The organism is Streptomyces sp. 8N114, assembly GCF_052245835.1.
In the GTDB taxonomy this organism is placed as follows: Bacteria; Actinomycetota; Actinomycetes; order Streptomycetales; family Streptomycetaceae; genus Streptomyces.
Map to the genome: position 1 here is coordinate 221119 of NZ_JBQQBT010000008.1, position 55360 is coordinate 276478.

A 55360-nucleotide genomic window follows, 5' to 3' on the forward strand; every position below is an offset into this window, starting at 1 on the left:
AGCCCGGCATCTGGAGGCCGTACCGACGCTGTCGATGCGTACGGTCGCCCTCGTCGACGAGCCCGCCCTGCACCTCAAACTGCCGCTCGCCACGGCCACCCTGGGCCTGCGCAACCGGCGCACCATCAAGCCCGGCACCCTCGCCGACGGCGCCGCAGGCCAACGCCTGCTGGAGACGGTCATCGCCCGCGAGCCCCGCTTCCGGGACACGGTGCTGCTGGCCGACGAACGGACGTACGCGCACGCGGGCCACGAACTGCTCGCCGTGCTGTGCCGCCGCTACCCGTCCGGTCTGGACGGCTCCGTCGTCGTGCCGATGGCCGCGCTGCTCGGCGAAGCGCCAGGCGGCGGGCTCGTCATCGACCGGCTCGCCGACCGCTTCCACGGCGGTGACCCGGCAGCCCTGCTCGACGCGGCGCTCCGCCTGCTCCTCGACTGGCAGACCACACTGTTCGGCTACGGCATCGCCCTGGAGTCCCACCAGCAGAACGTCTCCCTTGTCCTCGACCGGGACGAGGCCGGCGGCACCCGGCTCCGGCTGCTGCTGAAGGACAACGATGGTCCGCGCATCAACGCCGCCCGCATGCGCGCCACCCTGGGCACCGACGCGCCAGGCGCCGCCGGCTTCGCGGACCCGCGGATCTTCGCCGAGGACGACGGGCCGGTCACCGATCTGTTCACCACCATCACCCTCCATCTGTGCGCCGGCGCCTACGCCTTCGGCCTCGCCCGACACGGCCGCGCCCCGCTGGGGCGGCTGTTGGGCCCGGTACGGGACCGGCTCGCCGAGTGCGTCGAAGCGCTCGGTACACGTCCGGGAGAAGTGGGCGCGGTGCTGCGGGAGCGCGTGCTGGAGGCGCCCAGGCTCCCCGTCAAGGCGATGATCACGGCGGGTACCCTCCTCACCAAGGAGCGCTCCGGCGCCGCAGACATCAACAAGCACTACACCTCGGGCCCCAACTACCTGCGCCGCGCGGCCTCGACGGAAGGCGCGCGATGAGCGCTCCCGCAACACCCCGCATCCGCCAGGCCCGGACCGGCACGCCACCCGCGCGACCCGCCGTCGGCCGCCGCCACGCGCACGCCGTCGCCGGCTGCCACTTCGTGGCATCCTTCGCCGCCTTCGCCGCTGCACGCCTCGTCCTCGGCGCCGGCCTCACCCTCGGACTGGTCTGTCTGCCGTACTCACCGCCGCCTTCGCGGCAGTCGGCCTCATTCCCCCGTACTCGCACACTCCGCACCCGCAGGAGCCCGTTGATGCAGCCGCCGACCACGTCACTCGGCACCGACACCGACACCGAGACCGATCTCGACTCCGAGTCCGACTTCGGCCCCGAGTCCGACTTCGGCCCCGAGCCCGGCCTCGCCACCGACCCAGGCACCGCCGCCCCGTCAGCCACCCCCACCCGGCTGCCCACGCCGGACGAGGCCGTCACCCATACGCTCCTCAACTGCCTGTTGCGCGAGGTCTCAGGGCCCGAGCACCAGACCGCGGTCGACGACGGCCGGCTGCTGCTGAGACTGCCCCGCCGTGGCGTGCTGCTCCGCGTCGCGCTGCGCCGCACCTCACTGCTGGGCGCCCACCGCTTCACCGGGCCCGTCACCGAGCAGGCCGACGACGGCAGTTGGGCGGCGGTGGACTGGCGCCGCCTGGCCGAGTACGCCCACGACGAGCTGTTCCTCCGCACCGGCGTACGCAACGAGGAGTTCGCGGAGCAGATCGCCTCCAGCCACGAGGGCGTCGCGGCAGCGCTCGCCGGTCGTACCCGAGGAACCGCGGTGCAGGCCGCCCCGGACGATGCACCGGCCCGCTATATCGCCTCCGAACAGTCCCTCCTCCTCGGACACCGCTTCCACCCCACGCCCAAGGCCCGCACCGGCGCCCGCGCTTCATGGGCCTCCTACGCGCCGGAGGCGGGCGCCACCTTCCCGCTGCGCCACTTCGCCGTACGCGACCACCTGCTGGCCGAGGAGACCGCCGGCCGCGGTGCGGCGGCGCCGCTGGACCGGCCGGCCGCATCCGTACCCGACGGCTACAAGCTGCTGCCCGCACACCCCTGGCAGTACGAGCTGCTGCGCGACCACCCCGGGCTGCGCACGGCCATGGAACGTGGCGACATCCTCGACCTGGGCGAGGGCGGGCGGCCGTTCGCCGCCACCGCTTCCGTGCGCACGCTGTACGACGGCGAGACGTTCCTGAAGTTCAGCCTGAACGTCCGCATCACCAACTGCCTGCGCAAGAACAGCCGTTACGAACTGTCCGGCGCCGTCGCCCTCACCCGCCACCTGGAGCCCGTCCTGCGCGAGCTGGCAGACCGCTTCCCCGGCGCCGCCGTGCTGCGCGAGCCCGCCTACCGCAGCCTCGCTCTCCCCGGGCCCGACGGAACGCCCGACCGCGGTCTGCTCGAAGGCTTCGGCGTGATCGTCCGCGACGGACTGGCCCAGCACCTGCTTCCGGGCACCACACCCCTGCTCGCCGCCGCCGTCGCCGACGAGTACCCGACCGGCCCCGACCATGTCTCACGGCTGCTGGACGGCGCGGGCCCGCAGATCGTACGGGAGTGGTGGGCGGCCTATCTTCGGCTGCTCGTCCCGCCCGTGCTCGCCGCCTACTTCGACCACGGACTCGTCCTCGAACCCCACCTGCAGAACGTCCTGATCTGCGTCGACCCCGACGGCATGCCGGCGCAGGTGCTCTTCCGCGACCTGGAGGGCACCAAGCTCCTCCCCGAGCACCACGCGCAGACACTGGCGGCGCTGCCCGCGGAGGTGGTCCGGTCGCTGACGTACGACGCCCAGCGCGGCTGGGACCGGGTCGTCTACTGCATGTTGGTCAACCACATCGCCGAACTGCTCGCCGCACTCGCCGACCTGCACCCCGAGCAGGAGGCGGCGCTGTGGGCGCTGGTCCGCGAGACGCTGCGCCACCACGCCGAGCGGTACGGCCGCCCCCCACGGCTCAATGCGCTGCTCGCGGGAGTGCCGCTGCCCGCCAAGGCCAACCTCCTCACCCGCTGGGAGCGCAAGGCCGACCGCAAGGCCGGCTACGTCCGCCTGCCCTCACCGCTCGCCGTGGACGTACTCGCCGACGCCGCCGACCGCACCACCCCCTGGAGCCCACGATGACTCCACAAAGCCCCCAGCCCGCCCTCCCGCCCTCTGTACGCCGACACATCACCGGCTTGACCGGTGACGAACTCCCCGCCTACCTCTACGACCTGGCAGCGCTGCGCCGGCACGCCGCCGCCGTACGCGCCGCGCTGCCCGAGCGTGTCGAGCTGTACTACGCGGCCAAGGCCAACTCCGAGACCGAGATCCTCGCCGCCCTCGCCCCCTTCGTCGACGGCTTCGAGGTCTCCTCGGGCGGCGAACTCACCCACGTCCACCAGACCGTTCCCAACGCTCCGCTCGCCTTCGGCGGCCCCGGCAAGACCCCGGCCGAGCTGAAGACCGCGCTGAAGACCGCCCGGGTCGAGCGCATCCATGTGGAGAGCGAACACGAACTCCACATGCTCGGCCAACTGGCCGCCGGCGCCGGTGCGGAGCGGGAAGTACCGGTGCTGCTGCGCGCCAACCTGCCCGTACCTGGGCGGGAGCTGGAGGGCAGCGCCCTCGCCATGGGCGGGCGGCCCACGCCGTTCGGACTCGACCCCGCGCAACTGGAGCGCTGCCTTCGGCTGCTGGCCGAGTGCCACTACCCGCGGCTGCGGCTGCGCGGCATCCACGCCCATCTCGCCAGCGGACTGGACGCCGCGGCGCAGGTGGCCGTCGCCGAGCAGATCGTGGACAGTGCAGTCGAGCTGGCCCGCCGCCACCGCACCGTACTTCCCGAGGTGAACGTCGGCGGCGGCATGGCCGTCGACTACGCCGACCCTGACGCGCGCTTCGACTGGGTGGCCTACGGTGCCGGGCTGGCCCGCATTCTCGACGCCCACCCCGGTCTGACGCTGCGTGTGGAGCCGGGCCGGGCGATGACCGCGTACAGCGGCTGGTACGCCACCGAGGTGCTGGACGTGAAGCTCAGCCACGGCGAGTGGTTCGCCGTGGTGCGCGGCGGCACCCACCATCTGCGGACCCCTGCGGCCAAGCAGCACGACCAGCCCCTGTCCGTGCTGCCGGTCGAGGACTGGCCGCACCCCTGGCCACGCGCCGTGGCGGAGGGCGAGCCCGTCACCTTCGCCGGGCAGCTGTGCACGCCCAAGGACGTCCTCGCCCGGCAGGTGCCGGTGGACCGGCTGCGGCCCGGTGACCGGGTGGCGTTCGCGCTGGCTGGCGCTTACGCCTGGAACATCTCGCACCACGATTTCCTGATGCACCCCCGGCCCGCCTTCCACTTCCTCGACAGCAACGAGGCCGCTCGATCCCCGACCCGGCCCCGAAGCGCCGACCGTGATGACCTCGTCCAGCGCCGGTGACAGCATCCTCCGCGGCTGAGATGAAGCCTGTTCCCCTGGTCACGGGGCCCGGCCGGTGAGAGCCACGATCCGGTCGAGCAGCGCAGCGTCGGCAGCCATCTCGACGGGCGGGCCCCACAGTTCCTTGATGGGCGCGTTCGGAAGGAACTCCGACACATGGGCGAAACAGTCGCTCAGCGTCTCCTCCGGCACATGGAGGGTCTGACCGGTCGCATGGGCGAGGTCCCAGCCGTGGACGACCAACTCGGTGAGCGCGATCCGGCCCCACACCGCATTGGGCAGTTCCAGCCCCGCCGCGAAGGAGTTGTCCTGCCAGGCCGTCGGCTCCGTCCATGCGACGCCGAGTGCCCGCACGTGCTCGACGACCGGATCCCGCCAGGCTCCGCCGGGGCTCACGGTCACGGGTGCGTCGCCTGATGCGTCGTCGTCGGCCACCTTGCGAGCGACCGCGGTGAACCCTTGCGCCACTACGTCGATATGGGCGACGAGGTCACGGACGGTGTACTCGCTACAGGGTGTGGCAGACGCCAGTTCAGCGTCTTCGAAACCTTCCAGTAGGCCGGTCATTCCCGTACAGGCGGGTCGCAGGTCGATCATGGTTCTCCTCGGGCTTCACGTAAGGAAGGAACTTCCCGAGGTACGACCACCGCCGCGGCCCGAACTCATCGCCGCGGCTCCGAGCTTCGGCTGACCTTCGGTTGCCCTTACGGTTCGGCAGCGGACCTCGACGCCCGGCTCACGGCGTCGGGATGCCGGCCGGCCGGGAAGGGCGGCCGAAGCGCACCGGCACGCCCGGCGAGTACAGCACGCTGGCCGGCTGCCTGACCGGCGTGGGCAGCCCGGCCGCCGCGAGGAGATCCTCCTCGCAGGTGATCAACTCCGCGCGGTGCAGCCGCCAGCGAGGGTGGACGTTGGGCAGATACGCCGCCGTCCCGAAGAAGGTGTGGTGCAGCCCCCACCGAGCGGTCAGAAAATGCTCCAGCTCGGTGGGCTCCTCGATCAGGTCGCCCGGGCGTACGGTGATCCGGCTGTGCGCGCCCCGCGGTCCCGGCCAGCGCCGCGTACTGGTGTAGGTGATCGTGTCGCCCTCGGCGCGGACCGCCATACGGGACCAGACGTAGGGCAGCCCGAAACCGGCCCTTCCTATCAGCACCGGCACCAGCCGGGCGGCCTCCAGCGACCGGAAGACCACGCCGCGTCGCCCCTGCGTATCCACCGAGTACAGACGCACGTTCGTCTCGGGGAACGTGCCCAGATAGGGAACGCCCGGCAGACGGAGCCAGCCGACGCGGTGCATCCGGAAGGCGACCAGACCCACGTACGTGGTCCCGTCGAGTGTGTCGGGCACGGTCCCGGCGGGCAGCAGCTCCGCCACAGAAGCCGGGTTCACGGCCCAGTGGACGAAAGCGAGGTCGAGCCACCGCTGGGTGAGCAGTGGCCGCAGGATCGCCGCGGGAGCGTCCGGCGTGACGGGCTGCGGCGTCGACGGCATGAACGGCACGACGCCAGCATGGCAGAGGCCGCAAGTGTCCTCGGTGCCTGCCTCACCGACGGCGAAGGACCTCAGCTGCTCCGTCCACTCGTGGTCCCCCCGTGACTCTTCCCAACTGCCGCGGATCGACCGAGGGGGCGCGGGAGGAGCGAGCGGGGAGCACGCTGAACGGTTGTGATTCTCCGGGGACTTGGATGCCGCGCCGGGTTGCATGTCCGTGGGCAGTTGACTGGAAAGGGGTAAGTTTGAAGCGCTGAATACTCGTACGGGTGAATCCGGGAGGCTGGGCCTGATCCGTGGCCTACGCTCTTGCTTGCGTATCTCACTTCCCCCGGAGAGGAAACGAATCACAATGCCCGTACTCCCTGCCTTCATGGCGGGTATTCTTGTATCCGCGCTCGCGAAGAAGGTGGCCAAGCCCGCTGTTCGTGGCTTGGTGAAAACGTCGCTGAAGCTGGCCGCGGATACCAGGCGGGCCGCTCACGAACTCAACGACGAACTGCGTGATATCGCTGCCGAGGCGGGTTCCGAGGTTTTCCTGGAGGACATTGCCGAGCCCGAGCGGAAGACGGTGCCGAAGAGCCGCTCGGCCGCGTCCAAGGCGCGCTGATCCGCGAGGCGCCGATGGCCCGGTCCAGTCGACGGTGCGCCCGTCGGCCGGCAGCGGGGGAGGCGCTTCTGCCGGCCTCGACCACGAGTGAGTGCATGACAGGCGCCGCTGCCGGACCGCCCGGCAGCGGCGCCTTGGCGGCTGTGGTGACTCGACGGCCCGGTCAGCAACCGCCGGGCCCGGTCACCAACTGCGGTGTCACCAACTGCCGGTCGCATACGGATGGTCGTTCATGTGAGCTTGCTCTTGAGCATGTCGAGGTAGTAGGGGAGCCGGTCCACCGCCTTCTTCGCCACAGGAAACACTTGAACGGTGTCGCGCACGGTGTCGGTCACCGTCAGCGTGTACCGACTGCCCTCGCATCGCACCTGGGCGGAGTAGAGCACATCGTCGGTCTCGGTCTCTGTGTTCTTGGGCTTCTGGTTCGCAGGCCCGTTCATGTCGGGGTCCTTCCATATCGGAATCCTCGCAGCGCGCGTTCCTCAGAAAAGTAACAGCCTCAATTTCCTCAGCGGTCTCGTCTTTCACTTTGGAGCGGAAAAGCTCAATTTCGACTGCTGAATACTCGAAAGAGTGAATGAGGTTGACCGGCCTGGCTGGATGCTCATTGCGCCCCCTACCCTCAACAAGGTAGAGGGCCCGCAAAAACGCTCTGAGAGGAACGCGTCGTCATGCCTCCCGTATTTCCTGTCTTCTTGGTCGGAGTGATCTCTGCTCCGATCGTCAAAAAGGTGCTCAAGCCGGTCGTCCGAGGTGCGGTAAAGACCTCGGTAAAACTGGCAGCCGACGCCAGGCGCGCAGCTCACGAGGTGAACGAGGAGCTGTACGACATCGCTGCCGAGGCCAGTGCGGAAGTTCTCGGCCCGAAAGAACAGCAGGCCCCGAAGGAAGAGCCTGCCGGGGGGCAGGCCCAGCTGAGCAACAAAAAGCCCCGCCCAGGCGCTGCGAAGGCGAAGACGAACGCCTGAGGGATGTATCGCAACCGCACTCGATTGGGACCGCATATGCGCCGGTAGTGCTGGCCAGACCTCCATCGTGCCACCCCACTGCGGCCCTCAACCCCGTTTAATGGGCGGCCCCTTGACGTGACGCGCCGCCCCCCACCCTGCGCCCCGAAGGGGCGCGGGGAACTGCGCGCCCAGCCATGGGGGTACCTCCCTGCTCGAAGAGCTTGGGGGAACACCCGCAGCCTGCGCGCTTCGGGAAGGGGCACCCCCTCACCGGAGCTGCCGAGACAAAGGCGGCCGCCCGGAGAGGCGGCCGCCCGATGCACGCGAGGACGAGGCGTCGGTGGGACGCCTGCCGTCAGAGGTCCTTGGCCTTCTCGAAGAACTCCTCGAAGGACAGGACGCCGTCGCCGTTCCCGTCCCGCGTCTTCACGATGGCCTCCGCGAGGCCCACGGTGTAGTGCCGGTCGCCCAGCTCCACCATGGCCTGCTGGAACTCGGCCGGGGTGACGTAGCCGTCGCCGTTCCGGTCGAATTTGTCAAAGGTCTTGCGTGCGTCCTCTATACCGGCCACGAGAGCCTCTACCTCCGGGTGAATGTACCGATCACGTGCCCACCGGCACGTTCCCTGCCACGCTATCCCCGCCCCTTGCGCGCGCCTCAGCCGCCCCTGGTCCGCCCTCGCGTACGTGTACGCCCCCGCCGCCCGTGGTAAGCCGAGAAGGCCACGGCCGAGATCAGGGAAGACCTGAGACGATCCGAGGAAGGGACGTACGCAGCATGCCGATCGAGGGTGAGTACGAGCCGAGCCCCGAGCAGTGGGTGCGGGACCAGGTGGAGCTGTACGAGCGCTCCGGTGGCACCGAAGGCACGACGATGCGAGGCATGCCCGTCGTCATCCTCACCACCAGGGGCGCCAGGACCGGCAAGGTCCGCAAGACGCCGCTGATGCGGGTGGAGCACAACGGGAAGTACGCGGTGGCGGCGTCACTGGGCGGGGCGCCCTCCCACCCGGTCTGGTACCACAACGTCCTCGCCGACCCCCGCGTCGAGCTCCAGGACGGGCCGGTGCGGCAGGACATGACGGCCCGCGAGGTCACCGGCGAGGAGAAGGCCGCGTGGTGGAAGCGCGCGGTGGAGGCGTATCCCGACTACGCCGACTACCAGCGCAAGACCGACCGCGAAATCCCGGTCTTCGTCCTGGAGCCCACCCCGGGCGGACACTGATGAGGGAACGGCACGGCCCGGCAGGCGTGAGCGTGCCGGACTCCCGGCTGGTCGCGGAGGCCACCGAACTGGTGCGCGACACCACCAGTGACCTGATCTACGACCATGCGCGCCGGGTGTTCTTCTTCGGCAGCCTGCTGGGGCGCGCCCGCCGGACCGGCTTCGACCCCGAACTGCTCTACGTCGCGGCCCTCTTCCACGACGTGGGCCTGGGGGAGCCCTTCCGTGACAGCGGGCGACGCTTCGAGGTGGACAGCGCGGAGGAGGCCCGCCGCTTCCTGAAGGACCGCGACGTCCCCGAGGACAGTGTCCGGCGTGTATGGACGGCGATCGCCTTGCACACCACCCCGGGCATCCCGGAGTTCATGGAGCCAGAGGTGGCGCTGGTGGCGGCCGGGGTGGAGTACGACGTGCTCGGTTTCGCGTACGACGAGATCGATGCCGCGGACCGGGACGCCGTCGTCGCCGCGCATCCGCGCCCCGCGTTCAAGCAGCGCATCCTGCGGGCGTTCGCGGACGGAGTGGAGTCGAAGCCGGAGACCACGTTCGGCAATGTGAAGGCCGACGTTCTCGCCCACTACGACCCGCACTTCCGGCGCGGCGACTTCGTCCGCACCGTCCTGGAGTCGCCCTGGCCGGAGTGAAACCCCGGCGGGTCAGGCTGCCACGGTGCCGTCCCAGGCAGCGCCTGCCGCATCGAGGGCCTGGTTCCCGGCGCCGTGCGCACCGGCCACGCCCAGCGTTTCCAGGCCGGTGGCCAGCGCCCGCAGCGAGTCCAGCACCACCGCGCGGTCGGCTGCCTGCCCGTAGTGGTTGACGCGCAGCATCTCCGCGGCGAGCGGGCCCGCCGCGGCCTGCAGCGGCACCCCGGCCTCGGCCTTGAGCGCGGCGGCCACCACTTCGCGCGCGTCCACACCCTCCGCCGGTACGCGCAGCGTCGTGGCCGCCGGGGCCGCGTCCTGGTCCCGCACCACGTACGGGGCGAGTCCCGGCAGCTCCCGGGCGCCCGCACGCAGCGCGGCCGAAGCTGCCCGGTGCCGGGCGATCGACGCGTCCAGGCCCTCCGCCATGACCCGGTCGATCGCCTGCTCCAGCGCCAGCATCTCCAACTGCGCCGGGGCGTGCGGCAGCGCGGTCCGGCCGCCGTCCAGCCACCGCTCCTTCCAGTCGAGCAGCGACAGGTACGAGCGGCGCGGCGCCTGCTCGTTCGCGGCGATCCGCTCCCAGGCCCGTTCACTGACCGACACGGCCGACACCCCGGCGGGGCCGGCGAGCGCCTTCTGGCCGCCGATGACGCACAGGTCCACGCCCCAGGCGTCGGTCAGCAGCGGCTCGGCGCCCACTGACGCGACGGCGTCCAGCATCAGCAGCGCCCCGTGCTCCCGCACCACCGCGCCGATCTCGGCGACGGGGTTGGTGTTGCCGGTCGCTGCCTCGGCATGGACGAGGCTCACCAGACCGATCTCCGGGTGCTCCCGCAGCGCCCGGGCCACCTCGTCGACGCCGACCGCGCCGGTGAACGGAGCCGTCACGGTGACGACCTCGGCGCCGCAGTCGCGCAGCCAGCCGCCGAACGTCTCCCCGTAGGGCCCGGTGACGACGTTCAGTGCCGTGCTGCCGCGCGGTGCCGCCGAACGGATGCACGCCTCCAGCGGCAGCAGCGCCTCGCCCTGCATCGCCACGACATCGCAGCGCGTCCGCAGCAACGAGGCGATCTTGTCCTCGACGGCGGCGAAGTGCTCCGCACTCAGTGGCGGCAGATCCAGCAGGGACGGGTGCTCGGTGTTCGCAGTCACGGTCGCCTTCCAGCCACGGCGGGCCGCATCTTGCCACGGCCCCGTTACCGCCCGACCTTACGTCCGGGCTCCGTTGGCCCTGCTTCCGCCCCCGGTGTGCCCCGCGTCCGGAGCCCCGTCACTCGGTCGGGCTCATGAGCAGCAGCGCCACGTCGTCGTGGTTCTCGGGGCTGCGCAGCGCGCCGAGGAGGCGGTCGCAGGTCTCCTCCAGGGAATCGGCGGAGCCGGCGACGGGGCGGAGCAGATTCAGCAACACATCCAGCCGGTCCTCGATGTCGTCGCGCCGGGTCTCGACCAGCCCGTCGGTGTAGAGCACGAGCAGATCGCCCGGGTTCAGGTCGACGGGGACGGTGCCGTGCTCGCCGCCGCCGAGGCCCAGCGGCGTGCCGGTGGGCACCTCGATCAGCCGGGGCTCCCCCCGCGCGGGGACGAGGACGGGCGGCAGATGCCCGGCGGACGCGATCCGGCACTGGTTGCGGCGCGGGTCGTAGACCGCGTACAGACAGGTGGCGAAGAACGGGTCGAGACCGGTGGTGATCTGGTCGAGGTGGCGGAGCACCTCGGTGGGTGGCAGCGCCAGCCGGGCGAGGGTCTGCGTCGCGGTGCGCAACCGTCCCATGGTGGCGGCCGCGTTGACGCCGCTGCCCATCACATCGCCGACGACCAGCGCGGTGCGCTCCTCCTCCAGTTCGAGGACGTCGAACCAGTCGCCGCCGATCTCGCTGTGCGCTCCGGCCGGCTGATAGCGGGAGGCGATACGCAGCCGCGCCGAGGTGGTGGCAGGCGTCGGCAGCATGCTGCGTTGCAGGGTGAGCGCGATGTTGTGCTGCTGCCTGTAGAGCCGGGCGTTGTCGATGCAGACGGCGGCGCGGCCGGCGAGTTCGCAGGCGAGGATGGTGTCGTCGTGATCGAAGGGCTTGGGGTTGCGGGCGCGCTTGAGATCCAGCGCGCCCAGCACCTCGCCGCGGGCGATCAGGGGGACGGCCAGGTAGGAGTGGACGCCCGCGCGGGCGAGGAGGGCGGCGGCCTGCTCGTCGCGGCCGATCCTGCGCAGATCCTCGTCCTGGACGGTGGGCACGGTGACCGGCTGTCCGGTGGCGACACAGCGGGTGACGAGCCGCTCGGCATCGTAGCGGGCCACCTGTCCCGGCGGGTCGGCCGCGTCGGCGGCGATGCTGGGATAGGCGGATACCAGCGCCAGAGCGCGGAAGGAGGCCGTCTCCTCCTCGGGGATGCGGACGGGCTGGTCCCGTACGGCGGCATCCAGCACGTCGACGGCGGCGATGTCGGCCAGCTCCGGCACGGCGATCTCGGCGAGCTCGCGGGCCGTCTGCTCCAGATCGAGCGTGGTGCCGATGCGTACGGACGCCTCGGCCAGATGGGAGAGGCGCTGCCGGGCCTGCTCGGCGTGGAGGGCGGCCTGGTGGCGTTCGGTGACGTCGGTGACGGCGACGGACAGCCCCAGCGGCCGTCCGCCGGAGTCGTCGAGCCGGTAGGTGGACACGGACCAGGCGTGGCACTTGCCTCCTGGCATCTCACCGCCCAGCACCTCGTGGTCGATGACCGGCTCACCCGTCTCGAGCACCCGATGCAGCACCGACTCGGCCTCGGCGACATGGCCCGGGGGCAGGATGTCCCGCGCGGTTCTGCCCAGGTGCTCCTCCTCGCCCACCCCGTCGAGCCGGGAGAGGGCCGGGTTGACGGAGACGTAGCGCAGGTCGGTGTCCATGACCGCGATGCCCATGGGGGACTGCTGGATCAGCAGCGTCGAGAAGGCCAGGTCGCGCTCGATCTCGCGGAGCGCGGCCCGGTCCGTGATCAACCCCAGCGCGTACATGGCGTTCTGGTCGTCGTGGAGTCGCATGTTGCGGAACTCGAAGGACCGGATCCGGCCGTCCTTGCACTTGACCGGGAACACCCCGGCCCAGCTCTTCCCCTCCCGCATCACCTCGTCGAACAGGCGGAGCACCAGCTCGACGTTCTCGTCCGGCACCAGCAGCGGGGCCGCGTACCGGCCCAGCGCCTCCGCCGCCGAGTAGCCGAACAGCCGCTCAGCCTGGGGGCTCCACAGCACGATCCGGCCGCTTGCGTCCAGCACCACGGCGCCGACTGCCAGCACATCCAGGAGCCCGCCGGGCGGAGAGAGGCTGACGCCCGGTACCCCGTCGGCGTCACCCTCGGGGGGCTCCTCACGGTTCCTCACGGACGGCTACCTTCCTGACCGGGGCCGTACTCCTCCATCCTCCCTCCTGGCCCGCCGGAGTGCCCCTCGACCGTGCGCGGAGAAACCTCCAGCCCCCGTCCGGCCGACCCCGCCGGGTGCCGGACCTCGAAATGGTGACGCGCCCGCTCGTGTGCCGCCACCGGGGTGCCGAGCGCGTCGAGCCCCAGCAGCGCTGCGCCCAGCACCGGGCGGGCGCGTACGACGCGCGGGACGGCACGCGGGGTGCGCTGCTGAAGGAGCCTGGTGATGCGGTCGTCGAGGAGGGAGTGCCCCGCGGCGAGGATGCCGCCGCCCAGCAGCACCGGAACCTCCTCCTCCAGCAGCTCCAGCCTGCGCAGCGCCACCACCGCCATGGTGACGACCTCCTCGGCCATCCGGGCCACCAGGGCATCCGCGACGGCATCGCCCCGGGCGGCCACGGCGAACAGCACCGGGGCCAGCTCCAGCCGCCGCGCGTGCGGGATGCGGCCCAGATGCATGGCCTCGATCAGCGCGTACATCGAGTCCAGCCCGAAGTGTGCGGGCAGCGCCGTACGCAGCACAGTGGGCTCTCCGCGGCCGTCCTCGGCGCGGGCCGCGTGCCACAGCGCCTCCTCACCCAGTCCCCCGCCGCCGCCCCAGTCACCGGAGAGCCGGCCGATGGCGGGGAAGCGCGCGGTGCGCCCGTCGGGCCGGATGCCGACGCAGTTGATCCCGGCGCCGCATACGACGGCGACCCCGCGCGGCGCGGCGTCGCCGTCGTGCGCGGTGAGCCCGGCGCGCAGCACGGCGAAGGTGTCGTTGTGCACGGTGACCCGCTCGCCCCAGCCGCGCTCGGTGAGTGCCGCGGCCAGCTGCTCCTCCTCCACCGGCAGGTCGGCGTTGGCGAGACAGGCCATCACCTGGCGTACGGGGGCCGGGGCGCGCCGGGCGGAGCCGTCACCGTCCGGCGTGGTTGCCGCAGCCGCGGCGTGGGCCCGGCCGACGGTCTCGGCCAGGACGTCCACGGCAGCGCGGACCCCCACCACGGGCGGGCGGAAGCCGCCGCCCCGCGCGGTGCCCAGCACGCTGCCGTCCGCACCGAGCAGCGCCACGTCGGTCTTGCTGTTGCCCGCGTCGATGGCGAGGACGGCAGGGGCGGGGTCGGCCGGACCGTGCCGGCCGGCCGGAGGTGTGTCCGTACGGGCGGCGGGGGCTGCGCTGGAACGGGGTCGGCTCAGGCCCACGCGAGGTGCTCCTTGTTGTGCGCGAGGAGCTGGTCGGTCAGCTGTTCGGCGTGGTCGAGCTGGCCGACGAGGGGGTGGGCGAGCAGCGCCTTGAAGACGCGGTCGCGGCCGCCGTGCAGCGCGGCGCGCAGGGCCAGCTCCTCGTACGCGGACACATGGGCGATCAGCCCGGTGAACTGCGGGTCGAGCGCGGGCACCGGCAGCGGGTGGGCGCCGTCCCGGTCGATCCGGGCCTGGGTCTCGATCACCGCGTCGTCGGGCAGAAAGGGCAGCGTTCCCCGGTTGAGGGTGTTGACCGCCTGGTGGGTGCTGCCGCCCTCGCGCAGCAGTGAGGCGGCCAGATCGGCGGCGGCCTCCGAGTAGTAGGCGCCGCCGCGCCGGGCCAGCAGCTCGGGCTTCGTATCGAGGGCCGGGTCGGCGTACATCTCCAGCAACTGCCGCTCCAGCGCCGCCACTTCCGCGGCCCGGGTGGGCTTGCCGCGCTGGGCGCGGACCACTTCGTCGTGGGCGTAGTAGTAGCGCAGGTAGTAGGACGGGACGACGCCGAGGCGGTCCACCAGGGTGCGGGGCAGGTGCACGTCGTCGGCGACGGCCTCGCCGTGTTCGGCCAGCAGCTTCGGCAGTACGTCGGTGCCCTCGGGGCCGCCGAGGCGGACGCCCAGCTCCCAGGTGAGGTGGTTGAGCCCGACGTGGTCCAGGTGCACCTCGGCGGGGGCGACGTCCAGCAGCCTCGCGAATTTCCGCTGAAAGCCGATCGCCACATTGCACAGACCGACAGCCTTGTGCCCGGCGGACAGCAGCGCGCGGGTGACGATGCCGACGGGGTTGGTGAAGTCGATGATCCAGGCGTCCGGGTTGCCGCGCCGGACCCGCTCGGCGATGTCCAGCACGACCGGTACGGTGCGCAGCGCCTTGGCCAGCCCGCCGGCGCCGGTGGTCTCCTGGCCGACGCAGCCGCACTCCAGCGGCCAGGTCTCGTCCCGCTCGCGGGCCGCCTGTCCGCCGACCCGCAGCTGGAGGAGTACGGCGTCCGCGCCCTCGACGCCCGCGTCCAGGTCGGCGGTGGTGGTGACGGTGCCGGGGTGGCCCTGCTTGGCGAAGATGCGCCGGGCCAGTCCGCCGACGAGCTCCAGCCGCTCGGCTGCCGGGTCGATCAGGGCCAGCTCGTCGAGCGGCAGCACATCGCGCAGCCGCGCGAAGCCGTCGATGAGTTCGGGGGTGTAGGTCGAGCCTCCGCCGACCACTGCGAGCTTCATCTGGTCTCCTCCGAGAGAACCCCGCCCTTCAGGGCGGAGAGGAATCGGACCCCTGCGGAGCAGCGCAGGGATAGCCGTTCCGCCGCCAGGGCGGCGGCATGGCGGTCTCCATGGCGGGAGGGGGAGGGGCTGGCGGATGCTGCTCAGGCGGTGTCGAACACCTCGTCGCGCGCCAGCGCCAGCGCGGACAGCAGGGCACCGCTCAGGATCGGGTCGTCCTCCAGCTCGCTCAACCTCAGCAGCGGCCGGGGCAGCGCGAGCCCGGTCAACTCCCGCTCCACCAGCGCTCGCAGCTCCTCGCCGCCGGTCCGTGGCACGGCACCGGACAGCACGACGAGCTGCGGGTCGACGACCGCGACCACGGCGGCGATCCCGTTCGCCAGCCGGCGCGCCGTCTCCTCGCGTACGACCGGGTCCGCCAGCGCGTCGGCCAGTGGCTTGCCGTTCGCGAGACGGCATACGGCCGGCACCGAGACCAGGCTCTGGAAGCCACCGCCGGCGTTCGACGCGGCGTACTCGCCGGGCCCGCCGCGGGCGAGCGGCGCGCCGGGCAGCGGCATGTAGCCGATCTCCCCGGCCCCGCCGGTGGCCCCGCGCAGCAGGGTGCCGCCCACGACGATGGCGGCGCCCGTGCCGTTGTCCACCCAGACGAGGGTGAAGTCGTCGTGGTCCTGGGCCGCGCCCGCGTGCTGTTCCGCCATGGCCGCGAGGTTCACATCGTTCTCGATCGTCACCGGGGTGCCCAGCACCTCGGCCAGCTCGGCGCGCAGCGTACGGGAGTGCCAGCCGGGCAGGTGCGGGGCGTAGCGCAGCTCGCCCGAGTGCGGATCGAGCGCGCCGGGCGTACCGATGACTGTGATGTGCGGTTCCGTCGGCACCGGCCGGGCCTCCCGCAGGGCCCCGTCGACGGCCTCCTTGACCAACTGCGCGGTGCGGTGCTGTACGTCCTCGGCCACGGAGTCCGCCTCCACGCGGGCGCGGCCGACGACGGTGCCGGTGATGTCGGCGACCACCGCCGAGATGCCGTGCGGATCGGCCGACAGCGCGGCCACGTGGGCGGCCGTCGGCTCGATCTCGTACAGCAGTGCGTTGGGGCCGGGCCTGCCACGCTCCTTGCTGCGGGTGCGTACCAGGCCCATCTCCGCGAGCCTGCCAAGGAGTTGGGAGGCGGTGGGCTTGGACAGTCCGGTCAGCTCGCTGATCCGGGTGCGGGTGAGCGGGCCGTGGGCGACCAGCAGATCGAGCGCGGCGCGGTCGTTCATCGCGCGCAGCACGCGAGGGGTGCCGGGGGTCCCTGCTATGCCGCTCGGGCCGGAGTGTGTGGCCATGGTGGTGCCCTGTCTGTCCGGGGTTGTCAGGGGCGTCCGGGCCGTCCGGGCGTCGGGTGCGCGGGCGGCAATCGTTAGGAAAGCTTCCTTTCGATCCCGGGAACCTAGAACTCCACCCATGGATCCGTCAATGGTCCGGGCAAGGACAGTCGTCCGGGCGAGGGCTGCCGAGCGTCGGCGAGGCGGGCGCCCGGTTCGGACGCGCCGCCCCGCCGACGGTCGGGCCGCAGCCCTCTGCTGCCTACTTCGGCTGCGTCAGGTCGTAGAACGTGGTGTTGCCCGCTTTCACCTTGGTGTAGTTCTGCGTCACCCAGGAACTGATCTCGGACGAGGTGCCCTCGCCTCCGCCGGGGCCACCTTGCGAACCGGCGAGGAAGTAGTGGATCTTGCCCTGCGCCACGTACTTCTTGAACTGGGCGAGGCTCGGGTAGGGGTCGGTGCCGTTGAAGCCGCCGATCGCCATCACCGGTAGCCCGGTGGAGAGTTGGTAGCTTGCCGCGTTCTGCGAGCCGATGGCCGCCGCGGCCCAGGTGTACGAGGCGGCGTTCTTGCGCAGCAGCGATTCCGCCTTCGCCGAGACCTTGCTGCCGTTGAGCAGCCCGCCCATTCCTCCGCCGGAGCCTCCGGCGCCGCCCGCGCCGTCCCGCGTGCCCTGGCCCTGCGCGCCGCCACCGGTGGCAGGCGGCGTTCCCTGCCGGCCGCCGGTGCCTTGCTGGCTGCCCTTCCCGGCGCCGGGGAAGCCCTGCGCCCCGCCCTGGCCCGGTCCGCCGTTCTGGCCCTGCGCCCCGCCCCGGCCCGGCCCGCCGCCCTGCTGGGCCCCTGGTCCCTGGCCCGGACCCGGCATCCCCTTGCCGCCGCCCGGCATCCCGGGCGGGCCGCCGCCCCGGCTCACAGCGGGACCCGCGGTGACGATCGAGCCGGTGTGCGGCGTACCGACGGTGCTCAGCGTGTACGCCACCGGCCCGGCGACCGCGGCGAGCAAGCCCAGCGTGGCGACCGCCGCGGCCGGCCTGCGCGGCAGCACAGTGGCCGCCAGCAGCCCGCAGGCCGCCGACAGACCGGCCACCAGCACGGTCCAGCGCAGCCACGGCAGCCAGTCGGCCGCCCGGCCCAGCAGTACGAACGCCCACACGGCCGTGCCCGCGACCGCTGCCGCCAGGACGGCGTTCCACAGGAAGCGGCTCCGCTCCCGCCACAGGGCCGTGGCCCCCATGGCCACCACGGCCGCGAGACAGGGCGCGAGCGCGACGGTGTAGTACTCGTGGAAGATCCCCGACATGAAGCTGAAGGTCACAGCGGTGATCAGCAGCGAGCCGCCCCACAGCAGGAACGCGGCCCGGAGCGCGTCCGTACGCGCTGCCCGGCGGGTCAGTACCAGGCCCGCTACGAGAAGCAGCAGCGCGGCCGGGAGCAGCCAGGCGATCTGCCCGCCGATGGCGTCGCCGAACAGCCGCCCCAGGCCCGTTTGACCCCAGGCGCCCCCGCCGCCACCGGGGCCCCGGCCGCCTCCGCCGCCGACGCTGCCGGTCTCGTCACCGGTGAGCCGGCCGAAGCCGTTGTAGCCGAAGGTCAGGTCCAGGAAGCTGTTCTCCTGCGAGCCGCCGATGTACGGCCGCGAGGAGGCGGGCCACAGTTCCACGAGGGCCACCCACCAGCCCGCCGTGACCAGCGTCGCCAGCCCGCCGCACAGCAGTTGCCCGATCCGGCGGCGCAGCCGGGTTGGCCCGCACACCAGATACACCAGCGCCGCCACCGGCAGGATCAGCCACGCCTGCAGCGCCTTGGCCAGAAAGCCGAAACCGAAGCAGGCGCCCGCCAGCACCAGCCACCTGGTGCGGGCGTCCTCCATGGCCCGCCCCATGCACCACAGCGCCGCCACCATGAGCAGGCACAGCAGGGCGTCCGGGTTGTTGAACCGGAACATCAGCGCCGCCACCGGGGTGAGCGCCAGCAGCGCCCCGGCGAGCAGCCCGGCGGCCGGTCCGGAGCGGCGGCGTACGGCGGAGTACAGCACGCCCACGGAGGCGACGCCCAGCAGCGCCTGCGGTACCAGGATCTGCCAGGAGCCGAGGCCGAAGAGCCGGACGGACAGAGCCATCGGCCACAGCGCGGCCGGTGGTTTGTCGACGGTGATGGCATTGCCCGCGTCCAGCGAGCCGAAGAGGAACGCCTTCCAGCTCACCCCGCCGGCCTGCGCAGCGGCGGAGTAGAAGGAGTTGGCGTAACCCGAGGCGCCGAGCCCGTACAGGTACAGCACCGCGGTGGCCGCCAGCAGCGTCCAGAACGCGGGGCCCTCCCAGCGCGGCCGTCCGGCCCGTCGGAGCCGTGACCTGGCCCGGAGCCGGTCGCCGAGGGGGTCGCGGCGTCCAGCGGCGGGATCTGCGCCCGCGCGGGGCGCGTCCGCCGCGCTGCCGGAAGAGGTGAGGGTGCTCATGCTGAAGTCCGCTCTCGTTCAGATCCGTTGTGGACCGAACATCGCGGACCGTCCTGTCATCCACCTGTGCTGAACCTGTGCGGCGGCTGTCAGCTCCCGCCTCATCCGGTGCCGTTGCGTCCTTCGCGTCCGTACCAGTCGACGCATACGACGAGGGCGTCGTCCTCGAGCGGGCCCTCGCCCCGGTGGCCGGCGAGATCGCGGAAGACCGCCCGTGCCACCTGGGCCGGGGGCAGCAGCCGGTTGGCGGTGAGGGAGCGGGCCAGGGCGTGGTCGCCGAAGGGCTCACCGGCGCGGGAGAGCGGCTCGTAGACACCGTCGGTCGCCAGCAGCAGCCGGTCGCCGGGCTGTACGCGGAAGTGCTCCGTCACGTAGGGGGTGTCCTCGAACATGCCCAGTGGCAGCTGTGCGTCGAAGACGAGACTGTCGACCTTGGCGTCCCGGCACAGCCAGGCGCGGGGCGAGCCCGCCTCGACGATCTCCACCTCCCCGGTGGCGAGTTCGAACCGGAACAGCACCATCGAGACATACGCCGAGCCCCGGTAGTGGGCGTATACGGCCTGGTCGGTGAGGGCCGCCTGGTCGGCGAGGCCGAGTCCGGCGCGGCGTGCGTTGCGCAGCGCGCTGACGGCCAGGGTGGTCAGCAGCGCGGCCTCGACCCCCTCGCCCATGCCGTTGGTGACGGTGACGGTCAGGTGCTCGGCGGAGACCGACCAGTCGACGTTGTCACCGGAGGCGGAGTAGGCGGGCTCCAAGTGGGCGCCCAGGGCGAACTCTTCGCGCCGGAAGGAGTGGCCGGGCAGCAGTTGCCACTGCATCTCGGCTGCGACGGTCAGCCGGGTGGCCCGGCGCGCCCGCTGATAGAGGTCCGTGTCCCGCTCGGCGACCGTGATCTCGTGGCCGAGAGCGATGCACAGGTCTCCCAGCTCCGGCAGCAGGCTGACGGCGTGGGTGTCGCGGGGCAGGGTCACGGACAGCACTCCCAGCCGGTCGCCCCGTACGCTCACCGGCAGATGCACCGCCACGGTGTTCGTCGCCCGGTCGGTCAGTACGACGGGTTCGGGGGCCCGCAGAGCCCGGCCCTGCGGGCTGTTGTGGATGGGGAGCGGCTCTGCGGTGAGTGGCTCCGGTTCCACCACGTGCAGGGTGCGCATACCGTAGTCGGCCAGGCGCAACTCGGCGTCGACGGCGCCGTAGTGCTCTCGCAGTGCCTCTTTGACCACGTCCACCAGTGTGTGCGGGGCGGCGGTGCGCAGGGCCCGCTCGACCACGGCGAATCTGTTCACGTCTCCTGCTTCTCCGTCTGCCATGTGTGCAGCGGCCGGGCAGGGGGCACTGCTTCCCCCGCGGGCCGGATCCGTACATTATCGTCGCACGGAAACGTTTGCCGAATGACAACTGAGGCTCGAAGGGCCTGGCCGGCGGGGTGCCGATGCGGGCCTGTCGCGCGGAGTACGCGGAGGGATAGGCTCTCCCCGGCCCTTGACTGCGGCGAGGGAGCCTCGCAGAGCCGGGCGGCAAGAGTGCCGAACTTGTGGAGTGAAACGTGACGTCGACCCCCGCCATCGACCGGTTGCGCCGGTGCGGAGCGGCGCTGTGACGGGCGAGAACCCCCTTGGCCGGGGACAGCCGGGGCGCCGAGGCTCGCCGGCGGCGGCCGAGACGGCCGGTGAGGTCATCGAACTGCTCGAGGTCCTGTGGGAGCACGGCCGCGACGCGGTCTCCTCCTCACCCGTCTCCGCCTCGCAACTCCGGGTCCTCTACTGCCTCGACCGTGACGAGGGCATGAACCTGCGCACCCTGGGGGAGATGCTGGGCTCGGCCCCCTCCTCCGTCAGCCGGTTGTGCGACCGCCTTCAGGCGCTCGGTTTCCTGGAGCGGCTGCCCAGTCAGGTCAGCCGCAGGGAGCTGGAACTGCACCTGACGCACCAGGGGAGGAAGTACCTCAGCGACCTGCGCCTCCGTCGCGAGGAAGCCCTGACGGCGACCCTCGCGGAAATGCCGCCGAGAGCGCGCAGCGTGCTCCACGAGGGCCTCAGGGCCTTCCGCGACGCCGCCGAGGGCACAGCCCCGGCACACCGGCTCAGCGCACTGGAAGACCTGGACGACCGCTCCGCCTGACCCGGTTGCGGGTGGCTCGCGCGTGTTGTCGCAGACATGGACGGGCTGTGTGTCCGGGTAATTCAGGACAAATAGCGGTAAACCATGCTGCATGACTCTAAAGCGTCCAGGGACGGGGGAGCGCGGTTCGCGGTTCTCGGTCCGGAGCGTTGCCGGGCAGGTTTTCGTACTCCAGTTGGCGATCGTGTTGCTGCTGGTGATCACGGCAGCCGTGATCCTGGCCTGGCAGGCGCGCTCCGCAGACGTCCGCAGCGCGCTGGACCGCTCCCGGACGTGTGCGGGCACGCTGGCCGTCTCGCCCTCGACGGCAGCCGCTCTGCAGTCACCCCGGCCCACCGAGAAGCTGCAGCCGTTGAGCGAGCGGGCCGGCCAGGAGTGCGGGATCGATTTCGTCGCGGTGCTGAACCGGAAGGGGGTGCGGCTCAGCGACCCGATCCGGAAGCTGATCGGCGATCGGGCCTCCGGAGACTTCAGCCGGGCGCTGGCCGGTGAGTCGTACACCGAGCAGTTCGAGGGCGAACCCAAGGACTCCGTACGCGCCGTTGCGCCCGTACGGGACCCGAACGGCAAGGTGATCGGGATGGTCACGGCGGGGGTCGACTTCACCACCGTCTCGGCGCGGCTGAACCGGGAGCTGCCGTGGGTGGCGGTCGGTGCCGCCGGTGCGCTCCTTCTCGCGACGGCGGGTGCGGGACTGGTGAGCCGACGGCTGAACCGGCAGACACGCGGCCTGGGCCCGGCGGAGGTGACCCGGATGTACGAGCACCACGACGCGGTCCTGCACGCGGTACGCGAGGGCGTGCTGGTGCTCGACGGCGAACGGCGGCTGGTGCTCGCCAACGACGAGGCGCACCGGCTGCTGGGGCTGCCCGACCAGGCCCAGGGGAAGCATGTCGAGGGCCTGCGGCTGGAGTCGAGCGTGGGGGAGTTGTTGTCCTCGGGCCGTACCGCCACCGACGAGGTTCATGTGGTCGGCGACCGGATGCTCGCCGTCAACCAGCGCCCGACCGGGCGGAACGGCGGACCGGCCGGCAGCGTGGCCACCCTGCGGGACACCACCGAACTGCGGGAGGTGGCCGGGCAGGCGGAGATCGCGACGCAGCGACTGGAACTGCTGTACACGGCGGGGCTGCGGATCGGGACGACGCTCGACGTGGTGCGTACCGCCGAGGAGCTCGCCGAGGTCGCGGTTCCCCAGTTCGCGGACGTGGTCACCATCGACCTGCTCGATCACGTGATCAGCGGCAAGGAACCGCTGCCCGACCCCGCGTCCGCCCGGGTGCGGCGTGTCGCGCTGCGCTCCGCCGTGGGGGAGACACACCCGCTCCAGCCCGTGGGCAGCAGGCCATCCGTCTCGCCCGTCGTCTCTCCCACGGGCGGCGGTGAAGCGGTCGAGCCCGTCTTCGAGCCGGATCTGTCCGCCGCGGCCGGCTGGCGCACTGTCGACCCCGAGCGGGCCGAAGAAGTACTTCAGGCAGGCTTCCACTCGCTGATCACCGTGCCGATGCAGGCGAGAGGCACCGTGTTCGGGCTGGCCAGTTTCTGGCGCCGGGACCAGCGGCCGTTCCAGCCCGAGGACCTCGCCTCGGCCGAGGAACTCGTCACCCGCACCGCGGTGTGCGTGGACAACGCCCGCCGCTACGCGCGGGAGCACGGCCTCGCCGTGACGCTGCAGCGCAGCCTGCTGCCGGGCGGGCTGCCCGAACAGAACGCCGTCAGCGCCGCCTACCGCTATCTGCCCGCACAGGCCGGGGTGGGTGGCGACTGGTTCGACGTCATCCCGCTGCCCGGTGCCCGGGTGGCGCTGGTCGTCGGTGACGTGGTCGGGCACGGGCTGCACGCGGCGGCCACCATGGGGCGGCTGCGGACCGCGGTGCACAACTTCTCCTCGCTGGATCTGCCGCCGGACGAACTGCTCGCCCATCTGGACGAACTGGTGGCCCGTATCGACCAGGACCCGACCCTCGGCCCGGAGACCGAGCCGGTCACCGGCGCGACCGTGCTGTACGCCATCTACGACCCGGCGTCCGGCCAGTGCCAGCTGGCCAGGGCCGGTCACCCGCCGCCCGCGCTGGCGTGTCCCGACGTCACCACCGCCGTCCTGGACATCCCCGAGAACCTGCCGCTCGGGCTGGGCACCTCTCCGTTCGAGACGCACACCCTGACCCTTCCGGAAGGCAGCCGTCTGGTGCTCTACACCAACGGGCTGGTCCAGGTCCGCAGCCGCGACCTCGACGACCGCATGGACATGATGCGCGCCGCTCTCACCCGCGTCGACCACGGCCCTGAACAGACCTGCGCCGCCTTGCTGGAGGCCCTGCTGCCCGACCGCACCAACGAGGACCGGGACGACATCGCGCTGCTCGTCGCCGAGACCCGGCTGCTGCCGCCCTCCCGGATCGCCCAGTGGGAGGTGCCCAGCGACCCGGAGGCCGTCGCCCCCGTCCGCGCGGCGTGCATGTCCCAGCTCACCGAGTGGGACCTGGAGGAGACCGCCTTCACCGCGGAGCTCATCCTGAGCGAGCTCATCACCAACGCCATCCGCTACGGCGCGCCGCCGGTCACCGTACGGCTGCTCTGCGACCGCTACTTGACCTGCGAGGTCTCCGACAGCAGCAGCACCGCGCCGCATCTTCGCCGGGCGACGACGGTGGACGAGGGGGGCCGCGGGCTGTTCCTGATCGCCCAACTCGCCCAGCACTGGGGCACCCGCTACACGCCCGAGGGCAAGACCATCTGGGCCGAGCTCCCGCTGACGGCCACTCAGATCGAGCCGCCACTGGTGTGAGACGGCCCAGCGGCAGGCACTCGCCCCTTACCGACTGCTGCTTGGGCAAAAATTTTGCCTCTCAGACAAAAAGACTGGACAGGTCCCGTCGCGTACCTGCGCGCGCCCCGCTGACCTGGACCGGCGTCAATTCCCTCCGTTGCCAAAGGGGTTGTCCGGCCGCCCTGCGGAAGGGTGGGTTCCAGCCGAGCCCTTGACGAAGGTCCAGACCTTCGGCACCGTGCATTGCCGTGACGTGAGAGCGCTCACCCACCCCCCACTTCAGAGGAGCGCATGTCATGACTGCGTTGACCACGCCTGCGCGAAATTTTCCCGCGTTGAACCGTTTCGCGGCCACAGCCGTTGAGGCCCTTGCCATCCGTTCAGGCAGCCACTGTCTGCTGGTCGACAACGATGTCGAATTGACCGCCCCCGCCGTCTCCGGAGGTCCCGTCCGATGAGTTCCGTCAGCCGCCGCGCCCTGATCCGCGGAGCCGCAGCCGCCGCCGTCGCCGTACCCGCTGCCGGGCTCGTCGCCCAACAGGCCAGTGCGGGCAGGCTCTTCAAGGAGCAGGCAGCCGCCGGCCTGTCACTGAAGATCGTCAACAACAGCGGCGCCTACGACAACGGGTCGGTCCACATCTACATCGTGGGCAACGACGGCAAGAACCAGTGCCGCGTCACGCCCGAGGGCGAACTGAAGCCGGTACAGCTGTCCGACAACGGCCCGGACGGCTACACCGACTACGCCATCCCCCTGACGGGTACCGAGACCACTCTCTCGCTGCCGGAGATGTCCGGCCGGATCTATGTCGCCTGCGGGGAGAAACTGAAGTTCAAGGCCGTCGGAGCCGACACCGGCGCAGCCCTGGCCTACCCTGCCGCCTGGGTCGAGTCGGACCCGAACTACCCGATCGTGCACGACTGTGCGGAGTTCACGTACAAGGGCGGCGCGATGTACTGCAACACCACCATGGTCGACATGTTCAGCGTGCCGCTCGGCATCGGGCTCAAGGGCGCCAAGGATCAGACCACCGGCACCCTCAAGCCGGGCGCCCGGGGCAAGATCTTCGAATCGGTGCGCTCCGTCGAGGCGTTCTCGAAGCTCGTCATCGACGACAAGCGCGTCATAGCCCCGGGTCACGGCATGGGCGCCGGCCTGTTCGCCGAGGACTACTTCGCCTCGTACATCGACGAGGTGTGGGCCGCCTACCAGAGCAAGGACCTGAAGGTCACCACCAACGCGGGCACCTTCACCGGCCGCGTCAGCGGCGACAAGCTCTCCTTCACCGGCCCGGGGCAGGTGTCCTTCGGCAAGCCGTCCACCAAGGACGTCCTCTTCTGCGACGGCGCCCTCGCGGCGCCCAACGACGGAACAACCGGACCGGTGGCCGCGATCCTGGGTGCCGCCTTCAACCGCACCACGCTGCTCTCGACCCCCGAGCAGCCCACCACCGACCCCGCCGCCTTCTACCAGGGCGACGTCACGCACCACTACGCCAAGGCCATGCACGCCGCCACCGAGGACGGCAAGGCGTACGGCTTCGCCTTCGACGACGTGGCCGGTTTCGCCTCGTACATCGAGGACAGCGCCGCGACGGAGCTGAAGCTCACCCTGACGCCCTTCGAGTGAGGCCCCTTCAAGTGACGGCATTCGCTCCCCACCCCGCCTGAGGCCCGGAAGGCCCGAGGCTGAGGTTTGGGAACCGGGCCGCCCTGGGAACGGCCGGTCCATGATGCGCCGGACATGGGCAGGGGCTGTTGCCGGAGCGGCCGGTACGACCGCGCTGAACGCCGTCACGTACCTGGACATGGTGCTGCGCGGCCGGGCCGGCAGCTCCGCCCCCAGGGAGGTCGTCGACCGTCTCAGCGACCGTACGCACGTGCCAGTACCGGGCGTCGCCGAGGCACGGGAGAACCGCGCCTCGGCGACGGGCGCGCTGCTCGGCATCCTCACCGGCGCCGGCGTCGGCGCGCTGTACGGAGCGTCCCGTGCCCTGCCGTGGCGCCCTGCGCTGCCGCTGGCCGCGCTGGTCACGGGCGTGGGGGCGATGGCGGGCTCCGATGTGCCGATGGCTCTGCTGAAGGTCTCCGACCCGCGTACCTGGCGGCCGGCCGACTGGGTGTCCGACCTGGTGCCGCATCTGGCCTACGGAGCGGTCACGGCGGTCGCCTACGAACTGACGGCTCCGAAGCGGTGACCAGCCGACCGGTACGGCCGATCCTGTTTCAGTGAACGCCCTCGTCGGGCAGGCAGCCGACGGCCAGACCACCCGAGGGGAGGTCGGCGGCGTGCGCCAGTGGCCAGGGCGGGGGCAGCGCACTCCAGCCGTCCGCCGTCAGCGGGGCGCCGGGGCAGTCGCTGTCGAGCAGCACCCGCGCTCCGTCCGTCACCAGCACCCCGGCGAGATTCACGCCGCGCCCGCCGCCCGGCGCGGTGGTGGTGTAGCGCCAGCGCAGCCACACGCCCGCCGGATACCGACCGGTCGGCAGGTGTGCGTGCACCCGCTGCCAGGTGTGCCCGTGATACCCCGACAGTTCGGTGCCCGGTACGGTGTGCCAGCTTCGGCCGCCGTCCGTGCTGTGTTCCAGGACGAACAGGTCGGTGTCGTCGATGTCCACGAAAGCGTCGTAGCCGATGCGCAGCCGACCGCGTCCGGGAGGCGGCCCGGCCGGATCGCGCGGCGGCCGGGCGGCATGGCGTGGCGGAGCCGCCATGAGCGGTCCGGTCGTCAGCGTGCCGTCGCTCCGTCCGTCGGTGTACTGTCCGTCGGTTTCCTCGCCGTCGGATTCCGGGTCACCGTTGTCCTGGCCGACGGGCGGGCCGGTGAACCATGAGCGCCCGCCCCCGGGTGCCCGTACCGGGATCGACCGGGCCAGTGCCTGGGCGAGGGCACGCCGTGCGGAGTTGGTCGAGGGGGTCTCGTCGAGGGGGTGCACCCGGTTGGTCAGCAGGATCGCGAACGACCGCGACTGGGGGTCGATCACAAGTGAGGTGCCGGTGAACCCGGTGTGCCCCAGCGTCCGCGGCGAGGACAGTGCGCCCATGTACCACGCCTGGTCGAGTTCGAAGCCGAGGCCGTGGTCGTCCCTGGGGAAGCGGCTCGTGTAGTTCTTCTCCAGCAGGCTGACGGCGTGTGGGCCGAGGATCCGCCGACCCTGGTACGTACCGCCGTTGAGCAGGGCCTGGGCGAGCACCGCGAGGTCGTCCACGGTGGAGAAGACTCCGGCGTGCCCGGCCACGCCGCCCATGGCCCAGGCGTTGTCGTCGTCCACCGAACCGCGCAGCATCCCGCGCTCGGGAGTGACCTTGTACGAGGTGGCGGCGATCCTGGGCCGCCAGGTGGCGGGCGGGATGTACGCGGTGTCGCGCATCCGCAGCGGCTCGGTGATGCCCTCCCGTACGAGACGGTCCAGCCGTTGCCCCGTCACCTGTTCCAGGACCAGCTGCAAGCTGAGCATGTTGAGGTCGGAGTAGCGGTACGTGGCGCCGGGCCGGGCGAACGGCCGGGCCTGAAGGATCGCCTCCTTCCGCGCCCCCAGCCCGCCGCTGTCCTCCCACAGCGGTGGACGGGGGTCGGCCGGCAGGCCGGAGGTGTGGGTGAGCAGTTGCTCGACGGTGATGCCGCCCTTCCCGCCGGCGGCGAACGCGGGCAGGTAGCGCGCTACGGGTGCGTCCAGCCGCAGCCGTCCGGCCTCGACCTGCTGTACGGCCACGAGCGTGGTGAACAGCTTCGAGAGCGACGCCAGATCGTAAATGGTGTCGGCACGGGCCGGTACCCGCTGCCCCGGCGGCAGCTCCTGTTGTTCCGTGTAGCGCACGGCGTAACCGCTCGCGCGCCGGGCGACGACGGCGCCGTCGTGCGCGAGCAGCGCGGTGGCGCCCGGGAACAGGTAATCGACACCGTGCTCCGGGTCGGTCCAGCTCGGGAGCCGGCGCAGAAATGCGTCGATGGGTGCGGGGTCGAGCCCCACCTCCGTGGGTGCCGCGTGCCGCAGTACGGTTCCGGCGGGCGCGAAGCCCCGCGCGGGCCGGTCGAATCCCCGGCTGACCCCCGGCCCGGTCGTCGGACCCGCGCCGCGGTCGTGGCTTGCGGTCGACGGTACCGGCGCGAGCAGACCGGCCAGCACGACGAGCACGCTCGCCGGCAGGATGACGTACGCAGCAACCCGCATGCAGCCCCCATCGCCTCTCACAGCTGTCGGAGACGGTCCCGCGACGACGAACTTACGCGCGCCGCACCGCGAGGGCCGGTACCGACGGGCATCCCGGGTCTGGCCCGTGCGCTCTCAGGGGCACGAGCGCACCGGGGCGGCTTGCGTGGCGACCAGTCCGGGCCGGGCCACGGCTGTACGATCGCGCTCGTCGCGATCGACCATCGCACCCGTGACCGGGGTGCGGAATCACCCGGACCCGGGGAGAGCAAGGGATGTTGATGCGGAAGTACCTCGCCGGGCACCGGAGCTCGACGCGATGAGCGGGCGGCAGATCACCGGCGAACTGGTCAGGGAGTGGGCGGAGTCGGTCCTCCAGCAGGTGGCTGCGCCGCCCGACGCCGCCCTTACCGTGACCGCGCGTCAGCCCGACGGCACCGACGCTGCCGCTGCCGCCGCCGAGCCGACGGACATCGTGGCCACGTTGACCTTCGCCGACGGTTCGGCCGTCTCGGTGGAGCTGGCGGTGGGAACGCGTGAGACGGACTCCGTGGTGCTGCTGGCCGACCGGTTCCAGGATGCGGTCCTGGAGGAGACGGGGGGTACCCCGCGGCCCCCGTGCCCCGGTCACGACCACCCCGCCATCGCCGCCGAGGTGGACGGCGTTCCCAGCTGGATCTGCCCGCACGGGATGGGCCGCACGGCGCGGCGGATTCTTTCGGACGTCGGGTAGGGCTTGCCCGGCGGGTGTTGTTCTGGGCAGGGGGTGCCCCTGCCCGGCGTCCGCAGGCTGCGGGTGCGTCGTGGCTTGTCGCGCAGTTCCCCGCGCCCCTTACGGGGCGCGTCCCCCATGCCGGGTGCGCAGGACTAGGGCGCATCCGAGTCCGGCCGCGGTGCGGGGCGCAGGGGGCTGCCCGCGACGGGGCACTCGTACGGGCACGGTTCTGCCGCGGCGGGGGCGGGGGCCAGCACATCGCTGCGGATTGTCGCGAAGGCGAGCACCGCACCGGCCACCGAGAGCCCCGCGGTGATCAGCATGGCGGTCCGGAAGCCGTCCGCGAAGGCTTGCGGGTCCTGGAAGTCGCCGCCGCCGATCCCGGCGAGTACGGGAAGTGCGGCGACGGCCGCGAGCTGGGCGACGCGGGAAACGGCGTTGTTGACGCCTGACGCGACGCCGGAGTGCTCGGAGGGGGCCGCCGCCAGCGCTGTCGCCGTGACCGGTGCGACCGTGATGGCCAGGCCCAGTCCGAAGACGAGGACGGCGGGCAGCACCGCTGCGGTGTAGCCGCCGACGCTGCCCTCGCCCACCTCGATGCGGAGCATCAACAGCATCCCGGCCGCCAGCAGCAGCGGCCCGACCGTCAGCGGGATGCGGGGCCCGATGCGCTGGGCCAGCGCCCCGGCCCGCGAGGAGAGCGCCAGCATCAGCAGCGTCACCGGCAGGGATGCCGCGCCGGCGTACAGCGGGGTGTAGCCGAGGGAGGTCTGCAAGAAGACGACGAGCAGGAAGAAGACACCGCCCAGCGCGGCGTACACCACGAAGGTGACGGCGTTCGCGCTGAGGAACTGACGCGCCGTGAAGACGCCCGGAGGCAGCATCGGGCTGGGCGCACGGCGCTCCGTTTGCGCGAGGCCGATGAGCCCGGCGAGACCGAGGACGAGAGAGGCGGCCGTCAGCCAGCCGGGCGACTCGCCGCGCGGCCCCTCGATCAGTGCGTAGGTGATCCCGGCCAGCCCGACGGTCGCCAGCGCCGCACCGCGTACGTCCAGTCGCCCCGTCGCTGCCGGGTCGCGGCTCTCCGGGACCCGGCGGGCGGTGACCCCGATGACGAACAGGCCGATCGGGACGTTGATGAGGAAGATCCACCGCCAGGAGAACGCCTCGATGAGGTAGCCGCCGACGATCGGACCGAGCGCCGAGGCCACCCCGGTCAGCGCGGACCAGGCGCCGATGGCCGCGGGCCGGTCCGCGGAGCGGTAGGTCGCCTGGATGATGGCCAGGCTCCCTGGCGTGAGCAGCGCGGCGCCGACGCCCTGCAAGGCCCTGGCGATGATGAGGACCCCGGCGGTGGGAGCCACCGCGCACAGCACGGACGGGATCATGAAGCAGACGACCCCGAGGGTGAAGACCCGCCTGCGCCCGTAGCGGTCCGCGAGGGAGCCGCCGAGCAGGATGAGCGCGGCGAGGGTGAGCAGATAGCCGTCGAGCACCCACTGGAGTTCCGACACATCCGCACCGACGTCCCGCCCGATCGCCGGCAGCGCCACGTTGACGACGGTCGCGTCGAGGAAGCCCATGGCCGAGCCGAGCACGGTCGCCAAAAGGACCCAGCGCCCGGTGGTGGAACGGAAACCGACGGTACCGGCGCCGGGCATCGCGTGCTGTCGCGCTTCCATGGTCGCTCTCCGCCTCCGCCCTCTGCCGCCTCCCCGCCGCCACCTGCCGTTCCGCCGATCGTACGGGCGGCACCGGCGACGCCGGGTCAGGCGCCCCGGTGCGCTTGCCGGTTGCCGCTTGCCGCGTGGTCAGGGCGCTGCGGGCCGCTGGATGTCGTGACCCCGTCACAGCGAAGCCGTCGTACGGTCACCACCCCTCTCGCACACTTCCCCCGCGTCACACTGTGAACCATGATGTCCGCCGACATCGGCGCGGGAATGCGGGGGAGTTCGGGAATGGACAGGCGGGCGTTCTTGAGGGGTACGGCTGTGTTGCCGGCAGCGGGGGTGCTGGCGTATGCGGGCGGCGGTGGCGTGGCCGCGGCGCAGGACGGGGTGCGCGCTCGCGCCCGTACGCGGGTCGCGCCCCAGGACTGGATGGCGGCGCTGGGGGCATCGACCCAGCTGCGCTCACTGACGATTCCCGGCAGTCACGACTCGGGGGCGCGGCACGGAGGGGCCTGGGTGGAGTGCCAGGACACCTCGATCGCCGAGCAACTGGCGGCCGGAATCCGGTTCCTGGACGTACGCTGCCGGGCCATCGACGGGGTGTTCGCCATCCATCATGGTGCGTTCTTCCAGCACCTGATGTTCGGCGATGTGCTAATCGCCTGCCGTGACTTCCTCGCCGCGCATCCGGGCGAGACGGTCCTGATGCGGGTGAAGCAGGAGTACTCGACCGTCGGCGACGAGGAGTTCCGGCGGATCTTCGACGTGTACCTGGACGAGAAGGGCTGGCGTTCCCTCTTCCGGCTCGACGGCACGCTGCCGACGCTGGGTGAGGCGCGCGGCAAGGTGGTGTTGCTCGCCGACAACGGCGGGCTGCCGGGCGTCCGTTGGGGGGACTCCGAAATCTTCGACATCCAGGACGACTACCAGGCGGAGCCGTTCGCCAAGTACCCGAAGATCACGGAGCAGTTCCGCGAGGCGGCGGCGCGCCCCGGCCCCTTCTACATCAACTTCGTGAGCACGGCCGCGGGGCTGCCGCCCGTCTGGAACGCGGACCGTCTCAACCCGCAGGTGCGGGAATTCCTCAGCGGGTCCGAGATGGCCGGGCGGACCGGGCTCGGCATCGTTCCGATGGACTTCCCGCAGGCGGAGCCCGGCCTCATCGAAGCCGTCCTCGAGCACCAGCCCGTGGATGCGTGATCGTCGCCGGGTCAGTCCGGTACCGCCAGTGGGTCGGCGGTGAGCTGGACGGGCCTGGTGAGCGCCGTCTTGTAGGCGGCACGGTCGAAAACGTACGGCCCGATGGCAAACTCACCCCACTGCTTGCGGAACGGCTGCCGGAAGGCCGACCAGGTGACGGTCCCGGCGGTGGTGGTGATGCGGGCCATCAGTGGCCAGCAGCCCCAGATGCCGCAGGAACAGCCGAGTACCACGGTGGAGCCGCTCGCGGAGTCCGCGAACTCCGGGGCGGGGTCACCGAGGAAGTGCCGTACGGGATCGCCGATCTCGGAGAGGGAGAGCCCGTCGTGCTGGGTCAGCAGGAATTCCTCCTGCTCGGCCGGGGTCTGCTCGTGGCCCTCCTGAGCCCACAGTGCCCGGGTCGCCTCGGCGACGCTCACCCGCAGGTCCGTCCCGTCGATACGGAACCCGTACACGGACTCCTCCGGGCCTTGGGAAGCGGGGGCGGAGCTGGGGTAGTTCAGGAACTCGATCTGCTGCATATCCGCCATCCTGATCCGCTGTCGGCAGCCGCGCGACACCTTTTGCGTCGTGGCCGGGCGCGCCGTTCCCCGCGCCGCTTCGGAGGCGCAGCCCCATGCCGGGTGTGCAGGATGCGGACAAGCGCTACCCGGAGGGTGCCGTGCTGGGGCGGGCGCGGAGGTGGGTGCGTTCGCCCTGGCGGCCGAACAGGCTGAGGATCTCGACCGGTTCGGCCGCCGCGGCGCCGAACCAGTGCGGTACGCGGGTGTCGAACTCGGCCGCCTCACCCGGAGCGAGCTCCAGGTCGTGTTCGCCGAGGACGAGCCGCAGCCGTCCGTTGAGCACGTAGACCCAGTCGTAGCCGTCGTGGGTCTGCAGCTCGGGCTCCTGGGGGGAGCTGCTGGGCGGGATGACGAGTTTGTACGCCTGGATGCCGCCGGCCCGGCGGGTCAGGGGCAGCATGGTCATGCCGTGCATGGAGACCGGACGCAGATGGATGCGGGGGTCGCCGGTGGGTGGGGCGTCGACGAGTTCGTCGAGCGTGACGCCGTGCGCTTTGGCCAGTGGGAGCAGCAGTTCGAGGGTCGGGCGGCGGCTGCCGGACTCCAGCCGGGAGAGCGTGCTCACCGAGATGCCGGTCCTCGTCGACAGCTCGGCCAGCGTGGTGCCGCGCTGTCTGCGCAGCGCGCGGAGTCGTGGGCCGACCGCTTCCAGTGCGTGGTCCAGATTGTCGTCCATGCTTCAACCTTGCCAGACCGGCAACAACATTTGCCGCTCTCCGAGGCCGGCCCGCACAGTTCCCGTCGGAGGTGGTCATGATGACCGAACAGCTGAGTGACGGCTACGACGTGGTGGTGATCGGCGGTGGTGCCGCCGGACTGAACGGGGCGCTGATGCTGGCCAGGGCGCGGCGTTCGGTGGTGGTGATCGACGGCGGCGCCCCTCGCAACGCCCCGGCCGCGGGCGTGCACGGGCTGCTGGGCCACGACGGCGTCCCACCGGCCGAGCTGCTGGAGCAGGGCCGGGCCGAAGTCCGTCGCTACGGCGGCCACGTCTTGCCCGGCGAGGTCGAGGCGGTCACCCGCGCGGAGGCCGGGCCCGCGGGGGCCCACCAGGACGCCCCTCCGGCCCGCGGGGAAGCCGGGTTCGCCGTGGACCTGGCCGACGGCAGGACCGTACGGGCCCGGCGGCTGCTGGTGGCCACCGGGCTCGTGGACGAGCCGCCGGAGGTGCCGGGGCTGCGGGAACGCTGGGGCCGCGACGTGGTGCACTGTCCGTACTGCCATGGCTGGGAGGTCCGGGACCGGGCAATCGGGGTGCTGGCCGGCGGTCCGATGACCGTGCACCAGGCGTTGCTGTTCCGCCAGTTGAGCGCCGATGTCGTGGTCTTCTCCCACACCCTGCCGCCGCCGGCCGGCGAGGAGGCGGAGCAGCTGGCCGCCCGGGGGATCCGGGTGGTCGACGGCGAGGTGGCGGCCCTGGAGATCGTGGAGGACCGGCTGGCGGGGGTACGGCTCGCCGACGGCACTCTCGTCGGCCGCGAGGCGCTGGCCGTCGCCCCGCGGATGTCGGCACGCGCCGCCTTCCTGGCGCCGCTCGGACTGCGGCCGGTGCCGCACCCGGCGGGGATCGGCGAGTACCTTCCCGCCGACCCGACCGGCCGCACCGATGTCCCCGGCGTGTGGGTCGCCGGTAACGTCACCGAACTCTCGGCGCAGGTCGGCACCGCGGCGGCGGCCGGCGCCGGCGCGGGGGCCCAGATCAACGCCGACCTCGTCGCCGAGGAGACCCGCCAGGCGGTCGCAGCGCACCGGGACCCGTTCTCGCCCGCGGCAGAGGCACGCCTCGGCGAACCGGTGGCGGGGGAGCGCCGCCACGGCGTGTGAAGCGCTCGGCCCGGCCGAGCCGCCGGGCCGGTGTCATCCTGGGCGGGTGGAGAGCGTGCAACCGCTGCTGACCGTCGGCCACGGCACGGCCGGACGGGAGGAGCTGGCCCGACTGCTGGACGACGCCGGGGTGCGGTCCGTGGTGGACGTACGCACCGCGCCCGGCAGCCGGCGCAATCCCGACGCGCACCGTGAGGCGCTCCGCGAGTGGCTGCCCGAGCGGGGCATCGACTACCGCTGGGAGCAGCGGCTCGGTGGCTTCCGGCGGGCCGCGCCGGATGCGCCCGACACCTTCTGGCGCAACGCTTCCTTCCGCGGTTACGCCGGGCACACCCGCAGCCCCGAGTTCCTCGCCGCCATGGACGACCTGCTGTACGACGCCGCGGAGATCCGTACGGCCGTGATGTGCGGCGAGTCGGTGTGGTGGCGCTGCCACCGGCGGCTGATCGCCGATTTCGCCGTACTGGCCCGCGGCCGGACCGTGCTGCACCTCGCCCATGACGGCCGCCTCACCGAGCACCCGCCCACCTCGGGAGCCCGGCTGCGGGAGGACGGGCTGCTGGTCTACGACGGGGAGCCGTAGCCCTCCCGCAGCCCACACGTGGAGGTGGCCAGGAGACGCCGTGCTCCCTCGCTCACTCCGGCGGCAGTTCTCCCGAGCGGGCGATGCCGGCGTACCAGGAAGCGCTGGATTTCGGGGTGCGCTGCTGGGTGTCGTAGTCGACGTGCACCAGGCCGAAGCGCTTGTCGTAGCCCCACGCCCACTCGAAATTGTCCAGCAGCGACCACACGAAGTAGCCGCGCACATCGGCGCCTTCCTGGATGGCCCGGTGTACGGCCTGCAGGTGGCGATGGACGTAGGCGATGCGTTCGGGGTCGTGGAACCGGCCTTCGGCGTCCGGTACGTCGGGGTAGGAGGCGCCGTTCTCCGTCACGTAGAGCGGCGTTCCCGGGGCCTCGCGGTGGAAGCGGAGGAGCAGTTCGGTCAGGCCGCCCGGATCGATGCTCCATCCCATGGCCGTCTTGTTGCCGGGCGGCTGGTGGAAGGCGACCCGGTCCGCGCCCGGCCAGGGCGAGTGCTCTCCGCCCCCGTGTCCGTCGTTGCGCTCCGGCGCGGTGCCGGCCGGTGCTGTGGAGACCACGGTCGGGGTGTAGTAGTTCACACAGATGCCGTCCAGCGGCTGGTGGGCGAGGGCCGGGTCGCTGTCCCGTACGAAGGACCAGTCGGTGAGGTGGGCGGTGTCGGTCAGCAGGTCCTCGTCGTAACTGCCGTGCAGCATGGGGCCGGTGAAGACGCGGTTGGCCAGCGCGTCGATCCGGCGGGCCGCGTCCTGGTCGGCCGGAGTCCCGGTACGGGGGCGTACGGCGGCCGGGTTGAGGCTGACGCTGATCCGGGCGCTGTCCGGGAGGGCCGCCCGCAGCGCCTGGACGGCCAGGCCGTGTCCGAGGTTGAGGTGGTGCGCCGCCCGCAGCGCCGCGACGGGGTCGGTACGCCCCGGTGCGTGCACCCCGGAGCCGTAGCCGAGAAAGGCGCTGCACCAAGGCTCGTTGAGGGTGGTCCACATCTCCGCGCGGTCGCCGAGCGCTTCGGCGACGATCCCCGCGTACTCCGCGAAGCGGTACGCCGTCTCGCGCTCCGGCCAGCCCCCGGCGTCCTCCAGCTCCTGGGGCAGGTCCCAGTGGTAGAGGGTGAGGACCGGGGTGATGCCCGCGCCGAGGAGCTCGTCGGTCAGTGCGCGGTAGAAGTCGAGCCCGCGCTGTGCGGCGGGGCCGCGACCGGTCGGCTGGATGCGGGGCCAGGAGACCGAGAAGCGGTAGGCACCCAGGCCCAGTTCGGCCATCAGCGCCACATCGTCCCGGTAGCGGTGATAGTGGTCGCAGGCCACGTCCCCGGTGTCGCCGCCGGCCACCTTGCCCGGGGTGTGGGAGAAGGTGTCCCAGATGGACGGGGTGCGGCCGTCCTCCCGTACCGCGCCCTCGATCTGGTACGCGGCGGTGGCAGCGCCCCACAGGAAGCCGGCGGGGAAGCGGAGAGGTGCGGCGGTGCCCACCGCGGTGTCAGCCTGCACGGATGTCATAGGAGCGCTCCCATAGTTTGTGCGTGGTTTGTGCGGGCACAGCTGTGCCCTGGTTCGTCGAGGTGCCGGGGATCGCGATGTGCCGGGGGTCGAGGGGGAGAGGGGGCAGAGGGCAGAGGGAGAGGGGGCAGAGGGGGGAGGGGGAGCCGTGAGGAAAGCCGCCCCACACGACCTCCCTCACGGCTCCGTCCGTGCGGCGCCGGGTTCCACGCCCCGGGCCGCACGGGATCGGGTCAGCCCTTGACGGCTCCCTGCATGACACCGCCGACGATCTGCTTGCCGAACAGGGTGAAGGCGACCAGCAGCGGCAGGGTGCCCAGCAGGGCGCCGGCCATGATGACGGACTCGTCGGGGATGTACCCGCGGCCGAGGCCCGTCAGCGCGACCTGGACGGTGGGGTTGTCCTGGGTGAGCGCGATGATCGGCCAGAAGAACTCGTTCCAGGCCAGTACGAACGTCAGCATGCCCAGCACGGCCATCGCGGGCCGTGCCACGGGAAAGACGACGTGCCACACGATCCGCAGGCTGTGCGCGCCGTCCACGCGCGCGGCCTCGATCAGCTCGGTCGGCAGCGCGTTGACCAGATACTGCCGCATGAAGAAGACGCCGAACGCGTTGACCATCATCGGCAGGATCACCGCCTGGAGTTGGTTGGTCCACTCCAGTTCGGCAATCGCCATGAACAGCGGTACGACGCTCAGCTGCGGCGGCACCATCATCGTGCCGATCACCATCATCAGCAGCGCGTTCTTGGCGCGGAAACGGAGCTTGGCGAACGCGTATCCGGCGAGCGTGGCGAACAGGACGGTGCTCAGCGCGATGCTGCCTGCCACGAACGTGGTGTTGAGCAGCGCCTTGCCCATGTTCGCGTCCTGCCACGCAGTGGTCATGTTGGTGAACAGATTGCCGCCGAACCAGAACGGCGGCGGCGTCTCGGCCAGCCGCTGGTTGTTCCGGGAAGCGGCGATGGCCGTCCAGATCAGCGGGAAGAGCGAACCCGCCGTGAAGAGCAGCAGGATGCCGTAGGTGATCCGCCCCGCGTGCAGATGGCGGCCGGCACTGCCGGCCCTCCGGGTGCCCCTGCGGGGAGCCGGCCCGGTGGCCTTGTCGGCGGCCGCTTCGGTGGTGGTCCCGGCGGCCGTCGTGGTAGCCGTACGGGTGCGGCGCTGGGCCGTGGTCGGCAGCATGTCCCGCCCCCTTCAGTGGGTCTTGGTGAGACGTCGGGCGATCAGCCAGTTGACCAGGCCGATCACGATGAGGATCAGGAACATCGTCCAGGCGATGGCGGAGGCCCGGCCGAGCTGGAAGTCGAACCAGCCCTGTTCGTACAGATAGAGCCCCAGCGTCTGGTACTGGTGCGAGCCGCCGCCGGTCTGCGAACCGCCGAACAGCAGCGGTTCACCGAAGAGCTGGGTGGCTCCGATGGTGGAGACGACCACCGTGAACAGGATCGTCGGCCGCAGCGAGGGGATGGTGACGTGCAGGAACTGCTGCCAGCGGTTGGCTCCGTCCAGCGCAGCGGACTCGTACAGGTCGTCCGGGACGGCCTGCATGGCGGCGAGGTAGATCAGCGCGTTGTAGCCGGTCCACCGCCAGATGACGATGGACGAGACGGCCAGCTGCGAGGTCCAGGTGCCGTTCTCCCAGTCGATGTGATCGACGCCGATCAGCCCGAGCCCCCAGTTGATCATCCCGTAGTCGCGGCCGAACAGCATCGTGAACACCAGCGTCGCGGCGGCGACCGAGGTGGCGTACGGAGTGAGCATGGCGACGCGGAAGAACGTCGACCCGCGCAGCTTGTAGTTGAGCAGATGGGCCAGGCCCAGGGCCATCAGCAACTGCGGCACCGTCGACATCACGCCGATGGTGAAGGTGTTCTGCAGCGCGTTCCAGAAGAAGTCGTCCTCCAGCAGCCGGGAGAAGTTGCGCATCCCGACCCACTCCATACGCGTGGGGTCGTGCAGCGAGACCCGGTGCAGCGACGCCCAGCCCGTGTACAGCAGCGGGAAGAGGCCGAAGGCGGCGAAGAAGAGGAAGAACGGTGCGATGAAGGCGTAGGGGCTCCACCGGGCGTCCCACCGGTGGCGGCGCCCGCGGGGCCCCTCGGAGCGCTCGCGGCGCCCTTCGGAGCGCTTGCGGTCGCCGTCCGCCGGAACGGGACGCCCGGCTGCCCGGACGCGGGGGAGTGGCTCAGTCCTCGACGACGTCATCGATCTTCTTCACCGCGGCGTTCCAGCCCTCCTCGGGCTTCTTGCCCTGCTGTTCCACCTGGAGGATGCCGATGTCCGAGATGGTCGTCTTGATCACTTGGTCTTTCGGGCCGAGCGGGATGGTGGGAATGCCCTCGGCGGCCTTGGAGAAGATCTCTCCGATGGGTGCCTGGTCGAAGTACGGGTGCTTGGCGCCCTCGACCTTGGGAAGCGCGTAGGCGGTCTTCGAGCTGGGGAAGCTGGCCTGCTTCTCGAACAGCCTGGCCTGTTGCTCGGGCGCGGTGAGCCACTTGGCGAGCTTGACGGCTTCCTTCTCGTTCTTGCCGCCCTTGGGGACGGTCAGGAAGGAGCCGCCCCAGTTCGCGGGCTTCGGCGCCGCTGCCACATCCCACTTTCCGGCGCCCTTGTCGCCGGCCTTCTCCTTGATGTAGCCCAGCATCCAGGGCGGGCAGATGACGCTGGCGAAGTCGCCGTTGGCGTACGCCTGGTCCCACTCCTTGTCGAACTGCTTGAGCTTGCCGGTCATCTTGCCCTTGACGGCCCGCATGGCCAGGTCCCAGGACTCGCGGACGGCCTTGCTCTTCTTGTAGATCAGCTTGCCGTCGGCGTTGTAGTACTTGACCGGGTAGCTGGAGACGGCCCCGTTGTACAGACCGGCGGCGCCGTCGGTGAACGCGGTGCCCTTGGGCGCCGACTTCATGTACTTCTCGCCGGTGTCGACGTACTTCTCCCAGTCGCCCGACCACAGCTTGCCGACCTCGTCCCGTTCGGTGGGCAGCCCGGCCTTCTCGAACAGGTCCTTGCGGTAGCAGACGCCCATCGGGCCGATGTCCGTGCCCAGGCCGACGACCTGGCCGTTCTCGGCCTTCGCCTGGTTCCACTTCCAGTCCAGCCAGTCGGACTCGCGTACTCCGTCGACCTTGGCCATGTCGACGAGCTTGTCCGAGTGCAGACCGGCGACCTCGCTGATGTTGTCGACCTCGACGGCCTGGATGTCGCTCAGCCCACTGTTGGCGGAGAGGTGGTTGAGCAGTGCCGGGTAGTAGTCCTCGTTGCGTTCCGTCGAGTTCTCTTTGATCCGGATGTTCGGGTGGAGCTTCTCGTACGCGTCGTAGAGGCCGGCCTGTTTGTAGCCGAAGACGCCGAACACCCCCACCGAGACGGTGGTCTTGCCGTTGCCGCTGTCGGAGCCGCCGCTGTCCTCGGCGCACCCGGCGAGTAACCCAGCCCCCAGCACGGCCGCGAGGCCGTAGGTGACGGGCCGGCTGCGGAGTGGGCTCCGCGTGGTTCTCTTCCTCGTCGTACGCATGGCTGTGCCGTCCCTCCCGGACCCGCGTGAAGCAGGAAGCCGCTCCCGGCGCAGCTGTGATGTGGGAGCGCTCCCATCGATGCGTTGCAGCATGCGCGAGGGGAGGCCGCACGTCAAGAGATACGCCAAGGGAGCGCTCCCGGAGCCGAATCGGTCCCGATGTAGTTCAATGGGCCCGTCACGCAAGAGCGACCCACGGACGACGGCGCCCACCAGGGCGGGAACCGCGCCCGCCAGGGCAGGGGAGAGAAGGAGGACGCGTCCATGCCAGCAGCCCGCGCGGAAGGCGCCGGGAGGCCCGGGCCGGTGAAGTCCGGCCCCACCCTGGAACAGGTCGCCGCGCGTGCGGGCGTCGGCCGGGGGACGGCCTCCCGGGTGATCAACGGCTCCCCGCGGGTCAGCGAGCGCACCCGTGCCGCGGTTCAGGCCGCCGTGGCCGAGCTGGGCTACGTCCCCAACCGTGCAGCCCGGGCGCTGGCCGCCGGAAGCATGGACGCCATCGCCCTCGTCGTACCCGAAGGGGAGAACCGGCTCTTCGCAGAGCCCTACTTCTCCGAGATCCTGCGCGGAGTGAGCACCGAGCTCGGCGACACGGATATGCAGCTCCTGCTGACCCTCATCCGCGACCAGCGGGGGCGCGAACGCTTCGCGCAGTACGCCGCGGCACACCGCGTGGACGGCGTACTGCTGGTGTCGGTGCACGGTGACGATCCGCTGCCCGACCTGCTGCGGGACGTCGGTATGCCCGCGGTGCTCAACGGCCGCCGCTCACACGCCGAGCGACTGTCCTACGTCGACTCGGACAACCTCCTCGGCGCCCAGATCGCCGTCGAGCATCTGCTCGGTCGGGGGCGCCGGAAGGTCGCCACCATCACCGGACCGCTGGACATGTACGCGGCCCGCTGCCGGCTCGACGGCTACCACGAAGCGCTCCGCGCGGCAGGAGGGACGAGCGACCGGCCGGACGAACGCCTCGTCGTACAGGGCGACTTCACCGAGGAAGGCGGGCACCGCGGCATGCTGGAACTGCTGAGGCGGGACCCGGAGGTGGACGCGGTCTTCTGCGCCTCTGACGTGATGGCCGCCGGTGCCCGGCTGGCGCTGCGGGAGGCCGGGCGGGACGTGCCGGGGGACGTGGCGCTCGTCGGGTTCGACGACTCGGCGGTAGCCCGGCACATGGATCCGCCGCTGACGACCGTACGGCAGCCGATCGAGGAGATGGGGCGCGCCATGGTCCGGATGCTGCTGGACCTGATGGCCCGCGCCCAAGAGGACACCGGGGAGCAGTACAGCGCCGACGGCCGGGACGGTACGCCCGACCAGTCCCGCCTGGTGCTCCCCACGGAACTGATCCGGCGCGGCTCGTCCTGACAGACGACGCAGGCCCCCTGGGCGATCGCGGCCACCGGACCCGGAGTCCTCGCCGGCTGTCCATGGCTGTCCCGTGTAGGGAGCGCTCTCACCTGGCGAAGCAGTATGTCCCTCCCAGGGCAACTCCACAACGTATGCGGGGATTCACCCCGTAGAGCCCGCACTTGTGGGCCTGCGACGCGTTGTTCCCTGCAGCGGGTTTCCAAAGAGCGGCAGGAGAGCGGTGGTGGCCATGGCCGGGGCAGCGACGCGGGTGTGCATCGGTGTGGTGGCACCACTGACCGGGCGGCTCGCACCGCTGGGCGAGCCACTGTCGTTCGCCGTACGGTCGTCGGCGCGCAGGATGGTGCGCCTCCACAACAGCGGCCGCGCCTACGACGTACGGATCGCCGTACGCGACAGCCGCTCGCTCCCTGAGGGCGCTCGCCAGGCCGTACGCGATCTGGCCGACGACGAGCGGGCGAACATTGTCCTCACCATGGCCGGCACGCAGGTGCTGCCGGCCGCCGCCGACGCCTGCGAAGAGCTCGGGGTGCCATGCGTATCGACGACCTTCCCCTGGCAGGCGTACGGATACGCGCGCGGGGGCGACCCGCTGCGCACCTTCCGGTGGACTTACCACTTCGCCTGGGGGCTGGACGACATCGCCGGCGTCTTCGCGGACATGTGGGAGCGGCTGGGGGTGCGGCGGACCGTCGGCTGCCTGTGGAACGACGACCTGCAGGGACGGCTGCTGCGCCACGAACGGTTCGGCTTCCTCCCGGCGGCTCTCGCACGCGGCCACACTCTCGTCGACCCCGGCGGCTACCGCGAACCGGCAACCGGCTTCGACTCCCACCTCGCCCAACTGCGCGAGCAAGGCGCCGAGATCCTCACCAGCGCCGCCACCGCGGCGGACCTCGCGCTGTTCCTCCGCCAGGCCCGCACCACCGGGCCGGTACCGCGGCTGATCACCTGTTCGCGCTGGCTGACATACCCGCACACTCTCACCACGCGCGCCCGGGAGGCGCACGACGAGTTGGCCGGGGCGAAGGTGGCAACCCTGGTCTACTGGAGCCCCGAGCACCCCTACCGCTCCAGTCTGGACGGAACCACCTGCGCCGAGCTGGCCCGCGCCTATCAGAAGGAGACCGGGCAGCTCTGGCTCCAGCCCCTCGGCCTGGCCCACGCCCTCCTGGAGGTCGCCCACCACGCGCTGGCCGCCGCCGCAGACCCCACCGACCGCGCGGCCGTCGCCCGTGCGCTCGCCAAGACCCGCACCGACACCGTTGTCGGCACCCTCGACTGGACCCAGGGACCCACACCGAACGTCGCCCTGATTCCCCTGGCCGGAGGCCAGTGGCAGCGGGGCCCGCACGGTCCCCGCCTCACCCTCGTCACCAACACCCGGGTCCCCGCCGTCCCGCTCACCGGTGACCTCGTCCCGGCGCACTGAGCCGAACCGTCACGTTGCGCCCGCGAGAGAATGCGGAACGTCGTCGGTCTGCCCGGCTCTCACGGCCCGGAGCTCTCGAGTTGTCGGCCCGCCGGACCGGGCCCACCATCGGGGGGAGGGCGGCGAAGGAGGCGGCGGTGGCGGAACAGATGACGATGCGCTCACGCAGCGCGTGGCCGAAGCTGCGGGTGGCGGACTGGACCGGGACCCGCGACACCCTCCATATGTGGACGCAGATCGTCGGCAAGATCCGCCTGGCCCATGCTCCCCTGGTCAACCACTGGTGGCAGGTGACGCTGTACGTCACCCCACGAGGGCTCACGACATCGACGATCCCGTACGGCACCGGCGCCTTCGACATCGAGTTCGACTTCATCGACCACCAGCTCCACATCCGCACCAGTGAGGGAACCGCACGCCGGCTGGAACTGGAGCCCAAACCCGTCGCACAGTTCTACGACGAGACCGTGCGGGCCCTGCACGAGCTGGGCGTCGAGACCCCGATGCAGCCGTGGCCCAACGAGGTGGAGCAGGCGATCCCGTTTCCCGAGGACACCGTCCACGCCTCCTACGACCCGCAGGCAGCCCACCTGTTCTGGCGTCAGCTCCTCCAGGCCCACCGGGTGCTGGGACAGTTCCGCGCCCGCTTCGTCGGCAAGGTCAGTCCGGTGCACTTCTTCTGGGGCGCCATGGATCTGGCCTGCACCAGATTCTCGGGCCGCCCGGCGCCGACCCATCCGGGCGGGGCGCCGCACTGCGGGGACTGGGTGATGGTGGAGGGCTACTCCCGGGAGTTGAGCAGCTGCGGCTTCTGGCCCGGCGGCGAGGAGGGCGCCTTCTACGCCTACGCCTATCCCGAGCCGGACGGCTTCCGGGACCATCCCGTCCTTCCGGCCGACGCCTTCTACAGCGAGCAGAACGGCCAGTTCCTGCTGCCCTACGAAGCAGTACGCACCGCCGACGACCCGGATCGCGTACTGACCGAGTTCCTCCAGACCACCTATGAGGCAGCAGCCGAGCACGGCGGCTGGAACCGCGCCGAGTTGGAGGACGACCCGCACCGGTGGGACCGCCGCCGCTAGAGGTTGTCCGGCGCCTCTTGCGTACCCCGCATGGGGGGCTGCCGCCCCGTCAGGGGCGCGGGGAACTGCTCCCCCAGCCTCCGGCCGGGAGGTGCCCCCACCAGCCACTACGTACCCGCAGCCCGCGAGCATCGGGCAGGGGCACCCCCTACCCGAGTCCGCCCCGTGCAGGTTTCGCCGCCGTGGGCTCCGGGTGGAATCGCAGTCCCGCGTCGAGCACGGCGGCGAGCGCCCGCCAGCCGTCCCGGTCCCGCCGCGGCGGCACCGCCAGTTGCGTACCGGCATCCGTCAGGGGCCGCCCGCACTCCGGACACGGTGCGGGTGACCCGTTGCGCTTGTAGGACGCCCGGCAGTCCACGCACACATGATGGGACCGCCGCGTCGCCGGATTTCCGTACGCCATCCCCCGAAAGTACGCCGCACGCCCGCGCCCCCGACACCCGATTTTCCTCGCGGGCAAGCGGGAGGCCCGTCGGTCAGGCGCCGGTGGCCCCGTCGATGCGCTCGCGGAGGAAGTCGGCGTGACCGTTGTGGCGGGCGTATTCGGTTGCCATGTGGGTGTAGATCCACCGGAGGCTCACCTGACCGCCCATGAAGGGGGCGGTGTCGTCCAGTTGCCGGGTGGCACAGTTGGCGCGGGCCTGAGCGATCTCGCTCTGCCAGGTGGCGTGGGCGGTTGCGAACGAGATCTCGTCGGAGAGGCCGAAGCCGTCGTCGTGACCGCTGGAGTCGGCTGACCGGGGCGGGTAGATGGGCGGAACGTCCTCTTTCATCAGCACGCGGCGGAACCAGTTGCGTTCGACCTCGGCCATGTGCTGGACCAGGCCGAGCAGGGTCATCGGAGAGGGCGGGACGGAGGTGCTGCGCAGCTGCTCCTCGGTGAGGCCCTCGCACTTGATGGCCAGCGTCGCCCGGTAGAAGTCCAGCCAGCCTTCCAGAGTCGTGCGCTCGTCGGCGTCGAGGGGCGGCATCGGCCGTTCAGCAGTCGTCATGGACGCGATCCTGCCAGCACGGTGTGACAACGCCCCTCGAGTGGCATCCGCAGTCCGCTCCCGAAGTGTCGGCCGTCGACGTCGGTCCGCATCGCGTGCGTCTCAGAAGCCGGACACTGCCCCGGCACGGCATGCTGGAGACGACTCCCTGCCCCCGTCCGCCGGAAAGACCTCGCTGTGCTTGTTGCCCGCTCCATCGCCCTGTTCGCCGTCGCCGCTCTCTTCGAGATCGGAGGGGCCTGGCTCGTCTGGCAGGGCCTCCGGGAGCACAAGGGGTGGCTATGGATCGGTGCGGGCGTCATCGCGCTCGGCCTGTACGGAGTGGTGGCGACGTGGCAGAGCGACGACAACTTCGGGCGCATTCTCGCGGCGTACGGAGGGGTCTTCGTCGCCGGGTCGATCGCGTGGGGCATGGTCGCCGACGGCTACCGGCCCGACCGCTTCGATGTCATCGGCGCGCTGATCTGCCTCGCCGGGATGGCAGTCATCATGTACGCACCCCGCGGACACTGAACCGCTGACCGGGCCGTCGGCGGACACGGGACATCGCCGGGCGGGCGGGAGCGCGCCACAGCGAAACCCCTGCCGTAGCGAGACGACAGGGGCGGTACGTCAGGGGCAGTACTCAGGGACGGGGTGCCATGCGGCGACGGAGGCGGGGGAAGAGGGGGACGGAAGACCGGCGGGGAGGCGGGGGAAGAGGGGGACGGAAGACCGGCGGGGAGGCGGGGGAAGAGGGGGACGGAAGACCGGCGGGGAGGCTGGGGCGGGCGGACGGTTCAGCTGGCGAGCGGCGTGTCGTCGCCGTTCGTATCTGTCGTGTCGGACAGCTGCGTCGGGTCGCCGCCGTGGAACTCCGGGTCGATCGCGTTCGCCGCTCCCAGAGCTGTGAGGATCCAGGCGTCTTCCCGAGTCCGGAGTCGCGCGGCCTCGCGATGGGCCAGCGCCGCTTCCAGTTCGTCCAGCGCGGTGTCGAGCCGGGCGCTGTCCTTTCCGGCCGCTGCGTCGCGGACGCGCTGCCGTGCTTCGTTCACGCCCGCGTTCGCGTCCTCGTACAGGGCGTCGAGCTCGGATTGTTTCGGGTCAGCCATGTGTCCAGCGTACGCGCCGCGAATCTTGGCAGTCGCGCGGCCACGGTTGCGGAGGTTCCAGCCGTTGTACTTCGCCCAATTGCACGGACGACGCCTGGCCTGGCGGCGGTTCGGCCGGTCTCTGCGTACCGGTCTCTGCACCGGAGAGTGCAAGGGCGTGACCCCCTGCGGACCGCGGACCAGCCGTGTCCTGCGGCAGCAGCGTCGCGTGACAGTAGTCAGGCGGGCACCGGTCTGATAGGGGTACCGCATGGATTTCCAGGAGAAGACCGGGTTACCGCGTGCTCAGGACGTCTCCGAGTTCCTGGAGTGCCTGCGGCAGCTCAAGGAGGCGTCGGGTCTTACGCTGCGGCAGTTGGAGGAGCGGGCTGCCGCGGCCGGTGACTACCTTCCGCGCAGCACTCTCTCATCCATGCTCAGCGGCAGGAGGCTCCCCAGGCCCGAGCTGCTTGCCGCGTTCGTCCGCGCCTGCGGGCACGAGGAGCAACTGACGGCGTGGCTCCGGACACGTGACCGCCTCGCCCGGGGCGAGGTCGACGACGCCGCCGGTTCCCCGGGCGGAGCCGATGCGTCCGGTGCCGCCGCCTCCAGCCGGGACGACGGCGCTCTTGCCGATCCCGGCGCTCCCGCAGGCGCCGCCGACGCAACCGCATCGGCCACCGGTGCTCCCCGGATCCGACGGCTGCCGCGGCACTTGCTGCGGCCCCGTCTGCTGGTCCCGCTCGCGGTCGCGGTACTGCTCGCCGCCACGGCCGGAGTGCTCGGCACCCGCGGTGACGAGTCCGGCGGCGACAAGCCCCGGCCCCGCTCGGCGGCTCTCACGGACGCCGCGGAGGACTCCTCCGCCGACGAGACCGGAGCGGCGACCGATGTGCCGCGCGGTGCGGTGCGGCTGCGTCCCCTCTCCGCCCCACGCCTGTGTGTGACCGACGGACACGTCCCGGACAGGCGCTACGACTCGCAGGTCGCCGTGCAACGCCCCTGCGACCGGACACAGCCGCAGACGACCGAGCTGACCCCGGAGCCGGGCAGCAAACGGCACCGCATCCAGTGGCACCACCCCGAGTTCGGCACCGGCTGCCTCAAGGTCCTCGGTACCGGGCCGGCCAAGGATCTGCTGGAGCCCTGGGACGCGTGCGACCGCGCCGACCTCTTCCGCCTCGTACCCGTACGGGGCAAGGACGCGTACGCCCTGCGGACGGAGGACGGCCGCTGTGTCGGTATCGCGCGCCCCGTGACAGCCGAGGGCACGGAGGCTGTCGCCCAGCGCTGCACCTCGGGCCGGCACCAGATGTTCCGTATCGAGCCCGCGAGTGAATGACCGCCTCTCGGCCGCGCTGGTGGGCGCTCGCCCGACTGCGCGGCCCGTTGGTGACCGGTGACCGACGACCGGCCGTCCCTCACCCCCCGTGGTTGAGGGACGACCAGTGGCCCGGCAGCTGCCGCAACGGAGGAAGTACCGCATGGCCCAGATCCTTCGGCGCGGCTCCGGCCGACGGAAGAGCAATGTACTGTCCCGGACGGCGGCCCCCCGTCCCTGCAGCTCAGCGGCGTCTGTACACCTTGTCCCGGACAGGCGGGACAGCGGCCGGCCCCCTTCCCGCTGTACGGGCCGTTCCGAAAGAAGTGGCTTCGCCCGGTGTGATCAACTTAGCCTCGGCGGCGAGCAGCCCAGCTCGCAGAGGAAAGGGCCGGTGCCGCGGCTCCTCGAGGCACCGGACCTCGTGACCCGGAGGTAAGCGAAGTTGAGCAGGTTGACCATCGCCGTGGACGATCTCTCCGGCCCGGAGATAGCCGAGTTCCTCGAAGAGCACGTCCAGCAGATGCGGTCCCTCACACCGCTGGAGAGCAAGCACGCGCTGGATCTCGACGGCCTTCGGAAGCCGGAAGTGACGTTCTGGTCGGCCTTGGAGGAGGACACCCTGGTCGGATGCGGCGCCATCAAGATGCTGGACCCGTCCCACGCGGAACTGAAATCGATGCGTATCAGACCGACCCGGCAGCGAAGCGGGATCGCGTCGATGTTGCTGCGGCACATCATCGCCGAGGCCGAGGGCATGGGTTTCACCCGGCTGAGTCTGGAGACCGGATCGGCCGAGTTCTTCCTGCCGGCGCGCAGGCTGTACGAGAAATTCGGATTCCAGTACTGCGAGCCGTTCGCCGACTACCGGCCGGATCCGAACAGCGCCTTCATGACCAGGACGGTGTGAAGCGGGGCCAGAGTGGGCGAGGGCCCGGACAACCGGGCCGTCGCCCAGAAGAGCGGACGATCAGGCAGTCTGCGGCGTCTTCTCGTCCTTGAGCATCTTGCGCACTTCCTCGCGCAGCTCGGGCGAGTCGGTGTGACCGTGGACGGAAGCCGCGTGTTCAGCGGCGGCCCGGACCACCTCGTCCTCCTCACCGGCAATGGTGAGCGTGCAGTTCGACTCGCTCGGGTAATCCCGGCAGTCCGCTACCTTGCGCATCAAGGGCACCTTCTTCCCCTCTGGCGTGCAGGTACCTCTGTCTTCAGGGTCGCGCGGCGGTCCCGACCAGGCAAACGTCGTACCGGCCCGCCGGTCAGCCCTCAGGGGCGGCCGGCCGCGCGCTTCCTCGCGTAGTTGCGGCGCGCCACCACTGCCAGCAGGGCGGCGCCCGCGAAGCCGACCAGGAGGGTTGCCCACTCGGGCAGATCGGCCGCGCGGAGCAGGCCCGCGACGCCGAAGCTGGTGTCCCACCCGGCCTCAGTGATGGCGGAGCCGAATCCCTGGACGACGAGGATGGTGCCGAACAGCAACAGCAGTCCCTGCCCTGATGTGGTGTCCGGCTTCTTGGATCGGTTCTTCAGCTGGTTCGCCATGGCGAGATGTTTCTCCGGTGTCGGTGCGGCAGTTGTCGGCGCATCGGTTCCGATGCGGTCGCATCACATCCTGCAGGGAGAGTCGATACGATGCAAGTGCATCAGAACGCGGAGAGGAGTGGACCGTGCCCAGGCAGGTCGACTACGAGGACCGGCGCAGAAGGATCGCGGAGGCGGTCTGCACCCTGATCGCGCGCTCCGGCATGGAGGCGGTCAGCCTGCGCGATGTCGCCGCGCAGGCCGACGTGTCCATGGGGGCTGTCCAGCGCAGCTTCCGCACCAAGGAGGAGATGCTTCTCTTCGCGCTGGAACACCTCACCCAGTACGTCAGTGAACGGGCACAACAGCGCATTGCCGCGACCTCCACACCGCAGGCCGCGGCCACCCTGCTGTCCCACACGCTGGCCGAACTCGCCCTCCTGGACGAGGAGTCGAGGCGAGAGGCACACGTCTGGCTGGCCTTTGTCGCCCATGCTCCGGCCAGCGAGAAACTGGCCGCCGTCCTGCACGACACCTACGGCAAGCTCCACGATCTGATCGCCTGGCTTCTCCGGTACGGCCAGGACACCGGAGAGGTCGCCGAACACCTCGACCCCGCTCGTGAAGCACACGCGCTCCTCGCCCTGGCCGACGGCCTGACCGCCCACGTCGTCGCAGGTCACCACTCATCCGCGACGGCGCTGGCCATCCTCCGACACCAGGTCGACCAGCTGCTGGAACCCTCACCCGGCCACGGCTGACCCCCAGCCGGAGCACCGGCCTCCGGCCAGGGCTTTTCCGGCGGATCTTGCGTACCCGGCAGGGGGCTGCGCTTGCCAGCGGAGGGGCGGGCCAAGATCTGCTGGACTCGGCCTGGCCGCGCTCGCGCGCTGCGCGGCTATGCCGCCGGAGTGCGACCCACGTAGACGGTGTTGGCCGAGGTGCCGCCGTGCAAGGGATTGTCGAAGGTGACGGTGTGGGCCCGGGCGCCCGGGAACACTTCGGCGAGGTCGGCGGTGAAACGCTGCTCCGGCGGATCGTCCGACCACAGGGCGAAGACGCCGCCGGGGTGCAGATGCCGGGCGAGGCGGCGCAGACCGGCGGGCTCGTAGAGGGCCGCGTTGCTCGGCCGCAGCACATGCTGCGGCGAGTGGTCGATGTCCAGCAGGATCGCGTGGAAGCGCCGCTGCGGCGCTTCCGGGTCGAAGCCCTCGGGGTCCGCGGCGAGGGCGAAGAAGTCCCCGTGCACCGGACGGAACCGGGTGTCCCCGAACAAGCGGGCGCCCACCGGCACCAGCTGCCGCTCATGCCACTCGATCACTTCGCCGAGTGCCTCGACCACCAGGAGCGAGCGCACCCGAGGGTCTCGCAACGCCGCCTCGGCGGTGTAGCCCAGGCCGAGTCCGCCTACGACGACGTCCAACTCGCCCTGAGGTGCCTCGGCCAGACCGAGCCGGGCCAGCGCGACTTCGCCCTCTGTGAAGAGGCTGGTCATCAGGAAGTCGTCGTCGAGCTTGACCTCGTACACGTCCGCACCGGAGGCAGGGTCCCGACGGCGCCGCAGGCTGATGGCTCCCAGTGGGGTCGGTCGCCAGTCGAGTTCCTCGAATCGTGCGCTCACTCGGCAAACCTACCTTGATCAGGGCCGGTGCCGGAGCACCCCGCAAAGCCCACCGGACGTCCGGTGCACCCCGCTTTCGTACGTGTCGGCCCTCTTTGATGAAATGCGTATCGTGACAGGTGCGACAGGTAAGTGGTCCTCGGATACGGCAACCCCTATCGCCTCGTACGCAGCGATCGGGGACAGCTTCACCGAAGGTGTCGGAGATCCGGGACCCGACGGAGTCTTCGTCGGCTGGGCCGACCGGCTCGCCCTGCTTCTGGCGGGACAGGCCCCCGACGGCTTCCGCTACGCCAACCTGGCCGTACGCGGGCGGCTGTTGGGCCAGATCATCGCGGAGCAGGTGCCCCGCGCCAAGGAACTCGCCCCCGATCTGGTGACGTTCTGCGCCGGGGGCAACGACATTCTGCGGCCCGGCTCGGACCCGGACGCCCTCGCCGAACGCTACGAAGCCGCACTGACCGAACTGCTCACCGGCGTCGGCACCGTGGTGGTGTGCACGGGCTTCGACACCCGCAACTTCCCGCTGTTGCGCCATCTTCGGGGCAGGATCGCCACGTACAACGGTCATCTGCGCGCGGTCGCCGACCGGCACGGCTGCCCTGTGCTCGATCTGTGGTCGATGCGGGGCGTCCAGGACCGCAGGGCGTGGGACGAGGACCGCCTCCATCTGTCTCCCGAGGGACACCGGCGCGTCGCGATGCGGTGTGCCGAAGTGCTGGGCATGGAACCGCCCGCGAGCCCGGACGAGCCCTGGCCGACCGTACCGGGCCCCGCCGCCACCTCACGCCGGGACGATCTGTACTGGGCCCGCCAGTATCTGCTGCCCTGGATCGGCCGTCGGCTGCGCGGCGAGTCCTCCGGCGACAACATCCAGGCCAAGCGCCCCGATCTCCTCCCGCTGCACACCCCGGAGCCGTGACGCGCGGCCGGAGGGTTCACTTCGGCGAAAGGAGCTCGTCCGGCAGGCCGAGGTGGTCGCGGAGGGCGCGCCGGCCTGCGGGCGTGACGGTCACCGCCCGGGTGGTGCCGATACGGGTGATCCACCCCGCGTCGAACGCGTGGCGGCACAGGGCGGCGCCGACGGCGCCTGCCAGGTGGGGGCGGCGTTCGGTCCAGTCCAGGCACGACCGCACCGACGGCCTGCGTGTGCCGGCCGGGACGGCGATGCCCAGTGCGCCGAGCCAGGCGTCACCCTCGCCGGTGAGCCGGAGACCGTTGTCCCAGTCCAGCAGGCCCCGTTCGGTCAGCGCGTCGGTGAGCGCGACCCCGACGGTTCCGGCGAGATGGTCGTAGCAGGTGCGGGCGTGCGCGAGGGCCTGCCGACGGCCGACCGCCGACAGCGTGCGGGGCGGCGTGCGGCGCTGGGGCGCCAGCGCGGCGAGGTTCTCGACCAGCTCGGCGACGTGCGGGTCGGCGAGCCGCACATAGCGGTGCCGCCCCTGCCGCTCCTCGACGAGCAGGTTTCCGCGGACGAGCGCGTTCAAGTGCTCGGTCGCGGTGGAGGCGGCCACCCCCGCATGACGGGCCAGCTCGGTCGCCGTCCACGCGCGGCCGTCGAGCAGGGCCAGACAGAAGCCCGCACGTGTGCCGTCGGCCAGGAGCTTGGCGACGGAGGCCAGGTCGGGGCCTGCTGCGTGGCTGCGCGGGACTCTCATGCCCCGATTATCGCTTGCGTACCCGGCATGCCCTGGGGGTACGTCCCGGACGGAGTCTGGGGGAGCAGACTGCCCAAGCTTCGCAGTGCAGGGGGAGACCTGCCCGTCAGGGGCGCGGGAACTGCGCGACCAGCCACAACCCAGCCGCAGCCGACAACGCTTCGGACAGGGGCACCCCCAGCAGCGTCAGGGTGCGCACAGCTCCGCGAGGGCCATCGTGGTCAGGTTGGTGTTGGCGCTGGGGAGCGTCGGCATGACCGAGGCGTCGATCACGTACAGGCCCTCGGTGCCGTGGACGGCTCCCGAGGCGGAGACGACGGCCTCGGGGTCGTCCGCCGGGCCCGCCCGGCAGGTCCCCGCCGCGTGCTGGTAGCCGGCGACGAGCCGGCGACAGGCGTCCGCCACCGCGTCGTCGTCATCGATGTCCCGGCCGGGAACGCGTTCGCCGCCCAGCAGGCCGACGAGCGGCGGGGCGTCCAGCAGCCGTCGGGCCAGCCGTACGCCTGCCGTCATCTCCCGCAGGTCTTCCTCCTCCCGCAGCAGAGCCGGGTCGATCCGGGGCGGATCGTCCGGACGGGACGAGCGCAGCCACAGCCGCCCGCGTGAGCGCGGACGGAGCACGGCGACGAACACGTTGAGCGTTGCGCCGCCGTCCTCGGTCGCATATGGCCCCTCGGGAAAGATGTGGTGGCCGGGGAGGACGAGGAAGGCCTGGAGCACCGGGTCGGCGGCCCGCACGGGCACGCCCGTGACCGCGTACTCCAGCGTCACCGTCGGATGGTCCTGGAGGTTGCTGCCGACGCCGGGCAGGCCCACAAGCGGATCGATGCCTGTCTGCCGCAGATGCGCGGCCGGTCCGATGCCCGAGCGCATCAGTAGCAGCGGACTGCCGTAGGCCCCGGCGGCGAGGACAACCCGGTCCGCGTGCAGGGCGGTGCCCTCGGTGTCGGCCAGCCGCACACCGGTCGCACGGTGGCCGCGCATCAGTACCCGGTCGACGGTGACACCACCCCGCACCGTCAGATTGGGGCGGGTACGGGCAGCGGCGAGATAGGTGAGCGCGGTGCTCTGCCGCACCCCGTGACGCCGGTTGACCGGCACGGGGCCCGCGCCCAGCCCGTCCGGCGCGTTGTGGTCCGGCGTACGGGTCTGGCCGTCGTAGAAGCAGGAATCCATGAACGCCCGCTGCAACGGGGTCAGCGCTCGCTCCGGATACCGGCCGACGGGCACCGGGCCGTGCGCACCGTGCCAGGGGTGGGTGCCGAAATCCAGGTCCGTCTCGACGCGGCACAGGGAGGGCAGCAGCAGCGGATACGACCACTCGGGCACGCCCTGCCGCGCCCAGAAGTCGTAGTCACCGGGGGTTCCGCGCAGCGCGATCGCGGAGTTGATCGCGGACGACCCGCCCACGAGCTTGCCGCGCGTCAGCTCCACGGTGCGGCCGAGAGCGTCCGGTTCGCTCCGGTAACCCCAGTCGTGCGTGGGGGTCGAGGCGGGGCTCAGTGCCACGTCGTACGGCTGGTCCTCGGCTCGGGAGCCGTAGTCGGGGCCCGCCTCCAGCAGCAGCACCGACCGCGCCGGGTCCTCGCTCAGCCGGTTGGCCAGCACGCCGCCGGCCGAGCCGGCCCCGACGATGATCACATCCCAGCCCTCGGCCATCTGCCTCCTTCTCCGTACGCCCCTTCCGGCCTTCCCCGCAGGGCGCTTCCGGCCGGGGGAACGGTGTTACGTATCACCGCAGTGGGTTAGGGGTGGAGCAGGGGACGCATGCGACTCCTGTGACCCGCGCCAGAGACCGGAATTGATTGACCCGAACTGATCGAAAGGGAGCGACGACCATGGGCGAAGGCCACTCCACCGGCGACACCATGCAGGCCATGACGTACGAATGGTTCGGCGGCACCGAGGTGCTGTCGGCGACGCGGCAGCCGCTGCCCAAGGTGGGGCCGGGGGAGGTCCTCGTCCGAGTGCGGTGCGCGGCGGTCAACCCCGTCGACTGGAAGCTCATGGCGGGCGGGCTGCGGGATCTGATGGACACCGTCTTCCCTGCCGTACCCGGCTGGGACGTCGCGGGCGTCGTCGAGCGGGTCGGCATCGACGCGCCCGAGTTCTCCGTCGGGGACGAGGTGATGGCCTATGCCCGCAAGGACTATGTGCACGGTGGGACGTTCGCCGAGTTCGTCAGCGTGCCCGTACGCTGCCTGGCCCGCCGGCCGTCCTCGCTCTCCTGGGAGCAGGCGGCGGGTCTGCCGCTGGCCGGCCTGACGGCGTACCAGACGCTCACCCGGCTCGGTACCGGCGAGGGCGAGACGGTGCTGATCCACAACGCGGCAGGGGGAGTCGGCTCGCTCGGCGTGCAGATCGCCCGCGCCCTCGGCGCCCGCGTCATCGGCACGGCGTCACCGGCCAACCACGACCGGCTGCGCGAACTCGGAGCCGAGCCGGTCGCCTACGGAGACGGCCTCACCGACCGGGTGCGCGAGATCGCCCCGAACGGAGCCGATGTGGTGGCCGACTTCGTCGGCGGCGTCCTCGACGCCACGCTCGGCGTACTGGCCGAGGGCGGCCGGCACGCCTCGATCGCGGACAACACGGTGACAGAGGCGGGCGGCCAGTGGATGTGGGTACGCCCCAGCAGCGGCGACCTGACCGAGCTGGCCGACCTGGCCGACGCGGGCAAGCTGACGGTACGGGTGGCGGAGACGTTCCCGCTCACCCGGCTGGCCGACGCGTTCCAGCTGAGCCAGGAGGGCCACGTGCACGGGAAGATCGTCGTGACCCCCTGACGGCAATGCGGCACCCGGCGCGGCTCACAGCGGGTGGACCAGGTGACGGTGCCCGCGTCGACCTCGCGGGCGACCCCGCGCCGGGCACTCCACGCCTGGGTCCGCACCGCGGCGGCGAGCCCGTAATCGGTCGCGTTCGCGCGGGCGACCGCCTCGGCCTCGTCGTCTAAGACCTCGAAGGTGGCCACGGGGCCGAACACCTCCCGCCGGACGGAACGGCGCCGCCACGACCTCCACCTCCACGAGGCAGGACCGCACGAACGCGGCCGCGCCACCCCCGGGTCGACCAGCCTGCCGCGCACCAGGACCGCCGCCGCACACCGCGACCTCGGTCACCAACCGGTCGGTATGTATGGCTGGTTCGCGGTCCGCGCTCGGACCCGTGTCCGTCCCGGGGCCGTCGCCGGGCCTCACCGCACCGCGGTACGACGTCGGTCGTGGCCTCCGCCGGAGCCCTCGCACGCCATCCTCCGGCTCCGGGGCGCTGTGAGTAATTGCGAGGGCATCGCAGCTGGTCAGACCCCGTAAGACCGCTGTAGCCGCAATCGGTTTTCTGTGCCACCGTGCCGTCATGGAGGGCAGAGAGCACAACCACACTCACCACCACCGCACGTACGTCTCCCAGCTGCGCCACCAGCTGGCCCACCTGATCACACCGCACAGCCATGAGGCGGCGGACAAGGTGGATGCGGCGATGGAGACCTCTCGGGAGGGGATGCGCACCCTGTGGATCTCGCTGGCCGTCCTCGGTGCGACCACGGTCCTGCAGGCGTTGATCGTCGCCTTGTCCGGCTCGGTGGCGCTGCTCGGGGACACGATCCACAACGCGGCCGACGCGCTGACCGCGGTGCCGCTGGGCATCGCCTTCGTACTGGGACGGCGGGCGGCCAACCGCCGCTACACCTACGGTTACGGCCGGGCCGAGGACCTGGCCGGCGTCCTCATCGTCGCCACGATCGC

51 protein-coding genes and 1 pseudogene (2 of these 52 running past the window's edge) are annotated in these 55360 nt (G+C 71.4%); 25 read left to right on the plus strand and 27 right to left on the minus strand.

Translation table 11 applies throughout. From position 1 onward, the window contains the following. The 3 genes in view from ACTWQF_RS19590 to ACTWQF_RS19600 are tightly spaced (each overlapping or abutting the next) and all read left to right on the plus strand, a layout consistent with a single transcriptional unit that may run on beyond the window. A protein-coding gene (locus ACTWQF_RS19590; protein ID WP_443280858.1) for an IucA/IucC family protein crosses the window boundary here: on the plus strand, window positions 1–1000 show its 3' portion. Its footprint begins 932 nt before the window's first position; the window shows 1000 of its 1932 coding nt (coding positions 933–1932); its start codon lies beyond the left edge, outside the window; it ends in the stop codon at window positions 998–1000. Next, window positions 997–3126 (plus strand): IucA/IucC family protein, encoded by a 2130-nt coding sequence (locus tag ACTWQF_RS19595; protein ID WP_443280859.1) that lies wholly within the window; start codon window positions 997–999, stop codon window positions 3124–3126. Before ACTWQF_RS19590 ends, ACTWQF_RS19595 begins: the two co-directional genes overlap by 4 nt. Further along, window positions 3123–4415 (plus strand): type III PLP-dependent enzyme, encoded by a 1293-nt coding sequence (locus ACTWQF_RS19600; protein WP_443280861.1) that lies wholly within the window; start codon window positions 3123–3125, stop codon window positions 4413–4415. The genes ACTWQF_RS19595 and ACTWQF_RS19600 overlap by 4 nt, the downstream gene beginning before the upstream one ends. A 39-nt stretch (window positions 4416–4454) precedes the next feature. Here ACTWQF_RS19600 and ACTWQF_RS19605 read toward each other — a convergent pair whose 3' ends face one another. Together ACTWQF_RS19605 and ACTWQF_RS19610 are read right to left on the minus strand one after the other, a co-directional pair. Further along, a complete protein-coding gene (locus ACTWQF_RS19605) occupies window positions 4455–5012 on the minus strand; it encodes a TIGR03086 family metal-binding protein (RefSeq protein WP_443280862.1) in 558 nt (185 codons plus the stop codon). Window positions 5013–5151: 139 nt separating this feature from the next. After that, the gene (locus ACTWQF_RS19610) at window positions 5152–5907 is read right to left on the minus strand and encodes a YqjF family protein (protein WP_443280971.1); all 756 of its coding nucleotides are present in this window, start codon (window positions 5905–5907) and stop codon (window positions 5152–5154) included. 373 nt (window positions 5908–6280) lie between these two features. Between ACTWQF_RS19610 and ACTWQF_RS19615 the strand changes: the two genes are divergently transcribed. After that, window positions 6281–6517, plus strand: coding sequence for a DUF5132 domain-containing protein (locus tag ACTWQF_RS19615; RefSeq protein ID WP_443280863.1), 237 nt, complete (start codon window positions 6281–6283; stop codon window positions 6515–6517). A 230-nt stretch (window positions 6518–6747) separates the two neighbouring features. Here the strand turns inward: ACTWQF_RS19615 and ACTWQF_RS19620 are convergent, their stop codons facing one another. Next, window positions 6748–6957 carry a hypothetical protein gene (locus ACTWQF_RS19620; RefSeq protein ID WP_443280864.1) on the minus strand — a complete coding sequence of 70 codons (210 nt, stop codon included), beginning with the start codon at window positions 6955–6957 and terminating at the stop codon, window positions 6748–6750. 231 nt (window positions 6958–7188) lie between these two features. Here ACTWQF_RS19620 and ACTWQF_RS19625 point away from each other — a divergent pair, with 231 nt between their 5' ends. Continuing rightward, a complete protein-coding gene (locus tag ACTWQF_RS19625) occupies window positions 7189–7485 on the plus strand; it encodes a DUF5132 domain-containing protein (RefSeq protein WP_443280865.1) in 297 nt (98 codons plus the stop codon). Between the two features lie 337 nt (window positions 7486–7822). Here the strand turns inward: ACTWQF_RS19625 and ACTWQF_RS19630 are convergent, their stop codons facing one another. Next, complete coding sequence (locus ACTWQF_RS19630) at window positions 7823–8038, minus strand: EF-hand domain-containing protein (RefSeq protein ID WP_443280866.1); 216 nt, start codon at window positions 8036–8038, stop codon at window positions 7823–7825. A 206-nt stretch (window positions 8039–8244) separates the two neighbouring features. On the opposite strand from ACTWQF_RS19630, the gene ACTWQF_RS19635 reads away from it, so the two are divergent. Continuing rightward, window positions 8245–8691, plus strand: coding sequence for a nitroreductase family deazaflavin-dependent oxidoreductase (locus ACTWQF_RS19635; protein WP_443280867.1), 447 nt, complete (start codon window positions 8245–8247; stop codon window positions 8689–8691). Next, the gene (locus ACTWQF_RS19640) at window positions 8691–9335 is read left to right on the plus strand and encodes an HD domain-containing protein (RefSeq protein ID WP_443280868.1); all 645 of its coding nucleotides are present in this window, start codon (window positions 8691–8693) and stop codon (window positions 9333–9335) included. Before ACTWQF_RS19635 ends, ACTWQF_RS19640 begins: the two co-directional genes overlap by 1 nt. A 12-nt stretch (window positions 9336–9347) precedes the next feature. On the opposite strand, the gene ACTWQF_RS19645 is transcribed toward ACTWQF_RS19640, so the two are convergent. From ACTWQF_RS19645 to ACTWQF_RS19675, 7 genes are all read right to left on the minus strand, one after another. Beyond that, window positions 9348–10487 carry a pyridoxal-phosphate-dependent aminotransferase family protein gene (locus tag ACTWQF_RS19645; protein ID WP_443280869.1) on the minus strand — a complete coding sequence of 380 codons (1140 nt, stop codon included), beginning with the start codon at window positions 10485–10487 and terminating at the stop codon, window positions 9348–9350. A 118-nt stretch (window positions 10488–10605) separates the two neighbouring features. Then, window positions 10606–12690: a SpoIIE family protein phosphatase gene (locus ACTWQF_RS19650; protein ID WP_443280870.1), complete on the minus strand. Its 2085-nt coding sequence runs from the start codon at window positions 12688–12690 to the stop codon at window positions 10606–10608. Beyond that, window positions 12687–13916: an N-acetylglucosamine kinase gene (locus tag ACTWQF_RS19655; protein ID WP_443280871.1), complete on the minus strand. Its 1230-nt coding sequence runs from the start codon at window positions 13914–13916 to the stop codon at window positions 12687–12689. Before ACTWQF_RS19655 ends, ACTWQF_RS19650 begins: the two co-directional genes overlap by 4 nt. Further along, window positions 13907–15172, minus strand: a complete 1266-nt coding sequence (locus ACTWQF_RS19660) for a 6-phospho-beta-glucosidase (protein ID WP_443280872.1) — start codon at window positions 15170–15172, stop codon at window positions 13907–13909. Before ACTWQF_RS19660 ends, ACTWQF_RS19655 begins: the two co-directional genes overlap by 10 nt. 143 nt (window positions 15173–15315) lie before the next feature. Continuing rightward, window positions 15316–16500 carry an ROK family protein gene (locus ACTWQF_RS19665; protein WP_443280874.1) on the minus strand — a complete coding sequence of 395 codons (1185 nt, stop codon included), beginning with the start codon at window positions 16498–16500 and terminating at the stop codon, window positions 15316–15318. Between the two features lie 241 nt (window positions 16501–16741). Further along, entirely contained in the window at window positions 16742–18934 is a 2193-nt protein-coding gene (locus ACTWQF_RS19670; RefSeq protein WP_443280875.1) for an ArnT family glycosyltransferase, read from the minus strand. 101 nt (window positions 18935–19035) lie between these two features. Further along, the gene (locus ACTWQF_RS19675; RefSeq protein ID WP_443280876.1) at window positions 19036–20220 is read right to left on the minus strand and encodes a PP2C family protein-serine/threonine phosphatase; all 1185 of its coding nucleotides are present in this window, start codon (window positions 20218–20220) and stop codon (window positions 19036–19038) included. Window positions 20221–20530: 310 nt separating this feature from the next. On the opposite strand from ACTWQF_RS19675, the gene ACTWQF_RS19680 reads away from it, so the two are divergent. The 4 genes from ACTWQF_RS19680 (at window position 20531) to ACTWQF_RS19695 (ending at window position 26023) form a co-directional block, all read left to right on the plus strand. After that, window positions 20531–21055 carry a MarR family winged helix-turn-helix transcriptional regulator gene (locus ACTWQF_RS19680; RefSeq protein ID WP_443280877.1) on the plus strand — a complete coding sequence of 175 codons (525 nt, stop codon included), beginning with the start codon at window positions 20531–20533 and terminating at the stop codon, window positions 21053–21055. A gap of 91 nt (window positions 21056–21146) precedes the next feature. Continuing rightward, the gene (locus ACTWQF_RS19685; RefSeq protein ID WP_443280878.1) at window positions 21147–23843 is read left to right on the plus strand and encodes a SpoIIE family protein phosphatase; all 2697 of its coding nucleotides are present in this window, start codon (window positions 21147–21149) and stop codon (window positions 23841–23843) included. A gap of 436 nt (window positions 23844–24279) precedes the next feature. After that, window positions 24280–25455: a glycoside hydrolase family 64 protein gene (locus ACTWQF_RS19690; protein WP_443280879.1), complete on the plus strand. Its 1176-nt coding sequence runs from the start codon at window positions 24280–24282 to the stop codon at window positions 25453–25455. Window positions 25456–25555: 100 nt separating this feature from the next. After that, a complete protein-coding gene (locus ACTWQF_RS19695; protein ID WP_443280880.1) occupies window positions 25556–26023 on the plus strand; it encodes a hypothetical protein in 468 nt (155 codons plus the stop codon). 28 nt (window positions 26024–26051) lie between these two features. On the opposite strand, the gene ACTWQF_RS19700 is transcribed toward ACTWQF_RS19695, so the two are convergent. Continuing rightward, on the minus strand, window positions 26052–27998 hold the full coding sequence (locus tag ACTWQF_RS19700; protein WP_443280881.1) for a serine hydrolase domain-containing protein: 1947 nt from the start codon (window positions 27996–27998) through the stop codon (window positions 26052–26054). Between the two features lie 298 nt (window positions 27999–28296). On the opposite strand from ACTWQF_RS19700, the gene ACTWQF_RS19705 reads away from it, so the two are divergent. Continuing rightward, window positions 28297–28710, plus strand: a complete 414-nt coding sequence (locus tag ACTWQF_RS19705) for a hypothetical protein (RefSeq protein ID WP_443280882.1) — start codon at window positions 28297–28299, stop codon at window positions 28708–28710. A gap of 134 nt (window positions 28711–28844) precedes the next feature. Here the strand turns inward: ACTWQF_RS19705 and ACTWQF_RS19710 are convergent, their stop codons facing one another. After that, window positions 28845–30374, minus strand: a complete 1530-nt coding sequence (locus ACTWQF_RS19710) for a DHA2 family efflux MFS transporter permease subunit (RefSeq protein WP_443280884.1) — start codon at window positions 30372–30374, stop codon at window positions 28845–28847. Window positions 30375–30650: 276 nt separating this feature from the next. Here ACTWQF_RS19710 and ACTWQF_RS19715 point away from each other — a divergent pair, with 276 nt between their 5' ends. Then, window positions 30651–31562, plus strand: coding sequence for a phosphatidylinositol-specific phospholipase C (locus tag ACTWQF_RS19715; protein ID WP_443280972.1), 912 nt, complete (start codon window positions 30651–30653; stop codon window positions 31560–31562). An 11-nt stretch (window positions 31563–31573) separates the two neighbouring features. On the opposite strand, the gene ACTWQF_RS19720 is transcribed toward ACTWQF_RS19715, so the two are convergent. Both ACTWQF_RS19720 and ACTWQF_RS19725 read right to left on the minus strand, forming a co-directional pair. Next, window positions 31574–32083 carry a hypothetical protein gene (locus ACTWQF_RS19720; protein ID WP_443280885.1) on the minus strand — a complete coding sequence of 170 codons (510 nt, stop codon included), beginning with the start codon at window positions 32081–32083 and terminating at the stop codon, window positions 31574–31576. A gap of 124 nt (window positions 32084–32207) precedes the next feature. Beyond that, on the minus strand, window positions 32208–32801 hold the full coding sequence (locus ACTWQF_RS19725) for a helix-turn-helix domain-containing protein (protein WP_443280886.1): 594 nt from the start codon (window positions 32799–32801) through the stop codon (window positions 32208–32210). Between the two features lie 80 nt (window positions 32802–32881). Between ACTWQF_RS19725 and ACTWQF_RS19730 the strand changes: the two genes are divergently transcribed. After that, window positions 32882–33949, plus strand: coding sequence for an NAD(P)/FAD-dependent oxidoreductase (locus tag ACTWQF_RS19730; protein ID WP_443280973.1), 1068 nt, complete (start codon window positions 32882–32884; stop codon window positions 33947–33949). Window positions 33950–33995: 46 nt separating this feature from the next. Next, window positions 33996–34532, plus strand: a complete 537-nt coding sequence (locus ACTWQF_RS19735) for a DUF488 domain-containing protein (RefSeq protein ID WP_443280887.1) — start codon at window positions 33996–33998, stop codon at window positions 34530–34532. Between the two features lie 52 nt (window positions 34533–34584). On the opposite strand, the gene ACTWQF_RS19740 is transcribed toward ACTWQF_RS19735, so the two are convergent. The 4 genes from ACTWQF_RS19740 to ACTWQF_RS19755 all read right to left on the minus strand — a co-directional run bounded on the left by ACTWQF_RS19740 (window position 34585) and on the right by ACTWQF_RS19755 (window position 39546). Beyond that, on the minus strand, window positions 34585–36027 hold the full coding sequence (locus ACTWQF_RS19740) for a GH1 family beta-glucosidase (RefSeq protein WP_443280888.1): 1443 nt from the start codon (window positions 36025–36027) through the stop codon (window positions 34585–34587). A gap of 233 nt (window positions 36028–36260) precedes the next feature. Next, window positions 36261–37214, minus strand: coding sequence for a carbohydrate ABC transporter permease (locus ACTWQF_RS19745; protein ID WP_443280889.1), 954 nt, complete (start codon window positions 37212–37214; stop codon window positions 36261–36263). 12 nt (window positions 37215–37226) lie between these two features. Beyond that, complete coding sequence (locus ACTWQF_RS19750; RefSeq protein WP_443280890.1) at window positions 37227–38237, minus strand: carbohydrate ABC transporter permease; 1011 nt, start codon at window positions 38235–38237, stop codon at window positions 37227–37229. After that, window positions 38218–39546 carry an ABC transporter substrate-binding protein gene (locus ACTWQF_RS19755; RefSeq protein WP_443280892.1) on the minus strand — a complete coding sequence of 443 codons (1329 nt, stop codon included), beginning with the start codon at window positions 39544–39546 and terminating at the stop codon, window positions 38218–38220. Before ACTWQF_RS19755 ends, ACTWQF_RS19750 begins: the two co-directional genes overlap by 20 nt. A 264-nt stretch (window positions 39547–39810) precedes the next feature. Here ACTWQF_RS19755 and ACTWQF_RS19760 point away from each other — a divergent pair, with 264 nt between their 5' ends. The 3 genes from ACTWQF_RS19760 (at window position 39811) to ACTWQF_RS19770 (ending at window position 43434) form a co-directional block, all read left to right on the plus strand. Further along, window positions 39811–40917, plus strand: coding sequence for a LacI family DNA-binding transcriptional regulator (locus ACTWQF_RS19760; RefSeq protein WP_443280893.1), 1107 nt, complete (start codon window positions 39811–39813; stop codon window positions 40915–40917). A 232-nt stretch (window positions 40918–41149) separates the two neighbouring features. After that, complete coding sequence (locus ACTWQF_RS19765) at window positions 41150–42352, plus strand: ABC transporter substrate-binding protein (protein ID WP_443280894.1); 1203 nt, start codon at window positions 41150–41152, stop codon at window positions 42350–42352. A gap of 155 nt (window positions 42353–42507) precedes the next feature. Beyond that, window positions 42508–43434, plus strand: a complete 927-nt coding sequence (locus ACTWQF_RS19770; protein WP_443280974.1) for a DUF5996 family protein — start codon at window positions 42508–42510, stop codon at window positions 43432–43434. A 476-nt stretch (window positions 43435–43910) separates the two neighbouring features. Here the strand turns inward: ACTWQF_RS19770 and ACTWQF_RS19775 are convergent, their stop codons facing one another. Next, window positions 43911–44426, minus strand: coding sequence for a DinB family protein (locus ACTWQF_RS19775; protein ID WP_443280895.1), 516 nt, complete (start codon window positions 44424–44426; stop codon window positions 43911–43913). Window positions 44427–44603: 177 nt separating this feature from the next. Between ACTWQF_RS19775 and ACTWQF_RS19780 the strand changes: the two genes are divergently transcribed. After that, entirely contained in the window at window positions 44604–44939 is a 336-nt protein-coding gene (locus tag ACTWQF_RS19780; RefSeq protein WP_443246933.1) for a YnfA family protein, read from the plus strand. Between the two features lie 266 nt (window positions 44940–45205). Here the strand turns inward: ACTWQF_RS19780 and ACTWQF_RS19785 are convergent, their stop codons facing one another. Next, entirely contained in the window at window positions 45206–45517 is a 312-nt protein-coding gene (locus ACTWQF_RS19785) for a hypothetical protein (RefSeq protein ID WP_443280896.1), read from the minus strand. Between the two features lie 250 nt (window positions 45518–45767). Between ACTWQF_RS19785 and ACTWQF_RS19790 the strand changes: the two genes are divergently transcribed. Together ACTWQF_RS19790 and ACTWQF_RS19795 are read left to right on the plus strand one after the other, a co-directional pair. Next, window positions 45768–46838: a helix-turn-helix domain-containing protein gene (locus tag ACTWQF_RS19790; RefSeq protein WP_443280897.1), complete on the plus strand. Its 1071-nt coding sequence runs from the start codon at window positions 45768–45770 to the stop codon at window positions 46836–46838. A 433-nt stretch (window positions 46839–47271) separates the two neighbouring features. Beyond that, window positions 47272–47727: a GNAT family N-acetyltransferase gene (locus ACTWQF_RS19795; RefSeq protein WP_443280975.1), complete on the plus strand. Its 456-nt coding sequence runs from the start codon at window positions 47272–47274 to the stop codon at window positions 47725–47727. 60 nt (window positions 47728–47787) lie between these two features. Here the strand turns inward: ACTWQF_RS19795 and ACTWQF_RS19800 are convergent, their stop codons facing one another. Together ACTWQF_RS19800 and ACTWQF_RS19805 are read right to left on the minus strand one after the other, a co-directional pair. After that, a complete protein-coding gene (locus ACTWQF_RS19800; protein WP_443280898.1) occupies window positions 47788–47982 on the minus strand; it encodes a DUF1059 domain-containing protein in 195 nt (64 codons plus the stop codon). A gap of 101 nt (window positions 47983–48083) precedes the next feature. Beyond that, window positions 48084–48356, minus strand: coding sequence for a hypothetical protein (locus ACTWQF_RS19805; protein WP_443280899.1), 273 nt, complete (start codon window positions 48354–48356; stop codon window positions 48084–48086). A 125-nt stretch (window positions 48357–48481) separates the two neighbouring features. Between ACTWQF_RS19805 and ACTWQF_RS19810 the strand changes: the two genes are divergently transcribed. Beyond that, window positions 48482–49096 carry a TetR/AcrR family transcriptional regulator gene (locus ACTWQF_RS19810; RefSeq protein ID WP_443280900.1) on the plus strand — a complete coding sequence of 205 codons (615 nt, stop codon included), beginning with the start codon at window positions 48482–48484 and terminating at the stop codon, window positions 49094–49096. 137 nt (window positions 49097–49233) lie between these two features. On the opposite strand, the gene ACTWQF_RS19815 is transcribed toward ACTWQF_RS19810, so the two are convergent. Further along, window positions 49234–49956 carry a spermidine synthase gene (locus tag ACTWQF_RS19815; protein WP_443280901.1) on the minus strand — a complete coding sequence of 241 codons (723 nt, stop codon included), beginning with the start codon at window positions 49954–49956 and terminating at the stop codon, window positions 49234–49236. Between the two features lie 112 nt (window positions 49957–50068). On the opposite strand from ACTWQF_RS19815, the gene ACTWQF_RS19820 reads away from it, so the two are divergent. Continuing rightward, window positions 50069–50878, plus strand: coding sequence for an SGNH/GDSL hydrolase family protein (locus ACTWQF_RS19820; RefSeq protein WP_443280902.1), 810 nt, complete (start codon window positions 50069–50071; stop codon window positions 50876–50878). 16 nt (window positions 50879–50894) lie between these two features. Here the strand turns inward: ACTWQF_RS19820 and ACTWQF_RS19825 are convergent, their stop codons facing one another. Both ACTWQF_RS19825 and ACTWQF_RS19830 read right to left on the minus strand, forming a co-directional pair. After that, the gene (locus ACTWQF_RS19825; RefSeq protein ID WP_443280903.1) at window positions 50895–51614 is read right to left on the minus strand and encodes an ArsR/SmtB family transcription factor; all 720 of its coding nucleotides are present in this window, start codon (window positions 51612–51614) and stop codon (window positions 50895–50897) included. Between the two features lie 186 nt (window positions 51615–51800). Further along, window positions 51801–53273, minus strand: coding sequence for a GMC family oxidoreductase (locus ACTWQF_RS19830; RefSeq protein ID WP_443280904.1), 1473 nt, complete (start codon window positions 53271–53273; stop codon window positions 51801–51803). Between the two features lie 209 nt (window positions 53274–53482). Between ACTWQF_RS19830 and ACTWQF_RS19835 the strand changes: the two genes are divergently transcribed. Further along, complete coding sequence (locus tag ACTWQF_RS19835) at window positions 53483–54400, plus strand: NADP-dependent oxidoreductase (RefSeq protein ID WP_443280976.1); 918 nt, start codon at window positions 53483–53485, stop codon at window positions 54398–54400. A gap of 83 nt (window positions 54401–54483) precedes the next feature. Here the strand turns inward: ACTWQF_RS19835 and ACTWQF_RS19840 are convergent. After that, window positions 54484–54702, minus strand: a pseudogene (locus ACTWQF_RS19840) (aldehyde dehydrogenase family protein); the annotation flags it as partial. 269 nt (window positions 54703–54971) lie between these two features. On the opposite strand from ACTWQF_RS19840, the gene ACTWQF_RS19845 reads away from it, so the two are divergent. Further along, window positions 54972–55360, plus strand: the 5' portion of a protein-coding gene (locus ACTWQF_RS19845) for a cation diffusion facilitator family transporter (protein ID WP_443280905.1). It continues 661 nt past the right edge of the window; the window shows 389 of its 1050 coding nt (coding positions 1–389); it begins with the start codon at window positions 54972–54974; its stop codon lies beyond the right edge, outside the window.

What these genes read in the sequence shown, in the direction of transcription:
- ACTWQF_RS19685 (WP_443280878.1), top strand. Translation starts at nt 21,147, where the DNA reads ATGACTCTAAAGCGTCCAGGGACGGGGGAGCGCGGTTCGCGGTTCTCG.
- ACTWQF_RS19790 (WP_443280897.1), top strand. Translation starts at nt 45,768, where the DNA reads ATGGATTTCCAGGAGAAGACCGGGTTACCGCGTGCTCAGGACGTCTCC.
- ACTWQF_RS19625 (WP_443280865.1), top strand. Translation starts at nt 7,189, where the DNA reads ATGCCTCCCGTATTTCCTGTCTTCTTGGTCGGAGTGATCTCTGCTCCG.
- ACTWQF_RS19660 (WP_443280872.1), bottom strand. Translation starts at nt 15,172, where the DNA reads ATGAAGCTCGCAGTGGTCGGCGGAGGCTCGACCTACACCCCCGAACTC.
- ACTWQF_RS19830 (WP_443280904.1), bottom strand. Translation starts at nt 53,273, where the DNA reads ATGGCCGAGGGCTGGGATGTGATCATCGTCGGGGCCGGCTCGGCCGGC.
- ACTWQF_RS19725 (WP_443280886.1), bottom strand. Translation starts at nt 32,801, where the DNA reads ATGGACGACAATCTGGACCACGCACTGGAAGCGGTCGGCCCACGACTC.
- ACTWQF_RS19690 (WP_443280879.1), top strand. Translation starts at nt 24,280, where the DNA reads ATGAGTTCCGTCAGCCGCCGCGCCCTGATCCGCGGAGCCGCAGCCGCC.
- ACTWQF_RS19760 (WP_443280893.1), top strand. Translation starts at nt 39,811, where the DNA reads ATGCCAGCAGCCCGCGCGGAAGGCGCCGGGAGGCCCGGGCCGGTGAAG.
- ACTWQF_RS19640 (WP_443280868.1), top strand. Translation starts at nt 8,691, where the DNA reads ATGAGGGAACGGCACGGCCCGGCAGGCGTGAGCGTGCCGGACTCCCGG.
- ACTWQF_RS19595 (WP_443280859.1), top strand. Translation starts at nt 997, where the DNA reads ATGAGCGCTCCCGCAACACCCCGCATCCGCCAGGCCCGGACCGGCACG.
- ACTWQF_RS19775 (WP_443280895.1), bottom strand. Translation starts at nt 44,426, where the DNA reads ATGACGACTGCTGAACGGCCGATGCCGCCCCTCGACGCCGACGAGCGC.
- ACTWQF_RS19710 (WP_443280884.1), bottom strand. Translation starts at nt 30,374, where the DNA reads ATGGAAGCGCGACAGCACGCGATGCCCGGCGCCGGTACCGTCGGTTTC.
- ACTWQF_RS19695 (WP_443280880.1), top strand. Translation starts at nt 25,556, where the DNA reads ATGATGCGCCGGACATGGGCAGGGGCTGTTGCCGGAGCGGCCGGTACG.
- ACTWQF_RS19610 (WP_443280971.1), bottom strand. Translation starts at nt 5,907, where the DNA reads ATGCCGTCGACGCCGCAGCCCGTCACGCCGGACGCTCCCGCGGCGATC.
- ACTWQF_RS19605 (WP_443280862.1), bottom strand. Translation starts at nt 5,012, where the DNA reads ATGATCGACCTGCGACCCGCCTGTACGGGAATGACCGGCCTACTGGAA.
- ACTWQF_RS19705 (WP_443280882.1), top strand. Translation starts at nt 28,297, where the DNA reads ATGAGCGGGCGGCAGATCACCGGCGAACTGGTCAGGGAGTGGGCGGAG.
- ACTWQF_RS19670 (WP_443280875.1), bottom strand. Translation starts at nt 18,934, where the DNA reads ATGAGCACCCTCACCTCTTCCGGCAGCGCGGCGGACGCGCCCCGCGCG.
- ACTWQF_RS19765 (WP_443280894.1), top strand. Translation starts at nt 41,150, where the DNA reads ATGGCCGGGGCAGCGACGCGGGTGTGCATCGGTGTGGTGGCACCACTG.
- ACTWQF_RS19665 (WP_443280874.1), bottom strand. Translation starts at nt 16,500, where the DNA reads ATGGCCACACACTCCGGCCCGAGCGGCATAGCAGGGACCCCCGGCACC.
- ACTWQF_RS19770 (WP_443280974.1), top strand. Translation starts at nt 42,508, where the DNA reads ATGCGCTCACGCAGCGCGTGGCCGAAGCTGCGGGTGGCGGACTGGACC.
- ACTWQF_RS19600 (WP_443280861.1), top strand. Translation starts at nt 3,123, where the DNA reads ATGACTCCACAAAGCCCCCAGCCCGCCCTCCCGCCCTCTGTACGCCGA.
- ACTWQF_RS19785 (WP_443280896.1), bottom strand. Translation starts at nt 45,517, where the DNA reads ATGGCTGACCCGAAACAATCCGAGCTCGACGCCCTGTACGAGGACGCG.
- ACTWQF_RS19715 (WP_443280972.1), top strand. Translation starts at nt 30,651, where the DNA reads ATGGACAGGCGGGCGTTCTTGAGGGGTACGGCTGTGTTGCCGGCAGCG.
- ACTWQF_RS19620 (WP_443280864.1), bottom strand. Translation starts at nt 6,957, where the DNA reads ATGAACGGGCCTGCGAACCAGAAGCCCAAGAACACAGAGACCGAGACC.
- ACTWQF_RS19745 (WP_443280889.1), bottom strand. Translation starts at nt 37,214, where the DNA reads ATGCTGCCGACCACGGCCCAGCGCCGCACCCGTACGGCTACCACGACG.
- ACTWQF_RS19835 (WP_443280976.1), top strand. Translation starts at nt 53,483, where the DNA reads ATGCAGGCCATGACGTACGAATGGTTCGGCGGCACCGAGGTGCTGTCG.
- ACTWQF_RS19805 (WP_443280899.1), bottom strand. Translation starts at nt 48,356, where the DNA reads ATGGCGAACCAGCTGAAGAACCGATCCAAGAAGCCGGACACCACATCA.
- ACTWQF_RS19750 (WP_443280890.1), bottom strand. Translation starts at nt 38,237, where the DNA reads ATGACGTCGTCGAGGACTGAGCCACTCCCCCGCGTCCGGGCAGCCGGG.
- ACTWQF_RS19800 (WP_443280898.1), bottom strand. Translation starts at nt 47,982, where the DNA reads ATGCGCAAGGTAGCGGACTGCCGGGATTACCCGAGCGAGTCGAACTGC.
- ACTWQF_RS19755 (WP_443280892.1), bottom strand. Translation starts at nt 39,546, where the DNA reads ATGCGTACGACGAGGAAGAGAACCACGCGGAGCCCACTCCGCAGCCGG.
- ACTWQF_RS19730 (WP_443280973.1), top strand. Translation starts at nt 32,882, where the DNA reads ATGACCGAACAGCTGAGTGACGGCTACGACGTGGTGGTGATCGGCGGT.
- ACTWQF_RS19700 (WP_443280881.1), bottom strand. Translation starts at nt 27,998, where the DNA reads ATGCGGGTTGCTGCGTACGTCATCCTGCCGGCGAGCGTGCTCGTCGTG.
- ACTWQF_RS19740 (WP_443280888.1), bottom strand. Translation starts at nt 36,027, where the DNA reads ATGACATCCGTGCAGGCTGACACCGCGGTGGGCACCGCCGCACCTCTC.
- ACTWQF_RS19720 (WP_443280885.1), bottom strand. Translation starts at nt 32,083, where the DNA reads ATGCAGCAGATCGAGTTCCTGAACTACCCCAGCTCCGCCCCCGCTTCC.
- ACTWQF_RS19615 (WP_443280863.1), top strand. Translation starts at nt 6,281, where the DNA reads ATGGCGGGTATTCTTGTATCCGCGCTCGCGAAGAAGGTGGCCAAGCCC.
- ACTWQF_RS19825 (WP_443280903.1), bottom strand. Translation starts at nt 51,614, where the DNA reads ATGAGAGTCCCGCGCAGCCACGCAGCAGGCCCCGACCTGGCCTCCGTC.
- ACTWQF_RS19635 (WP_443280867.1), top strand. Translation starts at nt 8,245, where the DNA reads ATGCCGATCGAGGGTGAGTACGAGCCGAGCCCCGAGCAGTGGGTGCGG.